Origin of the sequence: Halomonas colorata (genome assembly GCF_014897985.1) — a bacterium.
In the GTDB taxonomy this organism is placed as follows: domain Bacteria; phylum Pseudomonadota; class Gammaproteobacteria; order Pseudomonadales; family Halomonadaceae; genus Vreelandella; species Vreelandella colorata.
Genome location: NZ_JABUZA010000008.1, coordinates 57,672 through 114,736 on the forward strand (window position 1 = coordinate 57,672; position 57,065 = coordinate 114,736).

The 57,065-nt window shown below is 52.4% G+C and carries 56 protein-coding genes, 2 tRNA genes and 1 other RNA gene (2 of these 59 cut by a window edge); 32 read left to right on the plus strand and 27 right to left on the minus strand.

The features are described from left to right. The 5 genes from accC to purH all read left to right on the plus strand — a co-directional run. Positions 1 to 75, plus strand: partial view of an acetyl-CoA carboxylase biotin carboxylase subunit gene (gene accC / locus INT33_RS06205; protein WP_193091417.1) — the final stretch only. Its footprint begins 1,266 nt before the window's first position; 75 of the gene's 1,341 nt are visible here — the last part of the coding sequence; its start codon lies beyond the left edge, outside the window; the stop codon is at positions 73 to 75. 101 nt (positions 76 to 176) lie between these two features. Continuing rightward, positions 177 to 1,088, plus strand: a complete 912-nt coding sequence (gene prmA, locus INT33_RS06210) for a 50S ribosomal protein L11 methyltransferase (RefSeq protein WP_193091418.1) — start codon at positions 177 to 179, stop codon at positions 1,086 to 1,088. 89 nt (positions 1,089 to 1,177) lie between these two features. Further along, positions 1,178 to 2,218 (plus strand): tRNA dihydrouridine synthase DusB, encoded by a 1,041-nt coding sequence (gene dusB / locus INT33_RS06215; RefSeq protein ID WP_193091419.1) that lies wholly within the window; start codon positions 1,178 to 1,180, stop codon positions 2,216 to 2,218. After that, a complete protein-coding gene (gene fis / locus INT33_RS06220; protein WP_192537917.1) occupies positions 2,215 to 2,538 on the plus strand; it encodes a DNA-binding transcriptional regulator Fis in 324 nt (107 codons plus the stop codon). The genes dusB and fis overlap by 4 nt, the downstream gene beginning before the upstream one ends. Positions 2,539 to 2,587: 49 nt before the next feature. Beyond that, complete coding sequence (gene purH / locus INT33_RS06225; protein WP_193091420.1) at positions 2,588 to 4,168, plus strand: bifunctional phosphoribosylaminoimidazolecarboxamide formyltransferase/IMP cyclohydrolase; 1,581 nt, start codon at positions 2,588 to 2,590, stop codon at positions 4,166 to 4,168. A 98-nt stretch (positions 4,169 to 4,266) separates the two neighbouring features. Here the strand turns inward: purH and INT33_RS06230 are convergent, their stop codons facing one another. The 4 genes from INT33_RS06230 to INT33_RS06245 form a co-directional block, all read right to left on the minus strand. Next, complete coding sequence (locus INT33_RS06230; protein WP_193091421.1) at positions 4,267 to 5,724, minus strand: NAD-dependent succinate-semialdehyde dehydrogenase; 1,458 nt, start codon at positions 5,722 to 5,724, stop codon at positions 4,267 to 4,269. Between the two features lie 122 nt (positions 5,725 to 5,846). Then, the gene (folE, locus tag INT33_RS06235; protein ID WP_192537920.1) at positions 5,847 to 6,398 is read right to left on the minus strand and encodes a GTP cyclohydrolase I FolE; all 552 of its coding nucleotides are present in this window, start codon (positions 6,396 to 6,398) and stop codon (positions 5,847 to 5,849) included. A gap of 276 nt (positions 6,399 to 6,674) precedes the next feature. Further along, positions 6,675 to 7,649: a serine/threonine protein kinase gene (locus tag INT33_RS06240; RefSeq protein ID WP_193091422.1), complete on the minus strand. Its 975-nt coding sequence runs from the start codon at positions 7,647 to 7,649 to the stop codon at positions 6,675 to 6,677. Between the two features lie 33 nt (positions 7,650 to 7,682). Beyond that, positions 7,683 to 8,381, minus strand: coding sequence for a ComF family protein (locus INT33_RS06245; RefSeq protein ID WP_226940096.1), 699 nt, complete (start codon positions 8,379 to 8,381; stop codon positions 7,683 to 7,685). Between the two features lie 98 nt (positions 8,382 to 8,479). Here INT33_RS06245 and INT33_RS06250 point away from each other — a divergent pair. From INT33_RS06250 to INT33_RS06260, 3 genes are all read left to right on the plus strand, one after another. Beyond that, positions 8,480 to 8,564 (plus strand) — tRNA-Leu (locus INT33_RS06250). 180 nt (positions 8,565 to 8,744) lie between these two features. Beyond that, complete coding sequence (locus INT33_RS06255; protein ID WP_193091423.1) at positions 8,745 to 9,374, plus strand: hypothetical protein; 630 nt, start codon at positions 8,745 to 8,747, stop codon at positions 9,372 to 9,374. Positions 9,375 to 9,426: 52 nt separating this feature from the next. Further along, on the plus strand, positions 9,427 to 10,422 hold the full coding sequence (locus tag INT33_RS06260) for a hypothetical protein (RefSeq protein WP_192537923.1): 996 nt from the start codon (positions 9,427 to 9,429) through the stop codon (positions 10,420 to 10,422). Positions 10,423 to 10,550: 128 nt separating this feature from the next. Here INT33_RS06260 and INT33_RS06265 read toward each other — a convergent pair whose 3' ends face one another. Further along, positions 10,551 to 11,312: an SDR family NAD(P)-dependent oxidoreductase gene (locus tag INT33_RS06265; RefSeq protein ID WP_193091424.1), complete on the minus strand. Its 762-nt coding sequence runs from the start codon at positions 11,310 to 11,312 to the stop codon at positions 10,551 to 10,553. Positions 11,313 to 11,485: 173 nt separating this feature from the next. On the opposite strand from INT33_RS06265, the gene INT33_RS06270 reads away from it, so the two are divergent. The 4 genes from INT33_RS06270 to INT33_RS06285 all read left to right on the plus strand — a co-directional run bounded on the left by INT33_RS06270 (position 11,486) and on the right by INT33_RS06285 (position 15,124). Continuing rightward, positions 11,486 to 11,992 carry an FxsA family protein gene (locus INT33_RS06270; protein ID WP_193091425.1) on the plus strand — a complete coding sequence of 169 codons (507 nt, stop codon included), beginning with the start codon at positions 11,486 to 11,488 and terminating at the stop codon, positions 11,990 to 11,992. Positions 11,993 to 12,226: 234 nt separating this feature from the next. Next, positions 12,227 to 12,520 (plus strand): co-chaperone GroES, encoded by a 294-nt coding sequence (locus tag INT33_RS06275; protein WP_018916005.1) that lies wholly within the window; start codon positions 12,227 to 12,229, stop codon positions 12,518 to 12,520. A 58-nt stretch (positions 12,521 to 12,578) separates the two neighbouring features. After that, positions 12,579 to 14,222 carry a chaperonin GroEL gene (groL, locus tag INT33_RS06280; protein ID WP_192537926.1) on the plus strand — a complete coding sequence of 548 codons (1,644 nt, stop codon included), beginning with the start codon at positions 12,579 to 12,581 and terminating at the stop codon, positions 14,220 to 14,222. A gap of 170 nt (positions 14,223 to 14,392) precedes the next feature. Beyond that, positions 14,393 to 15,124, plus strand: coding sequence for an RNA methyltransferase (locus INT33_RS06285; protein ID WP_193091426.1), 732 nt, complete (start codon positions 14,393 to 14,395; stop codon positions 15,122 to 15,124). Positions 15,125 to 15,281: 157 nt separating this feature from the next. Here INT33_RS06285 and INT33_RS06290 read toward each other — a convergent pair whose 3' ends face one another. Then, the gene (locus INT33_RS06290; protein ID WP_193091427.1) at positions 15,282 to 16,628 is read right to left on the minus strand and encodes a Na+/H+ antiporter family protein; all 1,347 of its coding nucleotides are present in this window, start codon (positions 16,626 to 16,628) and stop codon (positions 15,282 to 15,284) included. Between the two features lie 296 nt (positions 16,629 to 16,924). Here INT33_RS06290 and INT33_RS06295 point away from each other — a divergent pair, with 296 nt between their 5' ends. The 4 genes from INT33_RS06295 (at position 16,925) to INT33_RS06310 (ending at position 20,324) form a co-directional block, all read left to right on the plus strand. Further along, positions 16,925 to 18,319 (plus strand): GntP family permease, encoded by a 1,395-nt coding sequence (locus tag INT33_RS06295; RefSeq protein WP_193091428.1) that lies wholly within the window; start codon positions 16,925 to 16,927, stop codon positions 18,317 to 18,319. Positions 18,320 to 18,422: 103 nt separating this feature from the next. Then, on the plus strand, positions 18,423 to 19,190 hold the full coding sequence (locus INT33_RS06300; protein ID WP_192537931.1) for a DUF1538 domain-containing protein: 768 nt from the start codon (positions 18,423 to 18,425) through the stop codon (positions 19,188 to 19,190). After that, a complete protein-coding gene (gene umpB, locus INT33_RS06305; RefSeq protein WP_193091429.1) occupies positions 19,187 to 19,984 on the plus strand; it encodes a Na,Li,K/H(+) antiporter subunit UmpB in 798 nt (265 codons plus the stop codon). Before INT33_RS06300 ends, umpB begins: the two co-directional genes overlap by 4 nt. Then, entirely contained in the window at positions 19,974 to 20,324 is a 351-nt protein-coding gene (locus tag INT33_RS06310; RefSeq protein ID WP_192537933.1) for a P-II family nitrogen regulator, read from the plus strand. The genes umpB and INT33_RS06310 overlap by 11 nt, the downstream gene beginning before the upstream one ends. A gap of 28 nt (positions 20,325 to 20,352) precedes the next feature. Here the strand turns inward: INT33_RS06310 and INT33_RS06315 are convergent, their stop codons facing one another. Genes INT33_RS06315 through INT33_RS06325 form a run of 3 tightly spaced genes read right to left on the minus strand, consistent with a single transcriptional unit; the run spans position 20,353 to position 23,045 of the window. Then, entirely contained in the window at positions 20,353 to 21,276 is a 924-nt protein-coding gene (locus INT33_RS06315; RefSeq protein ID WP_193091466.1) for a metal ABC transporter permease, read from the minus strand. A gap of 17 nt (positions 21,277 to 21,293) precedes the next feature. Beyond that, a complete protein-coding gene (locus tag INT33_RS06320; RefSeq protein ID WP_192537934.1) occupies positions 21,294 to 22,121 on the minus strand; it encodes a metal ABC transporter ATP-binding protein in 828 nt (275 codons plus the stop codon). 6 nt (positions 22,122 to 22,127) lie between these two features. Continuing rightward, positions 22,128 to 23,045 (minus strand): metal ABC transporter solute-binding protein, Zn/Mn family, encoded by a 918-nt coding sequence (locus INT33_RS06325; protein ID WP_193091430.1) that lies wholly within the window; start codon positions 23,043 to 23,045, stop codon positions 22,128 to 22,130. Positions 23,046 to 23,193: 148 nt separating this feature from the next. Between INT33_RS06325 and mntR the strand changes: the two genes are divergently transcribed. Beyond that, complete coding sequence (gene mntR / locus INT33_RS06330; protein WP_193091431.1) at positions 23,194 to 23,685, plus strand: manganese-binding transcriptional regulator MntR; 492 nt, start codon at positions 23,194 to 23,196, stop codon at positions 23,683 to 23,685. A gap of 3 nt (positions 23,686 to 23,688) precedes the next feature. On the opposite strand, the gene INT33_RS06335 is transcribed toward mntR, so the two are convergent. The 12 genes from INT33_RS06335 to INT33_RS06390 all read right to left on the minus strand — a co-directional run bounded on the left by INT33_RS06335 (position 23,689) and on the right by INT33_RS06390 (position 33,987). Further along, entirely contained in the window at positions 23,689 to 24,393 is a 705-nt protein-coding gene (locus INT33_RS06335) for an RES family NAD+ phosphorylase (protein WP_193091432.1), read from the minus strand. Continuing rightward, positions 24,387 to 24,785: an antitoxin Xre-like helix-turn-helix domain-containing protein gene (locus tag INT33_RS06340; RefSeq protein WP_193091433.1), complete on the minus strand. Its 399-nt coding sequence runs from the start codon at positions 24,783 to 24,785 to the stop codon at positions 24,387 to 24,389. Before INT33_RS06340 ends, INT33_RS06335 begins: the two co-directional genes overlap by 7 nt. Before the next feature lie 148 nt (positions 24,786 to 24,933). Continuing rightward, positions 24,934 to 26,223: a TRAP transporter large permease gene (locus tag INT33_RS06345; protein ID WP_193091434.1), complete on the minus strand. Its 1,290-nt coding sequence runs from the start codon at positions 26,221 to 26,223 to the stop codon at positions 24,934 to 24,936. Continuing rightward, positions 26,220 to 26,726: a TRAP transporter small permease gene (locus INT33_RS06350; RefSeq protein WP_193091435.1), complete on the minus strand. Its 507-nt coding sequence runs from the start codon at positions 26,724 to 26,726 to the stop codon at positions 26,220 to 26,222. Before INT33_RS06350 ends, INT33_RS06345 begins: the two co-directional genes overlap by 4 nt. A gap of 80 nt (positions 26,727 to 26,806) precedes the next feature. Then, a complete protein-coding gene (locus INT33_RS06355) occupies positions 26,807 to 27,793 on the minus strand; it encodes a TRAP transporter substrate-binding protein (protein ID WP_193091436.1) in 987 nt (328 codons plus the stop codon). A 57-nt stretch (positions 27,794 to 27,850) separates the two neighbouring features. Further along, on the minus strand, positions 27,851 to 28,429 hold the full coding sequence (locus INT33_RS06360; RefSeq protein ID WP_193091437.1) for a peroxidase-related enzyme: 579 nt from the start codon (positions 28,427 to 28,429) through the stop codon (positions 27,851 to 27,853). Beyond that, positions 28,426 to 28,935, minus strand: coding sequence for a CMD domain-containing protein (locus INT33_RS06365; RefSeq protein ID WP_193091438.1), 510 nt, complete (start codon positions 28,933 to 28,935; stop codon positions 28,426 to 28,428). The genes INT33_RS06360 and INT33_RS06365 overlap by 4 nt, the downstream gene beginning before the upstream one ends. Before the next feature lie 43 nt (positions 28,936 to 28,978). Further along, positions 28,979 to 30,448: an NAD(P)-binding domain-containing protein gene (locus INT33_RS06370; protein ID WP_193091439.1), complete on the minus strand. Its 1,470-nt coding sequence runs from the start codon at positions 30,446 to 30,448 to the stop codon at positions 28,979 to 28,981. After that, complete coding sequence (locus INT33_RS06375; RefSeq protein WP_226940097.1) at positions 30,445 to 32,154, minus strand: aminotransferase class V-fold PLP-dependent enzyme; 1,710 nt, start codon at positions 32,152 to 32,154, stop codon at positions 30,445 to 30,447. Before INT33_RS06375 ends, INT33_RS06370 begins: the two co-directional genes overlap by 4 nt. Further along, positions 32,084 to 32,551 (minus strand): Lrp/AsnC family transcriptional regulator, encoded by a 468-nt coding sequence (locus INT33_RS06380; protein WP_226940098.1) that lies wholly within the window; start codon positions 32,549 to 32,551, stop codon positions 32,084 to 32,086. The genes INT33_RS06375 and INT33_RS06380 overlap by 71 nt, the downstream gene beginning before the upstream one ends. 209 nt (positions 32,552 to 32,760) lie before the next feature. Next, positions 32,761 to 33,546, minus strand: coding sequence for a DUF3750 domain-containing protein (locus tag INT33_RS06385; RefSeq protein WP_193091440.1), 786 nt, complete (start codon positions 33,544 to 33,546; stop codon positions 32,761 to 32,763). 15 nt (positions 33,547 to 33,561) lie between these two features. Then, a complete protein-coding gene (locus INT33_RS06390) occupies positions 33,562 to 33,987 on the minus strand; it encodes a DUF488 domain-containing protein (protein WP_193091441.1) in 426 nt (141 codons plus the stop codon). Between the two features lie 244 nt (positions 33,988 to 34,231). Here INT33_RS06390 and INT33_RS06395 point away from each other — a divergent pair, with 244 nt between their 5' ends. From INT33_RS06395 to INT33_RS06405, 3 genes are all read left to right on the plus strand, one after another. Further along, entirely contained in the window at positions 34,232 to 34,678 is a 447-nt protein-coding gene (locus tag INT33_RS06395; protein WP_192539669.1) for an Rrf2 family transcriptional regulator, read from the plus strand. A 357-nt stretch (positions 34,679 to 35,035) separates the two neighbouring features. Next, complete coding sequence (locus INT33_RS06400) at positions 35,036 to 35,779, plus strand: Crp/Fnr family transcriptional regulator (protein WP_193091442.1); 744 nt, start codon at positions 35,036 to 35,038, stop codon at positions 35,777 to 35,779. Between the two features lie 190 nt (positions 35,780 to 35,969). Next, positions 35,970 to 36,758, plus strand: coding sequence for an SDR family oxidoreductase (locus INT33_RS06405; protein ID WP_193091443.1), 789 nt, complete (start codon positions 35,970 to 35,972; stop codon positions 36,756 to 36,758). 93 nt (positions 36,759 to 36,851) lie between these two features. Here INT33_RS06405 and ffs read toward each other — a convergent pair. The 3 genes from ffs to INT33_RS06420 form a co-directional block, all read right to left on the minus strand. Continuing rightward, an RNA gene (gene ffs, locus INT33_RS06410) (signal recognition particle sRNA small type) lies at positions 36,852 to 36,948 on the minus strand. Positions 36,949 to 36,999: 51 nt separating this feature from the next. Then, positions 37,000 to 37,076, minus strand: a tRNA-Met gene (locus tag INT33_RS06415). A 91-nt stretch (positions 37,077 to 37,167) separates the two neighbouring features. Further along, on the minus strand, positions 37,168 to 38,100 hold the full coding sequence (locus INT33_RS06420) for a choline ABC transporter substrate-binding protein (protein ID WP_193091444.1): 933 nt from the start codon (positions 38,098 to 38,100) through the stop codon (positions 37,168 to 37,170). A 207-nt stretch (positions 38,101 to 38,307) separates the two neighbouring features. On the opposite strand from INT33_RS06420, the gene betI reads away from it, so the two are divergent. From betI to INT33_RS06475, 11 genes are all read left to right on the plus strand, one after another. Further along, the gene (gene betI, locus INT33_RS06425; RefSeq protein WP_193091445.1) at positions 38,308 to 38,922 is read left to right on the plus strand and encodes a transcriptional regulator BetI; all 615 of its coding nucleotides are present in this window, start codon (positions 38,308 to 38,310) and stop codon (positions 38,920 to 38,922) included. Positions 38,923 to 38,941: 19 nt separating this feature from the next. After that, a complete protein-coding gene (betB, locus tag INT33_RS06430) occupies positions 38,942 to 40,411 on the plus strand; it encodes a betaine-aldehyde dehydrogenase (RefSeq protein ID WP_193091446.1) in 1,470 nt (489 codons plus the stop codon). 50 nt (positions 40,412 to 40,461) lie between these two features. Beyond that, on the plus strand, positions 40,462 to 42,135 hold the full coding sequence (gene betA / locus INT33_RS06435) for a choline dehydrogenase (RefSeq protein ID WP_193091447.1): 1,674 nt from the start codon (positions 40,462 to 40,464) through the stop codon (positions 42,133 to 42,135). A gap of 318 nt (positions 42,136 to 42,453) precedes the next feature. Beyond that, on the plus strand, positions 42,454 to 44,943 hold the full coding sequence (locus INT33_RS06440; protein WP_193091448.1) for an acyl-CoA dehydrogenase: 2,490 nt from the start codon (positions 42,454 to 42,456) through the stop codon (positions 44,941 to 44,943). Between the two features lie 272 nt (positions 44,944 to 45,215). Next, on the plus strand, positions 45,216 to 46,313 hold the full coding sequence (locus INT33_RS06445) for an ABC transporter ATP-binding protein (RefSeq protein WP_193091449.1): 1,098 nt from the start codon (positions 45,216 to 45,218) through the stop codon (positions 46,311 to 46,313). Then, the gene (locus INT33_RS06450; protein ID WP_193091450.1) at positions 46,306 to 47,406 is read left to right on the plus strand and encodes an ABC transporter ATP-binding protein; all 1,101 of its coding nucleotides are present in this window, start codon (positions 46,306 to 46,308) and stop codon (positions 47,404 to 47,406) included. The genes INT33_RS06445 and INT33_RS06450 overlap by 8 nt, the downstream gene beginning before the upstream one ends. Next, positions 47,399 to 48,286 carry a carbohydrate ABC transporter permease gene (locus INT33_RS06455; protein ID WP_192538984.1) on the plus strand — a complete coding sequence of 296 codons (888 nt, stop codon included), beginning with the start codon at positions 47,399 to 47,401 and terminating at the stop codon, positions 48,284 to 48,286. Before INT33_RS06450 ends, INT33_RS06455 begins: the two co-directional genes overlap by 8 nt. A 1-nt stretch (position 48,287) precedes the next feature. After that, on the plus strand, positions 48,288 to 49,184 hold the full coding sequence (locus INT33_RS06460; RefSeq protein WP_018915969.1) for a carbohydrate ABC transporter permease: 897 nt from the start codon (positions 48,288 to 48,290) through the stop codon (positions 49,182 to 49,184). 11 nt (positions 49,185 to 49,195) lie between these two features. After that, positions 49,196 to 49,468: a DUF2160 domain-containing protein gene (locus INT33_RS06465; RefSeq protein WP_193091451.1), complete on the plus strand. Its 273-nt coding sequence runs from the start codon at positions 49,196 to 49,198 to the stop codon at positions 49,466 to 49,468. 69 nt (positions 49,469 to 49,537) lie between these two features. Then, on the plus strand, positions 49,538 to 51,289 hold the full coding sequence (locus INT33_RS06470) for an ABC transporter substrate-binding protein (protein WP_193091452.1): 1,752 nt from the start codon (positions 49,538 to 49,540) through the stop codon (positions 51,287 to 51,289). Positions 51,290 to 51,523: 234 nt separating this feature from the next. After that, complete coding sequence (locus INT33_RS06475) at positions 51,524 to 53,161, plus strand: glycerol-3-phosphate dehydrogenase/oxidase (RefSeq protein ID WP_193091453.1); 1,638 nt, start codon at positions 51,524 to 51,526, stop codon at positions 53,159 to 53,161. Positions 53,162 to 53,281: 120 nt separating this feature from the next. Here the strand turns inward: INT33_RS06475 and INT33_RS06480 are convergent, their stop codons facing one another. From INT33_RS06480 to INT33_RS06490, 3 genes are all read right to left on the minus strand, one after another. Continuing rightward, positions 53,282 to 53,506, minus strand: coding sequence for a hypothetical protein (locus INT33_RS06480; protein WP_192538979.1), 225 nt, complete (start codon positions 53,504 to 53,506; stop codon positions 53,282 to 53,284). Between the two features lie 452 nt (positions 53,507 to 53,958). Next, positions 53,959 to 54,717 carry a DeoR/GlpR family transcriptional regulator gene (locus INT33_RS06485; protein ID WP_192538978.1) on the minus strand — a complete coding sequence of 253 codons (759 nt, stop codon included), beginning with the start codon at positions 54,715 to 54,717 and terminating at the stop codon, positions 53,959 to 53,961. A gap of 142 nt (positions 54,718 to 54,859) precedes the next feature. After that, positions 54,860 to 56,716, minus strand: a complete 1,857-nt coding sequence (locus INT33_RS06490) for an SLC13 family permease (RefSeq protein ID WP_193091454.1) — start codon at positions 56,714 to 56,716, stop codon at positions 54,860 to 54,862. Between the two features lie 245 nt (positions 56,717 to 56,961). On the opposite strand from INT33_RS06490, the gene INT33_RS06495 reads away from it, so the two are divergent. Next, on the plus strand, positions 56,962 to 57,065 hold the 5' portion of the coding sequence (locus INT33_RS06495; RefSeq protein WP_192538976.1) for a TenA family protein. It continues 541 nt past the right edge of the window; the window shows 104 of its 645 coding nt (coding positions 1-104); the start codon lies at positions 56,962 to 56,964; its stop codon lies beyond the right edge, outside the window.

Consider the following 57,065-nt stretch of genomic DNA (forward strand, 5'->3'; position numbering starts at 1 on the left):
GACCTGGTACGCGATAGTCATTTCCGTCAAGGGGGTGTCAACATTCACTACCTGGAAAAGAAACTCGCTGGCTAATTTAGAAATCAGCTAATTTTACTGGTTAGCCGATAGTGATGCCAAACGGGGTGGCTGAGTCCACCCCGTTACCGTTTTTGTTTCTACTGCGGAGACACGCCATGCCCTGGCTTCAACTTAAAGCCCACGTCGCGCCTGAGCAGGCGGAACTACTCGAAGACCTGCTGCTTGAAGAAGGCGCAACGGCCATTGGGCTTCAGGATGCTCACGACGATCCCGTTTTCGAGCCTGAGCGCGGCACCACGCCTTTATGGCAGGATACGATCTTAACCGGCCTGTACGATGATCTTGAAGGCGTTGAGAGCATGCTTATGCGTATAGCAGCGGCTTGGGCTGAGCAGATGCCTGACGAGCCCTGCCCGGCGATTGAGTATGAGCTGCTAGCCGATCGCGACTGGGAACGTGAATGGATGGATGACTTCACGCCACTTCAGATGGGACAGCGGCTCTGGATTGTTCCCAGCTGGCACACCCCACCGCAAGCCGATGCAGTCAACTTGATTCTAGATCCAGGCCTGGCCTTTGGTACCGGCACCCATCCCACCACTGCGCTGTGCCTTGAATGGCTCGATCAGCTAGCGGTTGAGGGCACGCTTGCCGACCAGAACGTGCTGGATATTGGCTGTGGTTCGGGCATTCTGGCGATTGCCGCACTCAAGCTTGGCGCACGCCATGCCGATGGCACGGATATAGACCCCCAGGCGCTGCAAGCAAGCCGCGATAACGCCGAACGTAATCATATTGCTGAACACGATTTAGCGCTTTATTATCCCGAGCAGTTAACTGGCGGCCCCTACCCGGTTGTCACCGCTAATATTTTAGCCGGGCCCTTGGTAGAGCTGGCGCCAATGATCGCTGGACATATCGCACCGAAGGGACGTCTTGCGCTGTCAGGCATTCTTGCCAACCAGGCCCAAGACGTGCTTAGGGCCTACGAATCAGAAGGCATCATGATGGATGAACCCGTCATTCGCGAAGGCTGGGTACGGCTCACTGGCTATCGCCCCGGTTAATCTGCGAAACAGCCTTCATTCCAATCCCGAGTAGGCGTATCATACGCCTCCTTGAAACGACCTACTCGTTATCCAGCAGCGCAATGTCCATGACCATAGCCACGCAACAATCGACAGCCATCGGCCCTTACACGTTGCCCAATCAGGTAATTCTGGCGCCTATGGCCGGCGTTACCGACCGTCCCTTTCGTCAGCTATGCCGACAGCTGGGCGCGGGCTGGGTGGTGGGTGAAATGGTAACCGCCGACCCGAGCCTCTGGCATACGCGCAAGTCACAGCTGCGTATGGACCACCAGGGCGAGCCCGACCCACGCGTAGTCCAGATTGCGGGCGGGGATGCAGAGATGCTTGCTCAGGCAGCTCGGCTAAACGTGGAGCTGGGCGCACAAATTATTGATATCAATATGGGCTGCCCGGCGAAAAAGGTCTGCAACAAGGCAGCAGGATCTGCCCTGTTACGCGATGAAGCCTTAGTAGCGGAAATTCTGGATGCCGTGGTCAAGGCTGTTGAGGTTCCGGTTACGCTAAAAATTCGTACCGGCTGGTGCGCTGAATCGAACAACGGCGTACGTATTGCTCGGCTTGCAGAAGATGCTGGTATTCAAGCACTGGCCGTTCATGGCCGACATCGCGAACAGCGCTATACTGGATGGGCAGAATACGACACGATTGCCGATATTAAATCGCGTCTTTCGATCCCTGTGATTGCCAATGGTGATATTACAAGCCCTGAAAAAGCAGCTGAAGTCCTTCGTTATACCGGTGCAAACGCGGTAATGGTGGGGCGAGGCGCCCAAGGCAATCCGTGGATTTTTAAACAGATCACCCACTATCTCGAACACGGCAAGCAATTAGCATTGCCAAGCCTTGAAGAGCGTCGCCGCGTGCTCCTAGCGCATGTAGCGGCCCTTCATGCGTTTTACGGAGACACAATGGGTGTGCGTATTGCCCGCAAGCATATTGGCTGGTATCTCGAAAGTGACCAGCGCTTTTGCGAGGCAACACGCCGCCAATTGAAACAACAATTTAATGCGTTAATGTTACCTGAAACGCAATTTAATTGGATTAATGACGCGATGGCGCTTGATGCTGACAAGCGTCTGCTAGCTACAGGAAGCCATGCTGCATGAACGAACGCGATTTTCTTTCCAGCGAGTTATCCTCGCGCCTAGCGGGCACGCTCGCTGACCCGGCGGCAAGCGTTCCACCGCAGCCGTTAAGAGAGGCCGTGGAAACCGCCATGCGCCGCTACTTCGAGCATCTCGATGGCAGCCAGGCCACCGACCTGTACGCCATGGTGATGGCCGAAGTAGAAGCGCCGCTGCTCACTTGTGTCATGGAGCATACGGAAGGTAACCAAACACGAGCAGCTGACGTACTTGGATTAAACCGGGGGACGTTGCGCAAAAAACTCAAGCTTTACGGACTTATCGAAGGTGACGCCCCATAACCATGGGGCGTTGTTGTTTTTATTTCCAACTCTGCATATGAGCACTCTAATGGTTGATAGTACTGCTACCCCTGTTCGCCGCGCTCTTTTGAGCGTTTCTGATAAAACCGGCATCGTGGAGTTTGCCCGCGGCTTATCCGAGCGCGGTATCGAGCTGCTTTCTACAGGCGGTACGTTCCGCTTGCTACAGGAAAATGCCATTGCGGTGACGGAAGTTTCCGAACATACCGGCTTTCCTGAAATTATGGACGGCCGGGTAAAAACCCTGCACCCGAAAATTCATGGCGGCATTCTGGCTCGCCGCGGCCAAGACGATGCCGTCATGGCTGAAAACGATATCACCCCGATTGATATGGTCGTGGTTAACCTCTACCCCTTTGCGGCGACAGTAGCCAAGCCTGACTGCAGCCTGGAAGATGCTATCGAGAATATCGATATCGGTGGCCCGACCATGGTGCGCGCTTGCGCTAAAAACCACGCGTATACCACCATCGTGGTTAATGCCGACGATTATGCCCGCGTGCTTGCAGAGCTTGCGACCAATGATGGTCAAGTGAGCACTGCCACGCGCTTTGACCTTGCGGTAAAAGCCTTTGAACATACCGCAGGCTATGACGGCGCTATCGCGGATTATTTGGGTCGCAAGGTTAATGAGAGCGACGCGACCTTTGCGCGCACGTTTAATCTGCAGCTGCATAAAAAGCAGGACATGCGCTACGGCGAAAACCCGCATCAGCAGGCGGCTTTTTACGTTGATCCTTCCGCCTCGGAGCCCAGCGTTGCTACGGCCACCATGCTCCAGGGCAAACCGCTCTCGTTCAATAACGTGGCTGATACCGATGCGGCCTTTGAATGCGTAAAAGCGTTTGATGAAACGGCCTGCGTGATTGTTAAACACGCTAACCCGTGCGGCGTCGCGATTGGTGCCACCGCGCTAGAGGCTTACGACAAAGCGTTTGCGACCGACCCCACCAGCGCCTTTGGCGGCATTATTGCCTTCAACACGCCTTTAGAAGCTGATACCGCCCGTGCCATTGTTGACCGCCAGTTTGTTGAGGTCATTATCGCGCCTGGGGTAAGCGATGAAGCGGTTGCGATTATCGCCGAGAAGAAAAACGTTCGCCTGCTGGATGTAAGCGCTCATTGGCCTGGAGAAACCCAGCCCGCATTTGATTTCAAACGGGTCAACGGTGGCCTGCTGGTACAAGAGCGTGACCAGGGTATGGTGACGCGTGAAGAGATTACCGTGGTAAGCGAGCGCGCGCCCTCAGAACAGGAGCTGCGCGATTTGGCATTCGCATGGCGCGTGGCCAAATTCGTTAAATCAAACGCCATTGTTTACGCCAAAGCTGGCCAAACGATCGGTGTCGGTGCAGGCCAGATGAGCCGCGTGTACTCGGCCAAAATTGCGGGTATTAAAGCGGCCGATGAAAACCTGTCCGTACCGGGTTCAGTCATGGCGTCTGACGCTTTCTTCCCGTTCCGTGACGGTATTGATGCAGCCGCCGCCGCGGGCATCACCGCCGTCATTCAGCCGGGCGGCTCGATGCGTGATCAGGAAGTAATTGACGCCGCCAATGAAGCGGGCATTGCCATGGTCTTCACCGGCATGCGCCATTTCCGCCACTAAACAGTAGTGTAATAAATGCGCTAGATAAACAAAAGCCTCGCAAGCACCGCCTGCGAGGCTTTTTTTAACGGCAACAAGCCTGCGATATTCTACTCATGTTAGCCAAGATCAATACACAGGTACTTGGTTTCCAAATACTCTTCCAAGCCTTGATGACCGCCTTCGCGCCCTAAGCCTGACGCTTTGACCCCGCCAAACGGTGCCGACGCATTGGAAATAAGGCCGGTGTTGATCCCGACCATGCCATATTCCAGCGCTTCAGCAACGCGCCAAACTCGCGAGAGATCCCGAGAATAGAAGTAAGACGCCAGCCCATACTGGGTGTCGTTGGCCATTTCAATGGCGGTTTCTTCATCATCAAAGGGGAAAACAGCGGCTAAGGGACCAAAGGTCTCTTCCTGGGCTACCTTCATGTTTTCCTTTGCAAAGCTGATAAGTGTAGGCGTGAAGAAATTGCCACCCAGAGGATGAGGGTGACCGCCCAACAATAGCTCAGCCCCCTTATCAAGCGCGTCTTGAACATGCTCGCTGACTTTCTTGACCCCATCTTCATCAATCAGCGGGCCAATATTAATATTCGGCTGCGTGCCATCACCCACGTTTAGCTCGCTGTTCATGGCTACTGCTAGCTTTTCACAAAATGCATTAATGACGCTGGACTGAACTAAAAAGCGGTTAGTGCAGATACAGGTTTGCCCCGCATTGCGGAACTTGGCAGCCATCGCACCTTCAACGGCAGCATCTAAATCAGCATCTTCAAAAACAATAAACGGTGCGTTACCACCAAGTTCCAGCGAAATTTTCTGTACATGCTCTGAGGCCTTCGCCATCAGCGTTCGGCCCACTTCGGTGGAACCGGTGAAAGTAATTTTGCGGACTTTAGGTGACTGAGTGAGCGCTTCGGCAATTTCACCGGCGCGACCCGGCACCACATTAAAGACGCCGCGCGGTATGCCTGCACGCTCAGCCAATAGCGCTAATGCTGTCGCGGAGAACGGCGTTTGACTGGCAGGCTTGATCACAATAGTACAACCCGCTGCTAAAGCAGCACCGGCCTTGCGGGTAATCATCGCCGCCGGGAAATTCCAGGGGGTAATCGCGCCTACAACGCCAACCGGCTGCTTGGTAACCATGATGCGCTGGTTTGACTTCGAGGCAGGGATGGTCTCGCCGTATACACGCCGGGCTTCTTCGGCAAACCAGCGCAGAAAACTCGCCGCATAGGCAATTTCACCTTCGGCTTCTTTCACCGGCTTGCCCTGCTCAAACGTCATCAGCAGCGCAAGATCATGCTGATGCTCAAGCATTAAATCGTGCCACTTGAGTAGAAGATCAGCGCGCTCCTGCGCGGTTAACGAACGCCATGCGGGTAAAGCGGCGTCGGCTGCATCAATCGCACGCTCAGTTTCCGCTTTGCCTAAGCGGGGCATGTCCCCCACCGGCTTGCCCGTGGCGGGGTTAATAACGTTAATTTGTTCTCCACTGTCAGCGGCTACCCAACTGCCGTCGATATAGGCAAAGGGGCAATACAGCTGTGTCTCTTTTAACGCTTCCATGACAGACTCCTGGCCAAAAGATGGCCCTGTGGGCTCATATTTACGCTTTCATGCTAAGACGAAACCACGTAATTAACCAAGTGTTTGGCCAATATCGCCACTCTGACCATGGAAACGCCATCTTAATTAATCAGCGTTAAAAACTCCTGACGCGTGGCGGGGTTATCACGGAACCCACCCAGCATTACCGATGAAGTCATGCTTGAGTTCTGCTTTTCTACGCCACGCATCATCATGCACAAATGCCGCGCTTCCACCACGACAGCCACCCCTTTCGCCCCGGTCACCTGCTGGACAGCATCGGCAATTTCACGGGTCAGACTTTCCTGAATCTGCATACGCCGCGCATACATATCGACAATACGTGCAAATTTAGAAAGCCCTAACACTTTGCCATCCGGTAAATAGGCAATGTGGCATTTACCAATGAAGGGTAATAAGTGGTGCTCACACATAGAGTAAAGCTCTATATTTTTTACCAGCACCATCTCATCGGTCTTGGATTCAAAAACCGCTCCGTTAATGATTTCTTCGAGCGATTGCTGATAGCCTGCGTTTAAAAACTGCATGGCCTTAGCTGCGCGCTTAGGCGTATCCCGCAGCCCTTCACGATCAGGATCTTCACCAAGTGCAGTAATAATTTGGCGATAATGCTGGGCGATGTCATCGGTCATATCAAGTCTCACTAAAACGGTGCCTGTCTACTCGATGCAACTGCTCATCGTGGCAATTCCATCGACAAGCCAAGCATCCTAAGCAGTGCCTAAGCCCTTTATTCATAAGTTATGCAATATGAAGTCAGTAAAAAGCTAATGCAAATTAATATAAGTATTAAAAAAACGCGTTATCAAATTATTTTAACGCACCTAATCGCTATGTGGCAGATGGCAACGACTTTTAAAACGGTAATTACGCCGCTCTTAAGCTGTCTGGAGCTTTTAAATAAATGCTTAAGCCAGCCATATAGGACGCTCAAGCTGCAAACACTGCTGCTCTAGCTGACGAATGTGCTGATCCCAGTAACCGCTTTCGGCCATCCAGGGAAAAGCCCGTGGAAACGCAGGATCGTCCCAGCGCGACACCAGCCAAGAACTATGCCGAATCAATCGATAGGCCCTTAATGGTTCAATTAACGACATCTGATCATGAGGAAACGGCTGCGACTCCTCATACCCTTCACTGATTTCATTAAGCTGTGCTCGCCAGCCGTCGGGGTCGTCGGTCGGCAGCAACATCCAGATGTCCTGAATGGCGGGCGCCATCAGGCAGTCATCAAAATCAACTAGGGTAAATTGCTCATCCCGCCCCAGCACGTTACCCAAGTGGCAATCACCATGGCAACGCATTAACGAAGCGGAATCGAGCGCTTTAGATGCCAGCAGCCGCTGCATTTTTTCAACCACCGATTGATAAGCACGCTGCTGGAATTGACTCAGCCACTGGCTCTGAACGACCCGCTGGCGGGCATTTTCTATTCCGCTTTCAAGCACTAGTTGAGGGCGATGCTGAAAAGCTTTGCGGTGCGCTACTTTATGCAGCCGCCCTAACACTTCGCCCAGCGCATAAAGATGCGCGGGGTTATCGAGCTCCGGTGCCTGACCTGCACATTGACGAAAAAGCGTAAAACGAAAACCGGCGTAGCGATGCAACGACTGCCCTTCACTATTGCGCCAAGGCGCCACTACCGGCACCCCCGCTTTATCAAGCTCCTGTAAAAAATCATGCTCTTCTTGAATAGCGGCATCCGACCAGCGCTCTGGACGATAAAACTTTATCACCCAGCTTCGTGCTTCATCATCACGAAACATCAATACACGGTTTTCATAGCTATTAAGCGCAAAAGGCTCGCCGGCTGGCCAAATATCGACAGATTCGGCCGCCGACATGACCGTATCAGGCGACAGTGCACTGAAAAGATGTGACATAAATCGCTCCTGAGTAACCAAACGCCTATCTTATCAACTATTGCCTAGCGGCGTTCTGGCAACAGCCCAGATGTCTACATGCATTGCGCCAGCCTTTTGGGCAACCCTTGCCAGCGCGTTGGTAGTGGCCCCGGTTGTGACAACATCGTCAATCAGAGTTATATGCGCGGGAAGCGGCCCTTTTATGCTGAAAGCGCCACGTAGATTAGCCGCTCGCTCCTGTCGGTTTAGCGTACGTTGCGAAGCTACTAGCTTGTGACACTCAGCATTGAGCAGTTCAAGGCCTGTCCGTCTGGCTAGCTGCTCTGCTAGCCAGTACGCCTGATTAAACCCTCTCTCTCGCGCCCGCTGATGGTGCATTGGCACAGGCAGTAACGCAGAACCCAAAAGATCGGGCTTATTCACTAACATCAACTCCACCAGAAGCATCCCCGCTCGAGGCGATGCATTAAATTTAAAATCATGCATAAGCTCTTTAATCGAGGACTGATAGAGCAGGCTCACATGAGCACGTTTGATAGGCGGTGGTTCCATCAGGCAGTGACCGCATAGCGATTGCGCCGGTTGGCGTAGTGGTTCGCCACACCGTGTGCAGCAAAGCGTATTCCAAGGCAGATCAGCCAAACAGTCGCGACACCACCCCACACCATCGTGGGCGGGCATCAGGCAAAAGGCACAATATCCCGGCAGGGCTTTTTGCAACCCTCGATGCACCCGTTGCCACCCTTTCATTAACCTCATACAGCTCCTTAGTTGAGCAATGCCTGACAACTATGTTGTTTAAAGCGTTGACATTATCCATAAATTTGATAATATACGTCTCGTCTTCTGCGGATGTGGTGGAATTGGTAGACACGCTAGATTTAGGTTCTAGTGCCGTAAGGTGTGGGAGTTCGAGTCTCCCCATCCGCACCAATTTTAGTTAGTTATCTCATTTTTATTATATTCCTATCAATCGGTAAGCATATGCTTACCGATTTTTTTATGTTTTTTTCATCCCTATTCACCACCTCCCCCTTTAGCTAACTTCTGCTAACCTTTTAGCAACGTTAGTGTTTTGCAATTCGGCATCTTGCCTTGAGAAGGATCTCAATTATGGAATGGCTCAACGAGCACGCACAGGCAATCTCCGCTGCTAGCAGCATCCTCACCTTATTTGTTTGGGTTTTTTATGCTCAATTGCTTTATGGCGGCTATGCGCGCCAACGTCGGCCTCGGATTATTATTAACCGAGGTAAAGGAATAGGCTTGGATGCGCTTTGCTTAGTTAGCAATATGAGCAACGAAGCCATTTACGTTCAGCATCTTGTTGCGGTTCTACATACCAAGGAGCAAAGCTACCAGCTTGATATCGTTGAATATCAACAACAGGGCGATGAAGATGAAGAGGTAGATTACCGCACGCACCAAGGACCGCTTAGCTCAGGTGATTACATTCACATCCAGTCCTTTGAATCGATCATCAAACGATTAACCCAGTATTGGGACTTGGATGAAGATGCCATCAAACAGCAGGAGCTGTTGCTTGAGATACGTGTTATTGCCATCTACGGCTCAGAGGATATGCCGATTGGCGCTTCACGGCGTTTTCATTTGAATCTATCCGCCGAGCCTGTTGGCCAACTCACCCCCTCCAGCGTGGATACTCACCGTATGAACAGCCGACGCGATCGAAAACGCGTGCTAAAGTGGGCGAAGGATATAGAAATACACAAAGCTTCCTAAGCCTAAGCTAGCGCTTCATATAATTTTAAAAACGATCATTCGAGATAATTACATGAAACAGTTTTTTGCCTTGCTATGTCTAGGCACTTTAACGCTTGTCACTTCTCAGGCTTACGCCGAGGAAGAAACTAGTGACTTACCCGATTGGGCCGAAGAGCAAGTTGAGCCGTTTCGTGCCCGTGTTGGCAACTGGGTGGACAATACATCACGCAATATTGATTCATTTTTTGGTGGGGAATACTATAACAACTCCGTTAATAACGAGTCCTATTTACGCCTGGGCCAAGAGATTGACTGGATGGAAGGAGAGGGTGTGGGCGGCGACGTCAGCGTACGTTATCGGATCGACCTACCCACTACCGAAGAGCGTTTACGCCTAGTCATTGAAAGCGATCCGGAAGAGTCACAAGGAACCTTGGCCGATCAAGGCTCTGGCCGCCTGTATAACGACCAGCGCGACCGTCGTAACTCGACATTTGGGCTGGACTGGCTTGAAAGCCGGGATAAACGCGAAAACTGGAGTAACCGGATTGGCGCGGGTGTTCGCTTACGCCTACCTCTGGATCCTTACGTACGCTTTACCAGCGAACGGCTCTGGGATATCGGTGACGGCCCCTGGCAGCTGGAATCGTTTAACCGCCTTTCGTGGTTTAACAATGAAGGTTACTCCGCGCGCACCGAGTGGGATATTGGCCGCCCTCTTTCTGAAAATCGCCACCTGCGCTTTATCACTAACGTTCAGTGGCGAGAAGAAGAAGATACGCTAGAGTACAGCGAAATTGCCGAGCTTAACCAACGGCTCAATAAGCGTAGTGCGCTGCGCTATTCAGCTATTGCCATCGGCGAAAGCGTCTCTAATCCGCGCATAACGAACTACTATTTACAAACCCGTTATCGCCGCGATGTCCATAAAGGCATTTTATTTGCCGATGTCATTCCAGAGCTGCACTTTCAACGCGAAGTTAGCTACGACCCTCGCTGGGCAATGACGCTACGCTTGGAAATGTACTTTCAGCGTGAAATAAATCGTGACTATTTTGGATTCTAATCCCCTTAGTTTTTCAATTACCTTGTTTCTAATTACCTGACTTATAGCTAGCTGATTTTGTAACAAACGCTTAAAGCGAGCCGAAGGCGTAAGTCCGGCTCGCGGTCTTAGCGTTTTTTCAAATAGAATTACAGCCGCAAGCCGCCGTCACATTCGATAATCCGCGCACTGAAATAGTCGTTATCAAAAATAAACGCGACACTTTTGGCAATATCATCAGGCTCTCCCAAGCGCCTCAACGGTACGCTTGATGAGATTCTTTCCAACATGTCTGGGCGCATGGCCGCCGTCATATCGGTTGCGACAAAACCCGGCGCCACGGTACCAGTGCGAATACCATAGCGAGCCAGCTCCTTACCCCAAGTAACCGTCAGCGCGTGAACGCCCGCTTTAGCCGCCGCATAGTTACTCTGCCCCGCATTGCCGGCTCGTGAAATGCTTGAGATATTAACGATAACGCCCTCGTGCCCCGCTTCAATGATCTGGGTCGCCGCCTCACGGCCACATAGAAACACACCGGTCAAGTTAACATTAAGAACCCGTTGCCAAGTCTCAAATGACATGCGTTTTTCTACATGGCCATCAGTGGCTTTTACCAGCAGAGCATCATCAGTAATACCTGCATTGTTAACACAACCGCTAATAGGCCCCATGCGTTTCGCAATATCACCAAACGCCGCAATCACCGAAGCCTCCTCAGCGACATTCACGACAAATGCTTCCGACTGAATACCATCTCGCTTAAGCTCTGATACCGCTCGATCTAACGCTTCAGCACTCATATCCAGCAAAGCAAGTGCTGCCCCTTGCTGGCCTAAACGCTGTGCTATTGAAAAGCCTAGCCCCCGAGCACCTCCCGTAATAGCGATCACCTTACCGGCTAATTGCATGCTTCTCTCCTTACCCATTGGTTTGTAAAATAACTCTACCTCAGCTTTCCTCAACAGCCCATTAACACTGAGTCTCAGGCGTGCATTGCGAATCAATAAACATAACGAGAAGACGCTTGTTTTTTGCACTTATGACACAATAATGATCGATTACGCCTGTTACGGAGCCGGTCATGCCAATTCTTGTATTCATCTCTTTATTTACCTTACTCGATTTCATACTGTTGTTTTCAATCGGCAGCCAAATAGGCCTACTCACCACCCTGTTGCTTGTTTTAGCGACGGGCGTCATTGGGCTACACCTAATTCGCAAAGAAGGTGTGTCTACGTTTGCCCGCGCTCGTCAACGCATGCAGGCAGGTGAAATCCCGTCCAATGAACTGCTAACGGGCGCGGCGCTTATTTTCGGCGGCGCCCTTCTGATGGCGCCAGGTTTCTTATCCGACATAGTGGGAATCGCCTGTCTGCTGCCGAACGCACGGCAGCTTATGTATAAAGCCCTAATGTGGCTTGGCTTGAAAACCAGCCTCTATAGCGGGCAAAACGATCAACCTAAAACACATCGCCAGCAACGTACTTCCTATCATGGAGGTAATGGCGATAAAACTGGTGCTTCCAATGAAACGGGGCCGCTGGAAGGTGATTTTATTAGTCGCGATGATGGCTCCCGGCGTCGCTAGCGTCGATTAATATAAAAAAATCAAATAAAAGGCGCTTTTTTCATCGCTGCCCCTTGAAAGGGCTTTTGAAGCCCCCACTTTTTGAACCAGCATACAGGCTCGGTGGTGACGGTTATGTTGCCACCATTAACAACGAAGGTTGTGAACCTTCATTTCTCGTGGTAATGCCCTCGAGAATCTTGTTTTAGCTATCTGCCCTATTAGGGCCTTGACGATACTCAGGAGAACGTGAGCATGAAAATCCGTCCTTTGCACGATCGCGTCGTAGTTCGCCGCGTGGAAGAAGAACAGAAAACTGCTGGTGGCATCGTGCTTCCAGGCAATGCACAAGAAAAGCCCACGCGTGGCGAAGTTCTTGCAGTAGGCAACGGTCGCATTCTCGATAACGGCGAAGTACGTCCGCTAGACGTTAAAGTTGGCGACAGCGTAATTTTCAAAGATGGCTTTGGCGTTGAGAAGCAAAAAATCGACGGCGAAGAAGTCTTGATCATGAGCGAAGCCGACATCCTGGCGGTCGTTGAAGGCTAATCATCGCCTCAACTACTTACTTTCACCTTTTATAATTCGATTTTAGGAAGTAACGAACATGGCAGCTAAACAAGTTAAGTTTTCTGATGACGCACGTAAACGTATGGCTCGCGGCGTTGACGTTCTCGCCAACGCGGTAAAAGTTACCCTGGGCCCGAAAGGCCGTAACGTTGTGCTCGACAAATCCTTTGGTGCGCCGACCGTTACTAAAGACGGTGTGTCGGTTGCCAAAGAGATCGAACTGAAAGACAAGTTCGAAAACATGGGCGCACAAATGGTTAAAGAAGTTGCTTCCAAAACTTCTGACGCAGCTGGCGACGGTACCACTACCGCCACCGTACTGGCTCAAGCCATTGTTGCAGAAGGCCTGAAAGGCGTTACTGCTGGCATGAACCCGATGGATCTTAAGCGCGGCATTGACCAAGCAGTCACTGCAGCGGTTAAAGAAATTCAGGCAATGTCTGTACCCTGCACCGACACCAAGTCGATTGCTCAGGTAGGCACTATCTCTGCCAACGGCGACAAGCGCATCGGTGAAATCATCGCTGAAGCGATGGAAAAAGTTGGTAAAGAAGGCGTTATCACTGTCGACGAAGGCCGTGGCTTTGAAGACGAGCTGGAAGTCGTTGAAGGTATGCAGTTTGATCGCGGCTACCTCTCGCCCTACTTCGTGACCAACCAGGACACCATGGCGGTTGAACTGGAAGATCCTTACATCCTGCTCGTGGATAAGAAGATCTCCAACATTCGCGAACTGCTGCCGGTTCTGGAAGCTGTTGCCAAGCAAGGCAAACCGCTTGCCATCATCGCTGAAGATATCGAAGGCGAAGCACTGGCGACGTTGGTTGTAAACAACATGCGCGGCATCGTTAAAGTAGCCGCTGCCAAGGCACCTGGCTTCGGCGACCGTCGTAAAGCCATGCTGCAGGATATCGCTATCCTGACTAACGGTACCGTTATTTCTGAAGAAGTCGGCCTGACGCTTGAGCAAGCGAACCTGGATCACCTGGGTACTGCCAAGCGCATGACGATGTCTAAAGAAAACACCACCATCATTGATGGCGCCGGTGTAGAAAACGATATCGAAGCACGTGTTAACCAGATCCGTGCGCAGATCGAAGACACTTCTTCTGATTACGACAAAGAGAAGCTGCAAGAGCGCGTTGCCAAACTGGCAGGCGGCGTTGCCGTTATCCGCGTTGGTGCGGCTACCGAAGTCGAAATGAAAGAGAAGAAAGCTCGCGTTGAAGACGCGCTGCATTCTACTCGTGCAGCCGTAGAAGAAGGCGTTGTACCTGGCGGCGGCACCGCACTGGTTCGCGTAATGGCCAAAGTACAAGGCTTGACTGGCGAAAACGAAGACCAGAACCACGGTATCAACATGGCGCTGCGCGCTATGCAGTCTCCGCTGCGCCAGATCGTAACCAACGCTGGTGAAGAAGCGGCTGTGGTTATCAACCGCGTTAAAGATGGCGAAGGCAACTTCGGCTACAACGCTCAAACGGGTGAGTACGGCGACCTGTTCGAAATGGGTGTTCTTGACCCGGCGAAAGTAACCCGTACTGCACTGCAGTCTGCGGGCTCTGTTGCTGGTCTGATGATCACCACTGAGTGCATGATCGCTGATGACCCAGAAGAAAAAGAAGCCGCGCCGGATATGGGTGGAATGGGTGGAATGGGTGGAATGGGCGGCATGATGTAATGCCCCTCTGAGCCTATCGCTCTGACATTTAGCGTCATCAAAAACCCCGCCTTGTGCGGGGTTTTTGTCGTTTAGCGGCAGCCCGGCGTGAGCGATTCACACACGCCAATCATTATGAAAGCGTGCTACCATCAGCGCCTTTATTAGGCAGCTTTTAGGTCGTTATTACCGTGCTTTCCAATATACGCATCGTGCTTGTGCAAACCTTCCACCCTGGCAACATTGGTGCCGCCGCGCGCGCCATGAAAACCATGGGACTAACCAACCTTGTACTGGTTAATCCTCGTTGCTTTCCTGATGAAGAAGCAACGCGGCTAGCGGCAGGTGCAACGGATGTTCTGGAAAAAGCGCTAGTGGTTACTAGCCTCGAAGATGCTGTGCAGGACTGCGTGCAGGTAGTAGGTGCCAGCGCGCGGCTGCGCAGCCTGCCGCTGCCCCACTTCGACGAACCCGATGATATGGCCGAGCAGGTCATCTCGAACGCGACCAACGCGCCGGTTGCCCTGGTATTTGGTCGTGAGCGCTCAGGCTTAACCAACGACGAGATACGCTGCTGTACCCACCAAGTAAGTATCCCGGCCAACCCTGAGTACGGTATCTTAAATCTTTCTCAAGCCGTTCAAATTCTGGCCTATGAGACCCATCGCGCTTGGCGAAAACGTGATGCGAGTGACTTTAGCTACCAGCGCCCCCTTGAAGCTACCCCGCCCAGCCGCGAACAATTTGTGCATTTCCAGGATCATCTGGGCCGTTTAATGCAGCAAAGCGGCTTTCTTACCCAACCGCATGCACGTACCGAGGAACAGCTTCAAACCCTTTTTTCTCGCGCCCAGCCCAGCCGTAAAGAGCTTTCACTGCTGCGTGGATTACTTAGTGCCTTCGAAGCCCATTTGCCTAAATAGCCACAACCGCTTACATAAAAACGGCAGCCACTGGCTGCCGTTTTTATGACGTTACTTTTCGGTGCTAATTTTTTTAAGAACTATTTTTTAAGAACTATTTTAAGAATTTTTTTAAGAGCTTCTTTTTTAGCACTGCTTGGTAGCTACAGCATGACGATTAAAGCGTCATGGCCGCCAGCCAGCCAAAGGCAATCAGCGGCAGATTGTAGTGCAAAAACGTCGGCACCACGCTATCCCATATATGGTCATGCTGCCCATCGACATTTAAGCCAGCCGTTGGCCCAAGGGTTGAGTCAGAAGCGGGTGAACCAGCATCCCCCAGGGCGGCTGCGGTTCCCACTAGCACGACCGTCGCCAAGGGCGAAAATCCAAACTGTACGGCCAGGGGTACAAAGATCGCGGCAATAATCGGGATCGTTGAAAAAGAAGAGCCGATGCCCAGAGTGATGAATAGACCCACCAGCAGCATTACCAGCGCTGCGACGCCGCGGTTATCACCAAATATCTCAAAAGCTCCCGCAACCAAAGCATCAATATCACCGGTCGACTTCATTACTTCGGCAAAGCCAGCCGCCGAAATCATGATAAATCCGATCAGCGCCATCATCCGCATACCGCTGGTAAACAGGTCGTCGGCTTCACGCCATTTAAAAATCCCGCCGATGGATAGCAGGCCGATGCCAACCAAACCGCCTAAAATCATCGAACCGCTGTAAAGCTGCAACCCCAGTGCCGCCACAATTGCCACACCGGACATTATCAAGCCTAACTTATGCGGTTTGGCAGGCGTATTTACGTGCTGCGCGTTGCTCATCGCCAGGTCTTTGCTGGAATACTCGCGGCCACCGCGATAGCTAAAGAACAAAGCCACTAAAAGCCCAATGGCCATGCCGCCCACAGGTATCGCCATGGCCATAGGCACCATGGCACGGGTAATTTCCAGACCCAGGGGGGCACCTGCGCTGTTTAAATTCGCCAGCAGAATATCGTTAAGGAAAATAGCCCCAAACCCGACCGGCAGCAGCATATAAGGCGCGGTTAAACCAAAGGTCAGCGCGCAGGCTACCGCACGACGGTCTAGCTGGAGGCGATTCATGACGGTTAACAGCGGCGGAATTAAAACCGGAATAAAGGCGATATGCACGGGGATCGCATTTTGCGATGAAATCGCCACCAGTAACACGGCAGTGAGGAGCAGCATTTTAACGCGCGCCTGATGCTTTATCGTCGTCTCTTTACCCAGCATGGTAATCAATCGATTCGCCAGCATGTCTGGCAACCCAGAGCGCGAGATTGCCACGGCAAAAGCGCCCAGCGTGGCATAGGCCAGCGCCACTTGAGCGCCCCCGCCGACCCCGTTGTTAAACGCCTCCAGGGTTTGATCAAGCGTAAGGCCGCCCACCAAGCCCCCAACCAAGGCGCCTAAAACCAAGGCAAAGACAACAGACACACGTAAAAGCGACAGTACTACCATAACGAGTACTGCAAGTATCACTGCATTCATGAAGAGTTCCAGAGCGATGACAAAGTGATCAGGACGTGTATGAAAAGCAAGCGAACGCCTTGCGGCGCACTAATGAGCCAGCGGTTTGATACACAGCCTAATATCGAAGGGGGCAAATTTTAGCAGATCGCTCGCTTACAAAAAGCATCCATTGCGTTATTTCTAAACGCCTGCGCTTACATATGGCGCTACTACTTTAGTCCCCCTACCATTGCTGCTTTGCAACATACTGCCTAGTATCCAAACCTTGGCGCTTATTTAATATTACTAATTTATATTTCTCTGGAGCAAAGAACATGGGCACGTTGGCGATTGCTGTTTCTCTGCTGTTATTGATGTTCCTGGCCTATCGAGGTATTTCGGTTCTCTTACTTGCGCCGTTAATGGCATCACTTGCGGTACTGTTATCCGGTGACGGTGCATTTTTACTGCCGATCTATACCGACACGTTTATGCAGGCGCTGGGGAACTACGTTATGCAGTTCTTTCCGCTATTCTTGCTGGGCGCACTGTTTGGTCAATTGATGGCGGACTCCGGCGCGGCGCAGTCCATCTCCCACGGTATCGTCAGCAAGCTGGGCACCCACCACGTTGTGCTCACGGTGGTGCTTGCCTGCGCCCTACTTACCTACGGCGGCGTTTCATTGTTCGTAGTGGCGTTTGCCATTTACCCCATCAGCCGCGAGCTGTTTCGCCACGCCAATGTTCCCAAACGCTTAATTCCGGCCAGTATTGCTCTGGGATCCTTCACCTTTACCATGACGGCCCTGCCGGGGACCCCCGCCATTCAAAATGCGATTCCTATCCCCTTTTTTGAAACCAATAGTTTTGCCGCGCCGGGGCTTGGGATTATTGCGGGGCTTATTATGCTAGGATTGGGTACTACCTACATACAGTCCCGCGTAAAAAAAGCGGCTGCCAACGGTGAAGGCTACGGCACTCATAAAGAGCGTGAAACAAGCACGGATAACGCCGACGCAACGCCCATCACGATGCCCCTGGCACTCGCAATAATTCCTTTGATAATGGTTATTGGCCTCAACGCCCTGTTTACCTACGGCATTTTTCCATCGCTGGATTTAAGCTTTATCAGTGAGGCCTTCGAAAATGTATCGCCAGACGCTCAGACCGGGCTCTGGGCGATTCTAATTGCGCTGTTAAGCGCATCGGCCTGGCTGATCATTACGCGCTGGAAATATTGGCTGGATTTAAAAGACACCATCAATAGAGGCGTCATGGGGTCGCTGTTACCGATTTTTAATACAGCTTCAGAAGTCGGCTATGGCGCCGTGATCGCAAGCCTTGCCGGCTTTGCAATTATTCGTGATGCGGTGCTTAACGTATCACCCAATAATCCGTTAATTTCCGAGGCGCTTGCCATGAGCGTACTGGCGGGGATTACCGGATCCTCATCAGGCGGCCTTTCAATTGCTCTGCAAACCCTAGGCAGTGAGTACCTAGCAATGGCCCAGGAAGCGGGTATTAATCCTGAGCTAATGCACCGTGTGGCTTCAATAGCCGCAGGCGGTATGGATACCCTGCCCCATTCCGGCGCGGTAATCACCCTGCTGGCTATTTGTGGTCTCACTCATCGTCAGTCTTATGCCAACGTTGCGATGGTCACGATAGTGCTACCCGTGATCGCACTTATCAGCGTGATTACCTTGGGTACCTTATTTGGCAGTTTCTGAGTTTAAAGAACGAGCATTTGCGTAAGATCAAAATTTTATACGAGGAAAACCGTTATTCTTTCTATCACCTCCCATTAACACACTACCCTCGGCCTGATGAAGCATGGAAATAGTCGTATCGCTTGTAAGGCAAATGCGTGAAAGCCTGCGTGACCTAGCCCCGGTGGTGTTGGTCATGGCTTTTTTTCAATTGGTGGTTCTCCGCCAACCTCTACCCTCAACACTTGACCTGGCTGACCTGCTAACGGGTCTAATATGTGTTGTTATTGGGCTGACGCTTTTTATCAAAGGGCTTGAGTTCGGTCTATTTCCGGTAGGCGAAAGTTTAGCGCGCGCATTTGTCACCAAAGGGTCTCTTGTGTGGCTTCTGCTATTTGCCTTTGCCCTAGGGTTTGGCTCAACAGTTGCCGAACCCGCCCTGATAGCCGTTGCCAATCAGGCTGCTAACGTTGTCGCCGAAGGCGGTCTTATCAATCACACCGATGCTGCCCGCCAGATGTTTGCGTCAAGCTTACGTATGGTGGTGGCTGCTTCCGTGGGTAGTGCCGTGGTTGTAGGCGTACTACGGATTTTCAAAGGCTGGCCGCTGCACTTAATGATCATCAGCGGCTACGTGATCGTACTTTTATTAACACTATTAGTGCCTGCAGAAATAGTGGGTATCGCCTACGACTCCGGCGGCGTCACTACATCAACCATTACCGTGCCGCTGGTAACCGCGCTAGGTGTAGGTTTGGCGTCATCCATTAAGGGGCGCAGCCCTATGCTGGACGGTTTTGGCTTGATTGCTTTTGCGTCGGTGATGCCGATTATTTTTGTGCTGCTGTTTAGCATTATTGGCTTACCTTTTCTCCCCGGTGTGGCCTTATGAACTTATGGGGCACGCTATGGGATACGCTGCTGGATATACTGCCCATTGTGGCGGTAATCTTTGGCTTTCAATACGGGGTGATACGTAAGCCCATAAAACATCTGGCTCGAGTTATTGTGGGCTTTGTGATGGTCTGGATAGGTCTATCACTTTTTTTAGTGGGTCTTGAACAGGCACTTTTCCCCATGGGTGAGTTGATGGCCACCCAGCTAACCAATGCCGATTTTTTACCCATGCTTGAAGAAGGCTCACAGCGACATTGGCGTGATTACTTTTGGGTCTATGTATTCGCGTTTACCATTGGTGCCAGCACCACGCTTGCTGAGCCTTCGTTAATTGCAGTGTCCATTAAGGCAGGCGAAATATCCGGCGGAACGATTAACCCTCTTATGCTGCGTATTGCCGTTTCGCTGGGTATGGCACTCGGCATTACGCTAGGCGCCTGGCGAATCGTGATGGGCTGGCCGTTACATTGGTTTATCTTTGCGGCTTACCTACTGGTGATTATTCAAACGCTTCGCTCACCGCGCTCCATTATTCCGCTGGCCTTTGATTCAGGCGGGGTCACTACCTCTACCATTACCGTGCCCATTATTGCTGCGCTAGGGCTCGGTTTGGCATCCTCCATCCCAGGACGAAGCCCTCTAATGGACGGATTTGGAATGATCGCACTGGCCTGTCTATTTCCCATCATTAGCGTTATGGGGTACGCCCAGATCGCACAGTGGGCCAGTAAATGTAAACCTAAGAAAAAACCTCAGCAAATGCCAAGAGAAGACAACAATGCGCTTTAAATTGATTGTGGCACTGGTCGAAGATGAAAGAACCGACGCTCTTTTAAAGGCGGCACGTGACGCTGGCGCCACGGGAGCGACCGTCATCAACAATGCCCGGGGCGAAGGCCTGGAAAAAGCCCGAGGCATTTTCGGTATGGAGATTACGGCTCAGCGCGATATGCTGCTTTTTTTGGCGGAAGAGCATATTAGTCGCCATATTCTAGAATCCATTGCTCGCGTGGGCGAGTTCGATGAGACCTCAGGCACCGGGATCGCCTTTCAACTTGATGTGGAAGATGCCGTTGGCGTCAAACATCAAATTGAAGCGCTTTCCGGCGCTCCCGGCTCGCCCCTTTAACATGGCATGGCTGCTAGCCCATTGGCTGCTAGCCCATTCTCCAATGGCGCCACTGCCTTGAAATAAGACCCTGCTTGGGCGAAAAGAGCAGCGCCATCACGAAGAATGCAAATGCTACCAATACAATGGCACCGCCGGAGGCAACGTTAAACACAACCGATAGCCAAAGCCCGATGACCGCAGAGCAAACGCCGATAGATACCGAAATCAGCAGCATTATTTTGAAACGATCCGTTAGCAGATGCGCCGTTGCCCCTGGGGTAATTAACATCGCCACTACGAGAATAATGCCTACAGTTTCCAAGCTGGCAACAATCGTCAAGGTTAGTAAAAGAATCAGGCCGTAATGAATAATTTGAGTATTAAAACCTAGCGCTTGCGCCTGCTGGGGATCAAAGGCATATAACAGCAAAGGACGATACGCGAGCCACACCGTTAAAATGGCAATGACGCTGGCAACAAAGGTGAGCATTAGTGCTGAATGCTTAACACCCAATACGTTGCCAAATAAAATGTGCATTAAGTGGGTGCTGGAAGCCAGCTTACTGATAATCACCACCCCCAGGGCAAACGAGGCGGTAAACATCAGCCCCATTGCGGCGTCAGATTTGATCCGCGTGTTTCTTTCAATCGCCCCGATACCCACCGATGTCAGTGCGCCGGTAATAAATGCGCCCACAAAAAAAGGCCATCCCAGCAAGTACGCAATCGCCACACCAGGCAGCACGGCATGGGAAATGGCATCGCCTAAAAGCGACCAGCGCTTTAGCACTACATAGCAGGAAAGCATTCCACAAATGGCGCCAACCAGAACCGATGTAAGCAGCGCCCGTTGCATAAACGCATATTGAAAGGCATCGGATATGCTGCTGGGCAACAGGTTAACCACGGTCATTAATGCCGTTATCAATCCACTTACCAGGGCGTCGCTAAACGCTTCAATCATCAACATACTATCAACCACGTTATTTACCCTTGAGCGGGGCCATAGGCAGCCCCTGGCATTGTTTGACGATCATTGACGGTCTGTTCGGTTGAGCTAACCGCAAGCTCCGCCAGTTTTGCTTCACTTAGCATTTCTTCCGGCGTACCGGTGCCTCGTACAAAACGGTTGATCAGCACGACATGATCCACATGGCGACGTGCACCCGGCATATCATGAGTGACCATAATCACGGTATTACCCGCCTCCCGCTCACGGCGCAGTACCGAAAGAATAAGTTTTTCGCTAGGCGGATCAACACCCGCCAATGGCTCATCCAAAAGTAAAATATTAGCCTGCTGGGCAAGCGCCCGAGCTAACAGTACACGTTTTTTCTGGCCGCCAGAAAGCTCTCCGATCGGCCGATCCGCATAGGCCAGCATATCCACGGCCACCAACGCGTCTCGCACCGCTTCGCTATGCCGAGCATGGTGCCAGCGAGCAGGCAGCAGCCTGCGCCACAAGGCATCCTGTCGCATATGCCCATAGCGCCCCCCCATGACGGTTTCCCATACCGAGACGGGAAAGTCCCATTCAATCGCCTCTCGCTGGGCCATATAGGCGATATGCCCTGCCCGGCGATGGATGACAATCGGCTCGTCAAAGGCCTTTACACTGCCCTGCAGCGGCTTCATGCTGCCGGTCAATACGTGAAATAGCGTCGATTTACCCGCACCGTTTGGCCCAACGATCGCCGTCCATTTGCCCTTGGGAAATGCAAGCTCGATGTTCTCTAGCACGGTGTTTCGCTGATAAGCCGCGTACAGGCCTTTCACTTCGATGGCTGCCACGGCACTCTGTGTGTTTCCTGTCATGGTGGGTTACTCGGTTGCCAACGCGCGACGCAACATCGCAACGTTATGCCTTAACATTGCAAAATAATCTCCCGCCTCACCGTCAGGCTCGCTGAGCGAATCCACATACAGCGGACCCGCCACAGGAATACCCGTGTCTTCGGCAAGGCTTGAAACATAGCGGTCTGAAATCGTACTTTCCCAGAAAATTGCCGCTGGCTGACGTTCGTTAATCATATCGATTACCCGCATGAGCTGGCGGGGCGAGCCTTCCGTTTCGGCGTTATTACCCCAAATACCGTCATGCTCAAATCCGTAGGCATCGGAAAAGTACAGAAACGCCGCTTCGCTGGAGAGCAAGACACGACGCTCTTCAGGAATATCGCTCAGCGCCTTTTGAAGCTCCGCATGAAGTTCCTGCAGCTCTGCCGTCACGGCTTTTGCGCGGGCTTCAATACCCTCAGCCTGTTCAGGCAATAAACCTTCCAATTCACTGGCGATCACCTCTACATAAGCGATAGCTGCCCGCGGATCGGTCCACATGTGTGGGTCTACATCGCCCTGCATATCGCCGATAGCAATATGCTGAACCGGGTATTCAGAGGCCTCGGCAACAGGAATCAAGGCAACGTTGTCTTGAGTGGTCGCCTCTACCTGACGCATCCATTGCTCCAGCTGATAGCCGTTATAGAAAACGATATCGGCATCTTCCAGGGCCGCAAAATTGTCCGGCGTCAACTCCCACTCATGTACTTCGGCATTTATCGGCGTCAGCACAGACACATGTGCATCATTGCCCGCCACCTTGGCAACTAAATCGCCCAATACTGAAAAGGTGGAGACAACGTTAATAGGGGGTGAGAGCGTTTGCGCATGAGCGGTTGTAATGCTGCTCACCGCAGCAAGCAATAAGGCCGTTTTTAACCATGCTTTTCGCTGGCTCATACCGTACTCCATTTAGGATCGCTTTAGTTACAACTTTAGCTCAACAAAAAAGCATTGTGCAAATAGTTTAGCCTTGGCTAACAATTATTTCATAAAATGCGCTACCATGCCCCATTAGGATTTCCATTCACCTCGATACAGTTTACCAATGAGTGATAACGATCAGTCGCATCCCAACGCCGCCGCCAGTATGAGCAACAGCAACTGTGGCGATGCATTACCGCCCGTTGGTCAACATACACGGCAATACGAAACCGTGCGTAATGCCCATGAGACCGAGTTAATCGAAGATTATGTCGAGCTAATTGGTGACTTGATTCGCCATCGAGGTGAAGCCCGAGCCGCCGATATCGCCAACCGAATGGGCGTAAGCCAGGCAACGGTCTCCAAGATGATCCGGCGTTTAAACGAGCTTGGGTTGGTCACCAGCAGACCCTACCGTTCTCTGTTTTTAACGGAGGAAGGCCAAAAAATGGCGGAAATTTCCAGGAAGCGACATGATATTGTCCTGCATTTTTTGCGCGCCCTAGGTGTCAATGACACTACCGCGCGGATAGATGCCGAAGGCATGGAGCATCATGTCAGTGATGAAACGTTAACGATTATGCAGGGTTTTATCGACCAGCATGCTAAACGCTAGCAGCTATGCGTCGATCTGATAGGCGCTTAGTTGGTTAACCTGCGCAACACTACCGTTCCAAATCATTTCCAGATGGGTCGTCTGAACGACATCGCTTACCTGTCGAGGTGTCATGAGCGCCCAGCACGTGGCTTCAGGTTCACGTACCGAGTGATAACGAAGCCCGCCTGCCTGAGCCTCACGCACTGACCAGCCAAGTACTCTTGAAGTACGGTAGTCACTAGGGGCGTAAATCGGGTTGGAGCGTTTAAGCACTGTTGCGTCCCGACAGCCTCGCTCATTAAATGCGCACTTCAAGCCACGAAAAACGAAGCGCTCAAAGTGCAGGCCTGCAATCTTCGCCCAGTAAATTTGTTGATGATATTTCACTTCCGCAATTGCAGTTGCCAAATTATCGGCCACATACAACACCCCAAACCCGCCATCACTAAACCGTGACCCGCTGGGGTTTACGTGGGTAAACGGTGCCACGGCGTATGAGCATCCGCGAATACCAAACGGTATCTCCTTAACGGGCAACAGGGCCAGATTACCTACTTGATTTTGCAGACGCGGGTTGGTTAATGTCTGAAGCGCATGCAGCGCCGCAAACTCATCTTCGTCGGCGACATCATCAAATAGGTCTATCGGCGGAAACTTACTGTTAATCAACCGATAGCCAATAACGGGCTGAGCGGGCAGCTCGGGCAGTGTTTCAAGCGCTACCATTGCGCGCCTCGCAGGCTATCAATGCGCTTAAACGTTTCATAGAGCGCGGCAAAGTCACCGCTACTCATCACATCCAACGGCGTACGCCCGTTAAAATAGGGATTATGGTTTGTCATTTTGACGAACCCGTAGAGGTTATCCGGGTTTTCAAACAGCATACGCAGTGCCGCGTGAATATTAAGCAGATAACTGATCCGTGTCAGCTGGTCGCTATCAAGCTTTATCTCGTCAATATCGCCCCGCCTCGCTCGAGCATAAGTACTGTGAGATACCCGCAGTATGGCTTCGCCCTGCTCTCCACTCGCCCGCCATTTATCCAAAATGCGAACGGCGGCTTTTAAACCGGCAGCCGCGGCAGCTTTGTTCTGAGCAATATTATTGGCTGTTTGCATAACAGATACCTTTAATCTATCTGTAAATACTAGAGCACAAAAAAAGTATCTGCAAACATAGCGAAGGCTTTGGTTGATAAAAACGGCTTTTAGAGGCACAAAAAAAGCCCCATGCCGTTTTTCCAGACATGGGGCCTAACTAATACGCTTAAAACGCTTTAGGGAACATCATTTGAGGCAGGAACAAAAATACGCTGGGCAGAAGAATAAGTGCCAAGATGACCGCCATGATTAATCCAACCAAAGGTAGCACTGCCATAAAAGCACGCGGCATGGAAACTTCACCAATTTGGGTGGCGATTAACAAGCAGATGCCATAGGGCGGCGTTATCAGGCCCAGAGTTAATGACAAGATAACCACTAATGCCATGTGGATTTGATTAATATCCGCAGCGATACAAATACCCTGAATAATCGGCAAGAAAATAATAACGGCCGTCACGGGGCTTAATACCGTCCCGATCACTAGCATAAAGAACATCACCATCAGCATGATGCCAACACGGTGGTCAGTCACCGATAAAATGAAGTTGGCGACATCCTGGGCAATCCCCAGATAAGAAATTAACCAGCCCATAATGCCCGCCGAGGCAACCGCAAACATAGGCAGCGAAAAAGAGATTGCTGACTCTGCCAGAATAGACGGCAATTGCTTAAAACGAATCGCGCGATAAAACACAACCGCTAGAATCAAGCCGACTAATACCGCTACCGATGCGGCTTCTGTCGCGGTAAAAACACCGGTGGTAATACCGCCAAGCACCACGAGAGGCAAGGCCATCGGCGGAGCCGCGACAACCGCAGTGCGCCCCATTTGCTTAAAGGAAAACTTGCCTGTCGCTTTAATATTTTCCCGCTTGGCGATGTAGTAGACGTAGCCCATTTGCATAAGCCCTACCAGAACCCCTGGAAGGACGCCGCCTAGAAAAAGCGCACCGACCGATACGTTGCCAAACGCACCGTAAATAACCATCAGAATCGAAGGCGGAATAATACCGCCTAATACCGATGAGGCAGCGGTTAAAGCAACGGCAAAGGGAGCCGGATAGCCCGACTTTTTCATCGCCGGAATCAACACGGCGCCAACGCTTGCCGTATCGGCCGCAGCCGAGCCGGAGAGACTGGCAAACATCATGGAGACCATGACGTTAATATGCCCAAGCCCACCGCGCACATGCCCGACTGAACTATCAGCAAATTTGAGCAGGCGATCCGTGATCCCGCCATCATTCATCAGGCGTCCCAGTAATAGAAAAAACGGGACGGCTAAAAGCGGAAACGAATTAATGCTGGCAAACATCTGGTTGGCAACCGACGTCAGCGACAGCCCCATTTCCAAAATAGTAAAAATAGACGCCAAGCCAATAGCAAAGGCAATCGGCACACTCAGTGCGATCAGCAGTAAAAAGCTGCCGATTAGTATAATTAGTGGGCTCATGAGCCTTCCACCCCATTCATTCGCTTGACCTTGCCGCCATTGCAAAGCGCCACCATATCGTCGTAAATAACTTCAATGGAAAATAAAAGCATAGCGAGGCCGGCAACAGGCAAGGCAGCAAATACATAGGCCATCGGCGTTCCCAGCGCTACCGAACGACGATTCCACCCCATATCCACCAGAATATTGCCATGCACCACCAGCACATAAATCAGCGGCAGGCAGGCTAGGCTGCCAAATAGGCGCAGCACACGCTGGGTAATGACAAACTGTGGGGGGAAAATATCGATCACATAGTGCTTGCGCTTACGCACTGCAACCGCCGCGCCAATAAATACCGCCCAAATAAAACAAGCCATTGCCACTTCATCTGTCCAGGAGACAGAGATTTTTAAGTAATTTCGCGCAACTACTTGATAGAGAACGGTCAAGATAAAAGCGGCAAACAAAGACCCCGCTAAACACAGCAAGAGCTTTTCCACTACATCATTGATTTTCCGCATTCGTCTGTCCTTTTATTGGCACGCGCCGCTTCTCCGCCCCACGCTGTGGTGCAAAGAAGGCGGCATGCTGGTCAAGGTCTTTATAGGCTGCGGATAGTCTCGAGCAGGTCAGTTAAACCGCGCTCTTCAGCAAACTCATCGTGCAAAGGCACCACTTGATCGATAAACGCCTGTTTATCAACCTCCGTCACGGTAACCCCGAGGTCTTCAAACTGCTTGATAAACTCGGCATCGTACTCAACCCCCTTCTCAGTGCCATATTCACCGGCATGCTGAGCCGCTTGCTGAATAATGGTCTGATCTTCTTCAGAGAACCGATTGAAGCGGTTTTCGCTGATCGAGATGTGGCTCATCATGATCTGGTGTTCCGTTTTGGCATGAAACGGTGCTACTTCGTATAAACGGCTTGAAAGATAGCCGCTAATAGTGCTCTCGAACGCACCAACAACACCGGTCTGCAAGCCGGTATAAATTTCTGTCCAGGGAAGCGACGTAGTTAATGCACCCGCCAGTTGCCATGTTTCAGCATCCAGGCGCGAACCTGTAACGCGCATTTTTACGCCTTCCAAATCAGACGGCTCTACGACCGGACCGGTATTGGTACTCAGGTTACGCGTTCCGCCGCCGGTCAAACTCAAAAGCTTTAGCCCAACGCCAGCATCGGTCATAGCCTGATCAAAATAACTATAAACCGCCGACTCAGGAGCGGTTGCCGCACGGAACTCATCCATGTCCTGGAACAGATAGTTAAGGCTGAAAATTTCGAAATCCGGAACATAGGGAGCCACATTCATCACCCCACCAATGATCATATCCGTGGTGCCAATGCGAATCTCATCCACCATGGTCTGGTCATTGCCTAACTGACCGCCCGGGAAAATTTGCACCGTAATACGATTATCCGTCGCTTCTTCAACCTCTGCCTTAAAGGCTTCTGCAGCGTCAATCCAGGGATGTGGCGCACTCACTACGGTACCCAGACGCAGGGTTTCTGCCAGTGCCGGGGATGCCATCAACAAGGATACAGCGCTTACCAATGCCAGACGGGGGAACGTATGTTTAATCATGGGGAGTCCTTCGAATGTGTCAGCGTTTCTTTAATTTTCAGTGTCAGGGCTTAAAGATCAGAGGTTAGAAACAGGTTCGCCAAGGGTATGCATTAACCGGTTTGCCCAGCCAAACAGCGTGGTTGAAAGTGTTAAATCAACAATTTCCTGATCGTCAAGACCCACATCGCGCAAGCTTTGAATATCACTATCGGTTACGTTAGGTGGGCACTCGGACAGGCGCATCGCGAACTTTAAAATAGCTCTGATGCGAGATTCCAGATCCGCCTCTTTACCGCGCAGGAAGATATCCTGCATGACCTTTTCATCGCCCACGATATTGTTATAACGATGGGCATGAACGGCCGCGCAGTAAATGCAGCGGTTGACCACGGAGGCAGCCACCGCGCCTAACTCACGCTCATCCCGCGACAGCCCGCCTTTATCGTACATAATGCCGTTAAACAACGAGGTACGAATCCGCAACGACTCAGGATCGTGCGCCAGCACCAGCACATAATCAGAGATTTTAGTATTGGAAGGCGTTTCTTTCAGCGCTTCATGCTGGGCAGGCGTGGCGCTATCTAAGTCGATAGGCGTGATATAGGGGCGCCAGGTGGGGATTCGCGACGTAAATTTATGAATAACGCGGCTCATTTAGCTTCTCCCACTTTATCTTTTCCCATCACGCTTAGTACCGCCGCAACGCGCAGCTGATAGTTAACAAATGCCACTAGGCCTGCCAGCCGAACGATATCGCTTTCTTCAATACCCGCCTCTTTGAGCGCTTGAATATCTTCCTTCGTGGCATCGCGGGGGCGCTGAGTGACTAAATCAACGTAAGTCACCATGGCACAAAGGCGTATTTCGTTTGCGGGAGGCTGGTTACCAGGCTCGGCAAGCTGGTAAGGATCAGCATCACTGCCATAGCCCGCGAGTAAATTAGCATAGTGCTGGGTCAAACCCGCCTGCTGGCAAATACGCGCCATCCGACATGCCAGAGCCGCTCTGATGTCGGCAGGCACTTGGCCTGCATCACTCGGCAATAAAGCCGCTTCGTAGGAAGCCTGGGTGAGATCCATCAGCTTGTGGCGCACAGCCAGCGCATCTGCCAACGGGCCAGTAGAGGGCACATTAGCCGCTTGTTCTAATACATGAGTCATGGTGATTCCTTGCTTTTTAATACGCTACTTATTAATACGCCACTTAGGCGTTAGCAGTCGCATCAGGTAAAGGCGTCGCTTGCCACTCATCGCCTAATAATTCTGGCGAATCGTACTGCTCAAGCCGCTGCCAGTGACGTTCGACATCTTCCCGGTAAAGATTGGCGGCAATTGCACCTGCTAGCCAGCTTGCGCCCTCACTGATCCCTGGAATATCGCCACTGACCTTGCCCAGGCTCACGGTCGCGCCATAGTTAAAGCAGTGAATATTACGCAACCAGGGTGCGGCTCCCGGCTCACGCTCCTGGAACGCAAAGTCACGCTGTACGTAAGGAAAGTTACCTAACTCGTCGTTCTTAAGCTCGGCGGGCGGCTGGTAGCAATCGCGCCATAGCAGAATACGGTCGGCGTAGCCGGCAAGCTCTGTGCGCGCCAGGGGGTCGATTTCAAAACCGGTGCCCAGGATCAAATAATCACAACGCACAGTACCCTGCTGGGTTTCAATAACAATCTCATCGCCCTCCATCTGCATGGTTTTTACACCACAGTCAAAGTGGAAATAAGCATTGTCATGACGGCTAACGCGTAAGGTGGAGCCGCGGGGTGGCGGCGTTTGGGTGGCAAACGAGTAGTGCATAATTTGCCAGCGCCACTCATCGGGCAATGTGGCGTAGCCATGGGTAAAGCCAAAGGACCCGATGCCCATCATTTTATTGATAGTGGGCATCTGCGGGCGACGAATTAAAAAGCGTACTTCCTGAGCACCATGCTCCAATGCCTCGGCGGCATTATCAACCGCAGAAGCCCCTACCCCAATCACCACTACCCGCTTGTCTTTTAAACGTGCAAAGTCGATCTCATCCGCCGAGTGCGACCAGGCGTTGCCGGGCAGGTTATTAACGAATGCTGGAATTTTAGGTGCGCCAGTGCCTTCACGGCCAGTCGCCATTACTAGTTTTCGGGTAAGCACGGTGTTGCTGGGCGCACCGGCGCCTGAAAGCTCAAGCCTTAACAAATCACCTTCGGGCGTAACGTGCTCGACCTTTACGTCATTCTCAACGGGGAGCTTTAATACGTCGCGGTACCAGCTTAAATAGGCCATCCAGGTGGGGCGCGGAATTTTATCAAGCGCTTCCCATGCCGGGTTACCGAACTGCGCTTCATACCAAGCCCTGAACGTGAGCGATGCAAACCCATAACTGGGGCCAGGCAAGGTTTTGGGAGAGCGCAAGGTTTCCATACGCGCGTAGTTCAGCCAAGGGCCTTCTAGACCAGCCGGATTACGGTCGAAAATACGGATATTGCTAATGCCACCGGATAGCAGCGCAAAGGCTGCCACCATGCCGCACTGCCCGCTGCCAATAACCACCACATCATGCACAGGCTGCCCGTCTTCCATCACCTGGGGAGGTACCCAGTTAGCGGGTGGAATATTCAAACATGCCAAGTCGTATTGAACGCGGGCATTAAGCGCTTCTAAGCCTGCGCCCGCCAGTGAAGGGGTCATGGTCATTGCGTCATCTCGATTTGTGCCTGAATAGCCTGCTCCGCTTCATGAGGCCACCAGAACCAACGAACGGGTACATCTGTAAACGGCGCATTCACCTCTAACGGCAGCGCTGTGGCCTGCTCAACGAGCTGCTGAGCCTGAGCAAAGCAATCGTCTTTTTCTGCCATTATGGTCGGCGCTTGGCGAGCATATTGCGGCAGAAGCGCATCCAAGAGATTCGTTGGCGCTTGGGTGGCGCTTTGATGGCGAGCAAGCCAAACGCCACTGGTTTCATCCACGGAATACAGCTTCATCAGTACAGGTGCATAGCGGGCTATAAATTCGACTGCCGATATTACATAGTTAGCGGTCTCATTGCTAAAAAAGAAATTAAAACCGAGCCTTACCCAACCTGGGCGATATAAGCTTCTGCCTTTTCGGACTAAATCTTCATGTTCAACTGCCGTTTTTTCATCTATTGATAGCAGCTCATGACCATAAGGACCGGCACAGGAACAGCCACCCCTCGCCTGAATACCAAACAGGTCATTAAGCATGGCAACAATCAGGTTATGGTGAATGTCACGCCCACCCGCGCTTATATTGAATGAAAAGATCGCCAGTCGAGAAGCAGTCAAAGAGCCCAATAGATGAATATTGCTGACAGCTTGCCAACGTTTCATTGCCATCTCGACCAGCTCACTTTCGCGCGCCTCAATATTGGCAGCGCCGACCAGGTCTTTAATACGAAACGCAAAGCCCGCGCGAATATCGCCCAGGATGCCTGGTGTCCCGGCTTCTTCGCGCCGCTGAACGTTGGTTACATAGCGATGGTGCTGAGCCGTCACATAAGACACTGTGCCGCCGCCCGCCACGGAGGGTATGGGATTACGGCATAGCGCTTTGCGGATAACCAGAATGCCGGAGCTCCCCGGGCCACCCACAAATTTATGCGGCGACAAGAAAATCCCATCAATATGATCGCCCTCACCCGTGCCCGCTACGTCGATGCTCACATAAGGGCCACTGGCGGCATAATCGAGCAATACAATGCCTTCATGCCGGTGAACCAAGCGAGCCAGTGCGGTAACGTCTGTTTTAATACCGGTGACATTAGAAGCTGCGGAAAACGCCACCACCTTTGTCTTGCGGTCAGCGTACTCTTCAAGACCTAGCGCCAACGACTCAAGGCAAGGGGTGCCGCTCTCGTTTAACGGAATACGCACCAGATCTACATCGCACTCACGCCACACAAGGTCATTAGAGTGATGTTCAAAGGGTCCGAGAAAGACAACGGGCCTGGAAAGCGACAAGGATTCAGACGGGGTTTGAAGACCAAGAATATGGCTACAGCGATTAATCGCAGCCGTTGCCCCTGCGCCGGCAAAGATAACGGCGTAATCGGCATCAGCGCCTACCGAACTCATTACTGCCTGGCGGGCCGCTTCACGAAGTTGAGTGGTGGTTTTACCGGTATAGGAGGTTTCGGTGTGGGTATTAGCGTAAAACGGTAACACCTGATGTCGCATGGCTTCTTCAACCAACCCCAGCGCCCGGCCCGATGCCGTGTAGTCAGCGTATAGAAGAGGCCGAGGCCCGAATGGCCCAGGAATAACCTCTCCCTCGCCAATCACGTCATCACGAATATATTCAATCCATTCAGATGACGTCGCCGAGTGGCAGCTCGGTAGTTTTTTTGACCTGTTCCATTGAGAAGCATGATGTGACATTACTGAGCTCTATTTTAGCGATAAGCCTTTTATAAAAGGCATCAAACGATTGGTTATCGCGCGTAATGACCTTAAGCAAATAATCGTACTCTCCCGCTAGTCGATTAACTTCCATCACTTCGGGGAAGGACTGAACGGCTTCTTTAAAAGCATCCAGCCAGGTTTGATTGTGTTTATCAGTTTTAATCATGACAAACACGGTCAAGCCAAGATTAAGCTTTTCAGGGTTTAGGACGGCGATTCTTTTTTCGATCACACCCTCTTTCTCAAGGCGCTGGATTCGACGCCAGCAAGGGGTTACCGAAAGCCCTATGCCTTCTGCAAGCTGGGCAATAGAAAGGTTATCATTATGCTGAAGCTGTTCAATAATTTTCAAATCAAATCGATCAATAAGCAATTTATTTCTCCTGAAAGCTCTGAATAGGAATATATTTCCAAAACCACCACGAGAATACCAGTCAGAAGAAAGATTTTTTCATTGCGGCGCTTAATTACCAAACATTCAAAGCGCACAACAAAAGTGCAATCTCATAAAGCTTGCACTCAAACAATACATTAATAAAAAAGCTTATTTTAAATTAAAGCTATATTGCCCTTCTTAGTTATTTACTCTGTTACGAAAGGGCCATTACCTAAAACATTGGCAGGCATTCCTAAACGACCCACGCCGGGTAATTTAAGCGCAGGATGCTTAACGTCAATTCCTACAGAGAGCCCCAGCAGATTAACTTCAATACCTTCCTCAAGCGCCACCAGTAGCCCCGCCACACCGCCCAGTGAAAGCTGATAGCCGGTACCGCTTGGCACCGGGGCAATCAATGAATCAAACAAGTAATCCTTACCGACGGCCGTCACAGGCAGCGTGACATCAAACCCCTCGACTTCGCGAGCGACCCACGCAACAAACGTATTGCTATTAGGGCCTGGCCATATTCGATACTGTTCAGCGCTGGGGTAGCGGGCGATCGCGTCCTCAATAGCCGGAATAAGCGCCGCCGCATCCTCCCCACGGTAATCGGCCAAAAGCGAAGGCGTATTGCCATACCAAGCACGATCCGGCATATCCTCCGCGGCGACAACCGTAGGTCGGCGCCAACTCATCACTTGATAAATATAATAGTGCGATGCCCCCGGCTTCTTCATTGCAATCCATGGATGCACGCCAAAAGCGCCACGCCAATTATAAGTATGGGCAGCATAGACCTGGATCACTGCATCGGCTGACGCGTCGGGATGCGGTGCCAACCCGGACGAAGAGCGGTCAAGCGTTGACCAATGCGCATCCGTCACAATCATGCCGCTGGCAAGCATCCACGCGGGGCCTATCAGCAACAAGCCAAGCGTCAACACTACCAGTAAAAACACGCGGAATACTCCGCGCTTTAATGTCATAAATAGCTCAAATAATTAGATCTCGGTCTGCTGGCTTAACATACAAGGTGAAGACGCTAGCTCGCGATCACCGCTATCCTCTTCTTCTAAGGCACCCAAAAGCGCTTCACGCAAAATCGGCAAATGCGACTGCTCAAGCTGGCGTGAGGCGGTCAAAAGCGTAAGCTTGCTTTGCCGGGCGTAGCGCATTAGGGGCAGTAGCGCGTCAGCAGACTCTTTTAGCTCCAGCCGGTAACGGGTTTGAAAGGAGGCCTCGCTAATTTTTTGCTGATGATAATCACGCCTCAGGGCTGAGGAAGGTGCCGCATCCCGATACCAGTCGGTTAATGCTAAGGAGGCACGTTCTTTACCACGTGGCCATAGGCGGTCGACCAATATACGTGCACCATCATGCTCTTCAAACGCTGAATAAACCCGCTTAAGGGCTATGTCATAGCTCATACGACCTCCCTGAGACAGCTTTTCCGTGCGGCTAATATGTACGAACACTGTGTATATCGTTTGTCCATGCTATACCCCCATGCTAACGATTTATCTGTCATAGGTTAAAAAAATCATCGACCCCAGATGAATAAGCATACATAACGGCATCCTGGCTGTTCCTTGGTGATCCCGCTTAGGAAGGACGTTCCCCACGCCCGAAAAACGCCGTACAATGCAGCGTTTAATCCACCCTCGGACTGCTATGCATTTAACTCGCTTTACGGATTATTCGATTCGCGTGCTGCTTTACCTGGCAACCAAGGGTGAACAGCGGACAACCATTACGGAAATTGCCGAGACGTTCTCGATCTCGCGCAATCACCTGATGAAAATCGTCCAGGAATTACATCAAAAAGAATACCTTAAAGCAATTCGCGGCAAACATGGCGGACTTTGGCTCAATCGCGCGCCCGAGCTTATTCGATTAGGCGCGTTGATACGAGACACCGAGCAGGAAATGGCGCTCGTCGAGTGTTTTCGAGACAACAATGCTTGCGTCATTACCCCTTCTTGTCGCCTAAAGCCGATTCTTAATGATGCGCTTGAAGCTTTCTTGGGGGTTTTGGATAATTACACGCTGGCAGATTTACTGCATGGCCGACAGAGTAAATTGGCTGCATTGATGAGGATTCCCACGGCCAACGTTTAGCCTTAATGCTTTAGTCTTGAGCCGCTTTCTTAAATTACGATTCTGTTTTCGTCCTGCATAACATGAGAAGATTCCATTTCCTGTACACATAGCCAGTAATGGATGCCAAAGCTGCCTGCTTCCTTTGGTTGCACGGTATATAAGCGTTATCTCACCTTAAAATTTGAATACACTGCTTTGCCAAACAGGACATTAGATTAACTGCATAATACGCAGTGCGATGATTGGGCTGCACACCCTACAACCTCTGGCTATTTACCCTCATGTGCAGCATGCTCAAGGCTAGATTCACACTATTAGCAAAGAAGCAGGTAAATGTTGCATGTGGCTTCATTTCTGCAAACCATGGAGTCCAACATGACTACCGCGCCCGATTCCCCCAATCAAATAATGATCCGTAAGTTAGACAGCATTTTCGTTCTCACTGACGAGGAAAAGCAGGCGCTTACAGACTTACCGGTTCAAATCAAAAACATTAAAACTAATCACGACATTGTAAGAGTGGGAGATCAACCGGCTCAGTGCTGCTTCATTGTTGAAGGTTTTACCTGTGTCTATAAAGTATCTATCGAAGGCAAGCGTCAAATAATGGCCCTACATGTGCCTGGCGATATCGCTGACCTGCAAAGCCTGCACCTGAGGGTCCTAGATATTAATATTGCCTCTATCAGCCCTTGCAAACTCGGCTTCATCCAGCACAAGGATTTGAACCAACTGTTCGAACGTCACCCTCGTCTTGCGGGTGTTTTCTGGCGTGAAACCCTTATATACGCCTCAATCTTTCGTGAATGGCTTCTAAATATAGGCCAGCGTGAAGCTTATTCGCGCATCGCGCATATTATCTGTGAACTCATGCTGCGCCTAAAGGCGGTAGGTTTAGTTGAGAACAACACGTTTCACATGCCCGTTACCCAGGCAGAAATAGCAGACGCGACAGGAATGACACCGGTTCACGTGAACCGAGTCTTTCAAGCGCTGCGCTCAGATGGCTTGATCCAGACTGACAAAAGTCGCATGACCATACCTGACTGGATCAAAATACAGCAGGCAGGCGAATTTGATCCTCTTTACCTGCATATTGAGAAAGATGCCGCTTCATAGCCGTTTGTTTAGTTTGGATGTGCCTGCTCCGGTGCTTTTTTTATACTGTGTCCATGGCTAATAATCTAGCCAGCTCAGTTTTATTGCCTGCCCCATAAAGCGCCAAATTCGTTACAGGCATACTATTATCGATCAATGGTGACTATTCATTACGCTAAAGCCGGAAATTGAATAAGAAGGAGCGCACAGTATGGATTTGGGAATCACGGGGCGCTGGGCAGTGATCTGTGCAGCAAGCAAAGGGCTAGGCCGGGGCTGCGCTGAAGCGCTCGCCAAAGAAGGTGTCAACCTAGCCATCAACTCGCGTAACGCCGAGGTGCTCGAGAAAACCGCCGAAGCATTACGGGCACTGAACCCTGAAATTGAAGTTCGCCCGGTACCCGGCGATATTGGGCATGAAGAAGTGCGCGAGGCACTGCTTGCTGCCTGCCCGCAGGTCGATATTCTGATCAATAACAACGGCGGGCCACCACCCGGTGATTTCCGCGACTGGGATCGTGAAGATTGGATACAGGCCGTGGACGCCAACATGATCACGCCGATAGCGCTAATCAAGGCGACGGTGGACCGCATGGCCGCCAACGGCTTTGGACGCGTGGTCAACATCACGTCAGGTGCTGTGAAAGCCCCCATCGATATCCTCGGGCTTTCCAACGGTGCACGCAGCGGGCTGACCGGCTTCGTCGCCGGGCTCGCGCGCCAGCCACAACTTGCCTCATGCAATGTCACGATCAACAACCTGCTACCCGGCTCTTTTGACACCGATCGGCTACGCGGCAACTTCAAAAACGTCGCCGAGAAAACCCAGCAAGACATTGAGCAGGTACGCGAGCAGCGTGTTCAAGGAGTGCCTGCCCGACGATTCGGCACAGCTGAAGAGTTCGGCGCCTTCTGTGCGTTTATGTGCAGCGAACATGCGGGCTACCTGACCGGGCAGAATATTTTACTCGACGGCGGCGCCTATCCAGGGACGTTCTAGCAGAATGTATACGCGCATTCACACTGAGCAAATTATGGGAGGTTAAGGCACGTTTACGGCAATCTGGAAGGGGTATAACAGAAATGGAGGCGGCCCCAAAAGCCACATCCCGGCACACGCAGCCACCACTACCGTTGCTCCCTTCCGGGCCTGGCGGGGTTCGCAGTTTAGCGTTGCGGGAGGACCTAAGGGGCCACCATAGCAATACACATGAACTAAACGTGTACTGCGGCGCTGATTTTGGTGGCTAAGCCCTGATTTGAACAGGGGACCCCATCATTATGAGTGATGTGCTCTAACCAGCTGAGCTACGTAGCCTTTCCGACATCAGCGGGTGCAGATTATGCCTATTCTCGATGCAAAAGGCAAGCCGCAAACAGGCTTGCCTTTAAATTGGCTGATAACCTGCTTATAGCGCAGCCTGAACCGCTGGCAGAGCCGGTTCACCCTCCAGAGTCGTCACGCCTTCAAGCCACGCCTTCAATAAATCGTGATTTTCTTTTAAATAGCGATTGGCGGCAGCGCGAGGGTCAACGCCATCATCCATAATCGAACTCATTAACTGATTTTCCATTTCCAGCGTAAAGGTCATATTGCTAAGCAATGTACCCACGTTCGGGCACGCTTCGACAAACCCGGCGCGTGTATTGGTGTGCACCGTGGCGCCCCCCAGTTCAGGCCCAAAGTAGTCATCCGCGCCTGATAAGTAGGCCATATCAAAATTGGTATTCATGGGATGCGGCTCCCACCCCAAGAAGACCATCCACTCTTCATTGGGAACCCGCGTAGTAAGCTCAGAAAGCATGCCCGCTTCACTGGAATCCACGACCTGCCAATCGCCCAGCTCGTAAGCGTTATCATCAATCATCTGCTGAATAAGCTCGTTGCCATCGTTACCAGCCTCAATGCCATGTACGCGATGTTTAAATTGATCAGCGTGGGCCGCTAAATCATTCACCGAGGTTACCCCTGCATCATACACGTACTGCGGAACGGCCAGCGTGTATTTAGCGCCTTTAAGATTGGCAACCAGACGTTCAACATCGCCACTTTCAATATACGGGTCACTGATGGACGCCATAGAGGGCATCCAATTACCTAGAAAGACATCAAAATCATTATTGCGCATGCCCGCATAGGCAATCGGGACGGACACCGTATCGACTCTGGGCTCATAGCCCAGCGCCTCTAACACTTCACTTGCCAAAGCAGTGGTTGCGGTAATATCGGTCCAGCCAACTTCTGCAAAACGTACACGTGAGCAATCATCCGCCTGAGCCATCGCCGGTACGGCAGTTCCCATTAGTAGCGCGCTTAAACCGCAAAAATAGACGTGTTTCATTACCACTCCCCTTCTACTTGTTTAAATAGACATATTGTTTAAATGGACATATTGCTTAAATGTGCAGGTTTTTTCTTTAAACGCCAGCTCCATGTAACATGTGTATTTTTATTGATTGAACGATCAATAAAAAAAGCTAAGATAGACAGGTAATCATGCCTAATCCTAGGTTGCAAGGTGGGTATTCAACGTCAGTAGGAGATCGCTGTGCCCAAGGTGGGAATGGAACCAATACGCCGCCAGCAGTTAATTCACGCCACCATGGCGGCCATTGACGAGGTGGGATTAGCAGAAGCGACCATTATGCGGATTGCACGCCACGCGGGCGTTTCTGCGGGGATTATCAGCCATTATTTTGGCGGTAAGGATGGTCTGCTGGAAGCCACCATGCGTCAGATTCTGTCCGATCTGTCTGAAGCCGTTTCAGTGCGCCGTATGGCGTTGAATGATGACTCGCCCAGGGCACACATCAGCGCCATTATTGAAGGCAACTTCGACCGCACCCAGGTGACCGGCCCTGCCGCCAAAACCTGGCTCGCCTTTTGGGCCAGCAGCATGCATAAGCCCATGCTTCAACGCCTGCAGCACGTCAATGATCGGCGCCTGTACGCCAATTTATGCCATCAGTTTCGCCGAGTGTTACCTCATGCCGAAGCCCGAAAGGCCGCCCGCGGGCTAGCCGCGATGATTGATGGCTTATGGCTGCGCGGTGCTTTAACGCCCGAAGGCCTGGATACCGACGAAGCTCGCCACCTTGCCTACCACTACCTTGATCAACTGCTAGCGCATCACGGATGCCAGCAGTTTGCATCCGCTCACTAAGCTTTTAAAGGAGACCAACATGGCCGCTCAAGATGTACAGCCTCTGTATATTAATGGTCGCCCGCTCGCCGCCACCTCCGGCAATACCTTTACCGTTACCAACCCTTATGACGGCAGCCTTCTGGCAACGATTGGCCAAGCGAGCCAACAGGATGTTGACGCGGCAGTAAAAGCCGCGCAAAACGGCCAACGTGAATGGGCCGCCATGACCGGCATGCAGCGCTCGCGTATTTTGTTAAAGGCCGTTGCCCTACTCCGCGAGCGCAATTATGAACTGGCGGAGCTTGAAACCCGCAGTACCGGCAAGCCGATTAGTGAAACGGCCAGCGTTGATATCGTGACCGGCGCTGATGCGCTGGAGTATTACGCAGGCCTGGCGCCCGCCATTGAAGGTAGCCAAATCCCGCTGCGGGAAAGCTCGTTTGTGTATACCCGCCGAGAGCCGCTGGGCGTTATTGGCGCTATCGGCGCCTGGAACTACCCGATTCAAATCGCCTGTTGGAAAGCCGCTCCTGCGCTGGCCGCGGGTAATGCGGTGGTGTTTAAACCCAGCGAAGTCACACCGCTAAGCGCGATCAAACTCGCCGAGATTTTTACCGAAGCAGGCCTGCCCGATGGCGTGTTCAACGTAGTGCAAGGCGATGGCCGCGTAGGCGCGATGCTGACCGAGCACCCTGGCATTGCCAAAGTGTCGTTTACCGGCGAAGCAGGTACCGGCAAGAAAGTCATGGCCGCAGCGGCAAGCTCAACGCTTAAAGACGTGACGATGGAGCTGGGTGGCAAATCACCGCTGATCATCTTTGCTGATGCCGATCTTGATCGCGCCGCCGATGCAGCCATGATGGCTAACTTCTACTCCAGCGGCCAAATTTGCACCAACGGTACTCGTGTATTTATCGAGCGCAGTGTTAAAGATGCGTTTGAAACCAAGCTGACAGAGCGCGTCAAGCGCATCAAAGCGGGCGACCCGATGGATCCCAGTGTGAACTTCGGCCCGCTGGTCAGTTTTGAGCATCAGGAGAAGGTGCTTTCCTACATTGCGCTGGGCAAACAGCAAGGCGCGCGCGTACTGGTCGGGGGTGATGATAGGACGAATGGCCACTGGGCTAACGGCGCCTGGGCGGCCCCTACGGTATTTACCGATTGCACTGACGATATGCGCATTGTGAAAGAAGAAATCTTCGGGCCAGTCATGTCGGTGCTGGCCTTTGATGACGAGGCCGAAGTGATCCGCCGCGCCAACGATACTCAATATGGCCTGGCGGCGGGCGTATTTAGCGAAAGTTTAAACCGCGCCCACCGCGTTATTCATCAGCTGGAAGCGGGTATTTGCTGGATCAATACCTGGGGTGAGTCGCCTTCTGAAATGCCGGTGGGCGGTTATAAAGAGTCGGGTATTGGTCGTGAAAACGGTATCGAGACGCTTAACCACTATACCCAGACCAAGTCGGTACAAATCGAGATGGGCCCCTTTGAGTCGGTGTTTTAAAGCGAAGCAGCAGGCACGCAGATTATCCGACTTTCTATCAAGGTAAAATCATGTCGCAACCGCATGAATTCGACTACATCATTATCGGCGCTGGCTCAGCGGGGAACGTACTGGCCACACGCCTAACCGAAGATAACGATGTCAGCGTTCTGCTATTGGAAGCCGGTGGCCCGGACTATCGGCTCGATTTTCGTACCCAGATGCCCGCAGCACTTGCCTTCCCACTCCAGGGCAAGCGCTATAACTGGGCGTTTGAAACCGACCCGGAGCCCTATATGGATGGCCGCCGGATGGAGTGTGGCCGTGGCAAAGGGTTGGGCGGATCTTCACTGATCAACGGCATGTGCTACATCCGCGGCAACGCGCTAGATTACGATAGCTGGGCCAAGCAGCCCGGCCTGGAAGATTGGAACTACTTAAGCTGTCTACCCTACTTTAAAAAATCGGAAACCCGTGACATTGGCCCGAACGATTACCACGGTGGCGACGGCCCGGTCAGCGTTACCACACCCAAAGACGATAACAATCCGCTTTATCGCATCTTTATTGAAGCAGGCAAACAGGCAGGCTACCCCGAGACACAGGACGTAAACGGCTACCGGCAGGAGGGCTTTGGCCCTATGGATCGATTCGTTACGCCCAAGGGGCGGCGCGCCTCCACGGCAAGGGGCTATCTGGATATCTCCAAACAGCGCACCAACCTGACCATTAAAACCCATGCCGTTACCGATGTGATTACGTTTGACGGTAAACGCGCGGGGGGCGTGCGCTATGAGCGCAAAGGGAAAGCACAGACAGCTCGTGCCCGGCGAGAAGTACTGCTGTGCGGCGGCGCCATTGCCTCACCGCAAATTCTGCAGCGCTCAGGCGTAGGCAATCCCGAGCTGCTCGAGTCGTTAGGTATTGAGGTAGTTCATGCGCTGCCAGGGGTAGGTGAAAATCTTCAAGATCATTTGGAGATGTACATACAATACGAGTGTAAAGAGCCCATTTCGCTCTACCCTGCCCTTAAATGGCACAACCAGCCCATGATAGGCGCCGAGTGGCTATTCAAAGGAACGGGGATTGGTGCCAGCAACCAATTTGAAGCGTGTGCGTTTATCCGCAGCCGTGATGAAGAAGAGTGGCCTAATCTGCAGTACCACTTTTTACCCATCGCGATTAGCTATAACGGTAAAAGCGCTTTTCAAGCCCATGGATTTCAGGCCCACGTGGGCTCCATGCGCTCTGAAAGCCGCGGGCACATTAAGCTAACCTCTAAAGATCCCCACGCCGCGCCCAGCATTTTGTTTAATTACATGTCCAAGGCCAAAGACTGGCAAGAGTTTCGCGACGCGATTCGCCTGACCCGCGAGATTATCGCCCAGCCGGCGTTCGATCGATATCGAGGCCGCGAGGTTGCCCCCGGCGGTAAGGTACACACCGACGAAGCGCTTGATGAGTTCGTCAAACAGCATGCCGAAACGGCCTATCACCCCTGTGGCAGTTGCCGAATGGGTGAGGACGTACTCTCAGTAACGGATGGCCAAGGCCGGGTACACGGCTTGGAAGGGCTACGGGTGGTCGATGCCTCGCTGTTCCCGATAATTCCCACCGGCAACCTGAACGCGCCGACGATCATGCTCGCCGAAAAGATCGCTGACCGCATCCGCGGGCGCGAGCCGTTGCCAGCCGCCCAGGTCGATTACCATATCGCCAACGGCACACCGGCCAAACGGGTATAAATGGCGTTTAAAACGTACTGAAAAAAATAGTACTTAAAGAATAGCACTGAAAAAAGTACTGAAAAAATAGCGCTTAAAGAAGGTGGATTACTTCATAAAACGCCACGGCTTACGGCCGTGGCATTTTTTGACTAGGCTACTATTAATAAATGTGACTTGTATTAATGCAGTGTGGCTTGCGCTGAACGGCGCTGGTCTGCCAATATTCAAACATCTGTTCGAATACACCTCACGCTTATGCCCTACTCAGCTGGTTAACGCGATAGACTGAGCAACGATAATAATCGGACAGCGCCTAATAATACATGGAGACGTTCTATGCTCACCCTACTACTTGTAATTCTTGCCGTGGTTGGCCTGCTAATAATCATGCGGCGCGAAGCAGGCGCTTCGGCGGCACTCACGCTGCTTGGCATACTGGGGTTGGTTGGCCTGCTGGTTGATGCCACGTTTATCGGCGTGGTGCTGCTTATCAGCGCCATTGCCGTTGCAGCGGCTGGCCTGCCCGCACTACGCAAACAGTGGCTCACGCCGCGTGTGTTTAATATCTTTAAGAAAGTAGCCCCCAAAGTTTCGGATACCGAGCGTACGGCGCTTGAAGCGGGGAGCGTCTCCTGGGATGGCGAGCTGTTTTCAGGCAAGCCCCAGTGGAGCAAGCTACTCAGCTATACAGATGAGGGCTTGCGCGAAGACGAACAAGCCTTTCTGGACATCCAGTGTGCCAAAGCGGCCGGTATGTGTAACGCCTGGGATATCGCCCAGGAGCGTGCTGACTTGCCTCAGCAGCTATGGGACTACCTGAAAAAAGAAGGCTTCTTCGGGATGATTATTCCCAAGGAGTACGGTGGTCTGGGCTTCTCGGCTAAAGCGCAGTCCATGGCGCTGCAGAAGCTCTCCGCCAATGAGACACTGATGGTTACCGTTGGCGTCCCCAACTCGCTCGGCCCGGGCGAGTTGCTGCTCAAGTACGGTACCGAAGAACAGAAAAACCACTACCTGCCTCGCCTGGCCGACGGCCGTGAAATCCCCTGCTTTGGCCTGACTGGCCCGCGCGCCGGCTCCGATGCCACGTCGCTTCCTGACGTTGGCGTGGTATGCAAAGAAGTCATCGATGGCAAGGAAGTGCTTGGCCTTCGCCTGACGTTCGAAAAACGCTGGATTACCCTGGCACCCATTGCCACCGTAGTTGGATTGGCCTTCCGTTTATTCGACCCTGAAAAGCTTCTGGGCGATGAAGAAGACCGCGGCATTACCCTTGCCTTAATCCCGCGCGATACCCAAGGTATGGAGATTGGCCGCCGCCACCACCCGATCGGCAGCCCGTTTATGAATGGCCCGATTAAAGGCGTGGATGTCTTTGTACCGCTGGATACCATCATCGGCGGCGAAGATATGATTGGCCAGGGCTGGCGCATGCTGGTGGAGTGCTTATCCATCGGCCGCTGTATCACTCTGCCTTCCGGCGCCACCGGTACCGCCCGATATGCACTGGGTTGGAGCGGTGGCTTTACCCGCGTTCGCCGCCAGTTCAACGTACCTGTGGCCGAAATGGAAGGCGTTCAAGAGCCGTTAGCCCGTATGGCCGCTCTGGCCTATATCTCTCAGGCAACGGTATATCAAACGGCTAACCTGATTGATCATGGGGAAAAACCTGCGGTTCCCTCGGCTATTCTCAAAAGTCAGCTAACCGAATTCCAACGCGTGCTATTAAGCGACGCGATGGATGTGCATGGCGGCAAAGCGGTTACCCTCGGCCCACGTAACTATTTAGGTATTGGCTATAGTGCCAATCCGGTCGCGATTACCGTGGAAGGCGCCAACATCATGACGCGCAACCTGATGATCTTTGGTCAAGGCGCGATTCGCTGCCATCCATACGTGCTGGATGAGCTCGCCGCCAAAGATGCCAATGATATCAAGGCATTTGATAAAGCCTTCTTTAGCCATATGGGCCTTATTTTCGGTAACGCTGCGCGTGCATTTACCATGGGTCTGGGCTTTGGTAAGGAAAGCGTGCCGTTTGACGGGCCAGCCGCTGCGTATGCGCAAGATATTGCACGCCTATCCGCCGGATTTGGCCTATGTGCCGACGCCGCCATGGCAAGCCTTGGCTCGGCGCTGAAAAAGCGCGAAATGCTTTCAGCCCGTTTGGGTGATGTGCTTTCAAACCTTTACCTCGCTTCCATGGTGCTTAAGCAGTGGCAGACAGGTGAGAAAGTGGAAGGTGAAGACGCCCTGCTTCACTACAGCTGCCGCTTTCTGCTACACCGCGCCGAACAGGCCTTTGTGGAGATTTTCGACAACCTGCCGAACCGGGCGTTAGGCCGCGTGCTTAATGCAGTCGTCATGCCTACCGGTCGTCGTTGGGATAAACCCCATGATGATTTGGCGCGTGATATTGCCAAGCGGGTATCTACCCATAGCGCGCTGCGCACCAAGCTGCTTCAAAACACCTGGGATGCCGATGACGGTGAACAGCCTAACCCGCTGGCCCGCTACAACGCTCTACTGGTCGACTATGACCGTGCTGAAGCGATCTATCGTACGGTTAACAAGGCCTATGCCAAGGGTGAGCTGCCACAGACGGCGCTTCACCCAGAAGCGCGGGTTGAAGTCGCCTTTGAAAAAGGGCTGATCAGCGAAGAAGAAACTGTCTTCATGCGTGAATTCGAAACCCAGGTACTTGTGATGTTGACGGTGGACGACTTTGCCTACGATGCGTTTGCTATCAATAAAGACACCCTCATTGATCACAACGCTAAAAAGGCGGCTCCCATTCACCAACAGCAGACAGAAAACGCTAAATAAGCATTGGTGTCCAAATAAGCACTGAGTCTCACGTAACAGCCCTTAACCGGCTCCATTATGGAGCCGGTTTTTTAATCTTTATCTACGCCTAAAAGCGTATCCCAATTACCCAAAAACGCATTGCGAGTTCACAAACGGTCAACTAGCCTTTCGGAAACGAAAGCAAAAAACCTAATAACCAACGCCGTTTAATCAATTTTCAACAGCACGCACGATCTAATGATCATCCCCAATTGATCATCTCCAATAACAATGACGCTTGCGAGATCGGCATGTCCTTACATTTGCAAAAGATTGATCACATCGTTAACGGTGTGGCGCACATCAGTGAAATAGACTTAGCCCTTGAACCGGGCTCCTTCAATGTGCTCTTGGGCCGTACGCTAGCGGGTAAAACTACGCTTATGCGTCTTATGGCAGGGCTTGAGCCCCCTACTCAAGGAAAGATCATCCTGGATGGCAAAGACGTGACCAACGTCTCCGTGCGCAAGCGCAATGTTTCCATGGTGTATCAGCAGTTTATCAACTACCCCAGCCTCACCGTTTACGACAACATTGCCTCTCCGCTCAAGCTTGCCAAACATCCTAAAAGCGAAATTGACAAGCGGGTGGGCGAAATAGCCGAGATGCTGCATATCGAACACCTGCTTAACCGCTACCCTGAAGAGCTTTCCGGCGGCCAGCAGCAGCGCACCGCCATGGGGCGAGCGTTGGTCAAGGATGCCGATCTAATCCTGTTCGATGAACCGCTGGTCAATCTTGACTACAAGCTGCGTGAAGAACTGCGTGACGAACTGCGCGAACTGTTCAAGGCGCGCAACTGTATTGCGGTATACGCCACGACCGAACCCAACGAGGCGCTGGCGCTGGGCGGCAACACGGCGGTGCTGCACGAAGGCAAGCTGCTTCAGTACGGCCCTACCGAACAGGTCTACCGTGAGCCCAACGGCCGCTTTAGCGCCGAGATGTTTTCTGAGCCGCCCATTAACATTGTGCCCGGCCAGCTTACCGATACCGAAATCACCTTTGATCAAACGCTGCATTTTCCCTGCGATGACAATCTCAAACGCCTTGAACCGGGTGATTACGACTTTGGTGTGCGCGCGTCCCACCTCACCCTGGTGCCACAAAGCGCCGATGATCTGGCGCTGGATGTACATGTAGACGTTGCCGAAATCAGTGGTTCAGAAACCTTTCTGCATGTTCACCACGAGTGCTTTCCGCTGGTACTTCATCTGGCAGGCATCCACCAATACAGCGTCAATGAGCCGCTGAAAGTCTACTTCCCTACCCATCAACTTTACGCCTTCAACAAACAGGGTCATACGGTTCACATGCCTGCGCGTCAGGGAGGAGCTGCCCATGGCTGAAATCACCCTTAAAGGCCTCGCACACTCCTATGAAAAAACGCCCACCCATGCAGCGGACTATGCCATTCGGCAGATGGACCACGTATGGCACCAGGGTGGCGCCTATGCGCTGTTAGGGCCCTCAGGGTGTGGTAAGTCAACGCTGCTCAATATTATTTCAGGGCTGCTTGAACCCTCTGAGGGTGACGTGCTGTTTGACGGCCAACGGGTAAATGAGCTGCCCCCTGAAGAGCGCAACATTGCCCAGGTGTTCCAGTTCCCGGTGATCTACGACACCATGACGGTGTTCGATAACCTCGCCTTTCCGCTGCGCAACATGAACACCCCCGAGCACCGCGTGAAACCTAAGGTGCTCGAAGTCGCCGATATTCTGGACCTTACCCCGCTGTTAAAACGTAAAGCCAAGAACCTGACTGCCGATGAGAAGCAGAAGGTTTCCATGGGACGTGGTCTGGTGCGCGATGATGTAACGGCCATTTTGTTTGATGAGCCGCTGACCGTGATCGACCCGCAGTTGAAGTGGAAGCTGCGCCGCAAGCTCAAGGAGATTCACGAACGCTTCAATATCACCATGATCTACGTGACCCACGACCAGCTCGAAGCCTCTACTTTCGCAGATAAAATTGCCGTGATGTACGAGGGGCAGGTGGTTCAGTTCGGCACCCCGCGAGAGCTGTTTGAGCGTCCCGCGCATACCTTTGTAGGCTATTTCATTGGCAGCCCCGGCATGAACTTCCTGGCAGTAGAATATCAAGGCGGTCAGGTAATGTTCGGCTCACAGCCCCTACCGGTCAGCGCGCCGCTCAAGCACGCTATCGCCAGCGCGAACGCCAGCAATATCAAGCTGGGTATCCGCCCGGAATTCATCACTATCAGCTCCCACCAGACGACCGAAGGCATACCCATAGAGGTGACCAGCTTGCAGGATCTTGGCACCTACTCCCTATTGACCTTCAGACTCAACGGGCAATCCTTCAAGGCACGCCTGCCCGAAGGCCACCCGCCGGTTGGTGAAACGGCGTTCGCGCACTTCAATAATGCCCATGTTGCGCTGTATATCGATGAATATCGGGTGGAGGCTGAGCATGAATAACAAAGTACCCAATAATAAAGCCTGGCTGCTGGTGCTTCCCATGCTGGTACTGGTGGCGTTCTCCGCCATCATCCCGCTGATGACCGTGGTCAACTACTCGGTGCAGGATGTGCTTGGCCCCAACGCGAGATTTTTTACCGGCACTGAGTGGTTTGAAAGCATGCTCAATGACAGTGCACTTCAAGCAGCATTTCTTCGCCAGATTTCATTCTCGCTGATTATTCTCGCCATTCAGATTCCGCTGGGAATCGGCATTGCGTTGATCATGCCCAAACGCGGCTGGCAAGCCTCAGCGGTACTGATCTTGATTACCCTGCCGTTGCTCATCCCTTGGAATGTGGTGGGCAGTATCTGGCAAATCTTTACCCGGGGAGATATCGGCTTGATGGGCTGGGGTCTGCGCGAGCTGGGCGTTGACTACAATATCACCCGCAACGCGGGCGATGCCTGGGTGACAATCGTGCTGATGGACGTCTGGCACTGGACGCCGCTGGTCGCGATGCTCTGCTACAGCGGCCTGCGCTCGATTCCTGAAGCTTACTACCAGGCCGCGCGCATTGACCGCGCCTCCAAATGGGCCGTGTTCCGCTATATCCAGTTGCCCAAGCTGACCAATGTCCTGGTGATTGCCGTACTGCTGCGCTTCATGCACTCGTTCATGATCTACGCCGAGCCCTTTGTACTGACCGGCGGCGGGCCGGGCAGCGCCACCACGTTCCTGAGCCAGTCACTGACGACCATGGCGGTCGGACAGCAGGATCTGGGCCCTTCGGCGGCATTTTCGCTGATCTATTTTCTGGTCATTCTGCTGGTGAGCTGGGTGTTCTATACCACCATCATGCACATGCAGAAAGACAAGCACCCGCACGGAGGTGCCTAGCATGAGCTACCAACTCGAAAACACTCAGCGCGGCGAAAAGTACACCACCATTTTCAGCAAGGTAACGCCCGCCCAGCGGCGTAACCGCAACGCCCGCTCGCGTTGGCGTGCCAACTGCCTGCTTGGCCTCTATCTGATATTGATGATTCTGCCCATCTATTGGCTGATCAATATGTCGCTGCAGACCAATAGCGAAATTCTCGGCTCAATGACCCTGTGGCCACAAAACCTTACCTTCGATAACTATATCGGCATCTTTACCAATTCGAGCTGGTACATGGGCTACGTTAACTCGATGCTCTACGTGGCGATGAACATGCTCATCACTATCTGCGTAGCGCTGCCGGCCGCTTATGCCTTTAGCCGCTTCACCTTCATTGGCGACAAGCATCTGTTTTTCTGGCTGCTGACCAACCTGATGGCCCCACCTGCGGTATTCTTGCTGCCCTACTTTCAGCTCTACTATTCGGTCGGCCTGTTCGATACCCATATTGCCGTGGCGCTGGCCCACTGCCTGTTCAATATCCCGCTGGCGATCTGGATTCTTGAAGGCTTCATGAGCAGTGTGCCCAAAGAGATTGATGAAACGGCCTATATCGATGGCTACAGCTTTCCGCGCTTTTTCGTCAAGATTTTCATCCCCATGATCCGCTCGGGTATCGGCGTCACGCTGTTCTTCCTGTTCATGTTCTCCTGGGTGGAGCTTCTGCTGGCCCGCACGCTAACCGCGACCAATGCCCAGCCTATCGGCATGATCATGACGCGCACTTCTACCGCTTCCGGCATCGACTGGGGCACCCTGGCCGCCGCCGGGGTTCTCACCATCATCCCCGGCATCTTGGTCGTCTACTTCGTTCGTAACCATATCGCCAAGGGCTTTGCCCTGGGCCGTACCTGAGGAGATTTGCCATGTCCTGGATGGTATGGACCATGCCCACCGCCATATTCTTTTCGTCCATTGCGGCCATGCTGGCAGGGATGACGATATGGGAGATCCTGTCACCCACCATAGAGCGCAAAGGTTTTTTGCCCATTTCCACTACACGCGGGGACAGACTGTTTATCAGTCTGCTCTCTGCTGCGTTTATCCATTTGGGTGTGATTGGCTTCACCTCACTATCCATCTGGATTGCACTAGCGGTATCAGCCATATGGCTGTTGATATTAATGCGCTGGGGCTAGCTGCCAGCGTTTAATCGGTATCAAGGACGGCCAAGCCATCAGGGAAGAACACAACAAAACGAGGTCACCATGCCAAAGCATTACAACAAATTCAGACTGACCACTCTCGCCGCAAGCCTGCTGCTAGCCTCGGGCGCGCTGTCAGCCCAGGAAAATGACGCTCGCGCCATCGCCGAACGCCTGGTCGATGAGCACTTTCAAAACTCAACGCTAAGCCGTGAAGAGCAGATCGAGGAGCTGATGTGGTTTGCCAACGCTGCCGAGCCTTTCCGGGGCATGGATATTCAAACCGTGGCCGAAGGCCTCACGACTCACGTATATGAAAGTGAGGTTCTGACTGAAGCCTTTCAAGAACTGACCGGCATCAACGTCACCCACAACATTATTGGTGAGGGCGATGTGGTGGATACCATGCAGAATCAGATGCAGTCGGGTAACAGCATCTACGATGGTTTTGTGAACGATACCGACTCCATCGGCACGCATATCCGCTATGGCACGACGGTCAATCTGTCTGAAGCGATGGAGAATGAGTGGTCTGACTACACGCTGCCCACGCTGGACCTGGACGACTTTATTGGCTTGCAGTATGGCACCGGGCCGGACGGCAGCCTGTTCCAACTGCCCACCCAGCAGTTTGCCAACCTCTACTGGTTCCGCCATGACTGGTTCCAGCGCGAGGATCTGCAGGAACAGTTCCGGGAAATTTATGGCTACGACCTGGGGGTACCGACCAACTGGACAGCCTATGAAGACATTGCCGAGTTCTTCTCGGAACACGTGGGTGAAATCGATGGCGTCAAGGTATACGGCCATATGGACTACGGCCGCCGCGACCCGTCCCTGGGCTGGCGCTTCCACGATTCCTGGCTCTCCATGGCAGGCATGGGCAGCCCTGGCATTCCCTCAGGCAACCCGGTGGACGACTGGGGAATTCGCGTCAACGAAGATAGCCAGCCGGTAGGCGCCAGCGTGAGTCGCGGCGGCGCTACCAACTCGCCGGCATCGGTATTTGCGATGCAAAAAGCGGTCGATTGGCTACGCGATTTCGCACCACCTGAAGCTCAGGGCATGACCTTTGGGGAAGCAGGGCCGGTACCTGCGCAGGGGCATATCGCTCAGCAGATCTTCTGGTACACCACCTTTACGGCCGACATGGTCGACCCGGCAGTAGCGGTGACGGATGACGAAGGTAACCCTCTATGGCGCATGGCCCCTTCTCCTACCGGCCCATATTGGGAAGAGGGCATGAAGGTAGGCTACCAGGACGTGGGGGCATGGACGTTCTTCGACTCGACGCCTGAAGACCGCCGCACAGCTGCCTGGCTTTTCGCCCAGTTTACCGTGGCAAAAACGGTATCGCTTGAAAAGCTCATGCACGGTTTAACGCCCATTCGCGAGTCTGACATCTTCTCAGAACAGATGACCGAAATGGCCCCCAAGTTGGGTGGCCTGGTGGAATTCTACCGCAGCCCCAACGAGTCCAACTGGACACCTACTGGAACCAACGTGCCTGACTACCCACGTATGGCACCGCTTTGGTGGCAAAACCTGGCGCCGGTAATGAGCGGTGAAGTCACGCCTCAGGAAGGTCTAGACAAGCTGGCAGCGGAAATGGACAGCACCATGAACCGCCTGGCACGCGCCAATGTCTTCGATAGCTACGCGCCGGTACTCAACGAGGAGGAGGATGCCCAGGTCTGGCTAGACCGCGAAGGCGCGCCAAAACCCAAGCTTGATGACGAGATGCCCCAGGGCACGACGGTACCTTACGAAGAGATGATGGAAGCCTGGATGGCGGCTGGTTCACGCCAGGAGTAACTAAGCACCCACCTGCAGGGCGGACAACCGCCCTGCACTAGGCATAATTGACAAGAAACCCTTAAGCGTAAAGCAACCTTCATTGATCGCTGCATCATGAAGGCAGCTTATATGATCGCCAATGTTCACTTTCAAACTTGAAAGATCGAAAACGATCACATATCCTTTCACAAATGAACATAACCGTTTCTAGCTCCGGCTGATACGCTTACCTATCCCACCAATGAGGCTTCCATGACACTGCGCGAACAAAACGTTAGTCAATTAGCGAGCACCACCTTTGACGCGCTGGTGATTGGTGGCGGTATTAACGGTGCGGCCAGCGCAGCGGCGTTGGCTGGCAAAGGGGCGCGTGTCGCACTGATCGATCGTGGCGACTTCGCGGGTAGCACCAGCATGCACTCCTCTAATCTGGTATGGGGAGGTATCAAATATATGGAGAGCAATGATTTTGGCTTGGTGCGCAAGCTGTGCAAAAGCCGCAACCACTTAATCAAGAGCTACCCTTCTACGGTGCAGGAAATTCGCTTTCTTACCACTATCACCAAAGGCTTTCGTCACTCGCCACGCTATCTTTGGGCGGGCACATGGCTTTATTGGTTAATGGGTAACGGGTTTACCAAACGCCCGCGCCTGCTAGCACCCAAGCATATTAAACACGAAGAACCCATTATCAATATCGACCGCTCTATTGGTGGGTTTGAATATTCCGATGCCTATCTTCACGATAACGATGCACGGTTCGTGTTCAATTTTATACGCCACGCGCTCGACTTCGGCGCGACAGCAGCCAACTATGTGGAATCGCTGGGTGCTGAACGTAAAGACGGCGTATGGATCACCAAAGCTCGTAATACCATGGATGGCAGCACGTTTGAAATACGCGCCAGAGTATTGATTAACGCTGCGGGGCCTTGGGTCGATCATCACAATGAGCTTACCGGCGAGCAAACATCTCATCAGCACCTTTACTCCAAGGGCATTCATCTGATTGTGCCCCAGCTGACGGATTCAAAGCGTGTATTGGCCTTCTTTGCTGACGATGGGCGGCTATTTTTTGTAATACCCATGGGCAACCGAACCTGCATTGGCACAACCGACACCCATATGGATCACCCTGATCCGGTGGTTACCCAGGAAGACATCGATTTTGTGTTGGATAATATCAATAAGCGGCTAACGCTGGATAAGCCACTTACCCCCAGTGATATTATTTCTACCCGCTGCGGTGTGCGTCCCCTGGCCGTAGAGTCAGATCAAGGTAGCGATCGTGATTTTCTGCAGCTTTCGCGTAAACACGTAATCGATACAAATACCGATAACGCGCATATCAGTATTTTTGGCGGCAAGCTTACCGACTGCTTAAACGTGGGCGATGAAATCTCCGACGCACTGCTCGCGCTCGGCATAACGCTACCCAAGCCTGATTTTCACTGGTATGGCGAACCGGCATTACCCATCAAGCAGCGGTTTATGGCGCAGGCCAAACGTATGGATCTTGATTCGATGACCGCGCCAACGTCGTCAGAGCCTCTTTCGATACGCCTATGGCGTCGCTACGCCGATAAAGCCTTCGCGATGCTTGAGCAAATCGAAAAAGACCCAAGCCAAGGGGCATTATTGATTGAAGGCACCGAATATATTCGCGTTGAGCTTGAACATGCACGCGATCATGAAATGATTACCGAGCTTGAAGACTTCCTGCGTCGGCGCTCCAAAATATCGCTTGTGGTTGACCAGGAGCAGCTGCGCCATTCAGAAGGTTTAAAACAGGCGTGTCACGTGCTGTTTGGCGAACAGGCCGAACAACGGCTCGCCACCTATTTTGATAATCGCGTTAATACTGCGCAGCCTGAAGCCCTGCAAGCATAGTGCGATAATCATCTCGGTACTTTGAAAGGTTCACTTCACGAAATATAGAGCTACTTATAAAAAAAGCCCCTTCAAACGCTGAAGGGGCTGAGTATCAGACGCTCAACCTCACGCCCTCACCTACTCTTCATTAATGATAAGCAGCTGTGAATCACCGGACAGCACCTCATCCCAGGCTTCATCAAGCGTACAGCCCTTTCGACTATCGATAGTATCGATCACTTCAACGGCGTGCTGGAGCGACTCACGGTTGTTTTTAAGAGCGAGCACCAGTTTAGCCAAATCTAGTTTGCTAAACGTACTGGCTATCTGGTCGGCCTGCTGGCTAAGTTCAATACAGTTCATGGTCAGTACCTCATGGTATGGTCATCCGCTGCTGTATGCGTATCCATCAACACATAGGCAGTCGTCTAATGGCGTATGGTGACGTTGCTACTCATGCCAGGCCGGATAAGTGCCTGGTTCGGTGACTGCGAACGGTCGCAAGCTTTATAGACCTTCGCCCTTTAGCGCCTGGTTATGCTGAAGCACTATGGTTACGTAGCAGGGCTTGAATAGGATAATCGGGATAGCGACCCCCTACCTAAGCCACGCTTTTACTATGGGAGATGGATGGCAAACCAACAATGCATCATTGGACGCACACCGGGTTGTAGCTCGACTACATTAGCCATCAACAGCGCCTAAACGTGTCAAAGACTTACAGCGGCTAAGGTGAAGAGTGAAGGCAGCGTAGCCATCGATTGGGCATTATGGCTACGCGAAGTTTTTACCGGTGGGAATTTATCCGCTCTCGCTTAGGCGACATGCAACATAACTTCATATTGCGAAAGCAGCTGCCGAATAGCCTCTGGCGGCTTACGGTCAGTAAACAGCGCGTCCAGCTGCGATAGGTTGCCTTGGCGCACCACCGGATTGCGGTGGAATTTGGAATAGTCAGCCGCCAGATACACCCGCCGTGAATTGGCAATGATAGCCTGCGCTACCCGTGCTTCCTGGTAGTCAAACTCCAGAAGCGAGCCGTCTTCATCGATACCGCTGATGCCAATAATGCCGTAATCAACCTTGAACTGATTGATAAAATCGATCGTGGCTTCACCGATAATACCGCCATCCCGAGAGCGCACCTGCCCACCGGCGATAATCACGTTGAAGTCTTCTTTATGCTGCAAAATAGCCGCCACGTTCAGGTTGTTGGTGATGATCTCCAACCCCTGATGCTCAAGCAGCGCCTGGGCGATCACCTCATTGCTGGTGCCGATATTGATGAACAGCGATGCATGGTTAGGAATGTGCTGCGCCAGGCAGTGCGCTATACGCTCCTTTTCTTCCAGATGAAGCGTTTTACGCGTGCTGTAAGCCGTATTCACGGTGCTTGATTCAATACCCACGCCCCCATGAACCCGCCGGGCTCGCCCTTCATTGGCCAAGGTATTTAAATCACGCCGAATGGTTTGTGGCGTTACAGCGAAGTGATCAGTCAGCTGCTCAATGCTCATATAGCCGTGTTGGCGAACCAGCTCGACGATCGCATCCTGACGGTATTGTTGATTCATAGGCCCGGCCCGTTCACTTTGTAATTATCGCTAAGCGTAACAGGGTAATAAAATTTTCGAAATCTGATAGTCCTTGATAAATAGTTCTTTGACTAATGCAGAGCGGAAAGGCCAGGCCGCTTACCGAGAGCATGTTTACATCTTATAGCGGCCATACCCATAAGATCGCAGGCAATGCGACGATTAACACAACGACCGAAAGCGGCAGCCCTAATTTCCAGTAGTCGCCAAAGCTATACCCACCGGGGCCTAAGACTAGCGTATTGGACTGATGCCCGATGGGCGTTAAAAAGGCACACGAAGCACTCACGGCCACCACCATCAAAAACGGGTCGATCGATACGTCAAAGCCCTGCGCCAGGCTCGCCGCAATAGGCGCCATCAGCAGCGCTGCAGCAGCATTATTCACCACATTTGAAAGCAGCATGGTAAGCACGAACAGGCCAATCAAGGAGATAAAGATGGGCCACTCGGCACCCAGGGTAAGCAAGGTATTAGCGACAATATCGGCCCCGCCGCTAGTTTCCAGAGCCTCCCCTACGGGCAGCATCGCGGCAAGCAATACGATGACCGGCCCATCAATTGCCTGATAGCCATCACGCAGGGGCAATACACCGATCAACAACGAAACCACGGCGGCACTGCTCATCGCCACGGCCGCAGGCAACAGGTCCAACAGCATGGCGACAATCGCCAGGGCAAATATTCCGATGGAGATAGCCAGCTTACGCGGCTGACCTAAATTAAGCGCCCGGCTGGCTAGGGGCAGGCAGCCGAGAGTTGAAAGGCTATCGCTTATCTCATTTTCGCTGCCCTGGAGCAGCAGGACATCCCCGGTTTTAAAGCGGATATCCCTTAGCCGCTGTTTCAAACGGCTACCATCCCGGGCGACGGCAACTAGGTGCAAGCCAAACTGCTGATTTAAACGCAGCTGCCGGACACTGCGGTTATTCATCATCGAGTCATTACGTACTACAGCTTCGATCAGCTGTAGCCCTTCGGTATTGACCGGTTGGCGGGCATCTGTGCTGTCCGCTTCGTCCTCGGCAGTTTTATCGGTTGTCGCATCGTTTTCATCCGGCGCTTCTTCTGGCTCGGCGATAGCGCTTAAACCCACTTTATCTTCCAGAAGCTTAAGCTCATCGGGCCCAGCCTCCAGCAGCAGAATATCGCCCTCTTGCAAGATGCCGTGAAAAGAGTAGCCCGCCCGGCGGTTATCGTCACGCACGACGGCAAGTACTGGAATAGCCTCCTCAAGCTCATCGCGCAGCTGAGGCAGCGTTAGACCGTTGGCTTTAGAGTCTTTAGTGACATTTAGCTCTACCAAGTAATTCGCGGTATCAAACATCTCGTCGGTAGAGGATTGCCCGCTACGCTTTGGTGTTAAGCGCCAGCCAATGAGCACAATAAAGGCCAGACCCGCCCCAGCTACCGCGATACCTACGGGTGAAAAGCTGAACATGCCAAAGTTTTCGCCGGTAATATTACCTCGATACGTAGAGATAATAATGTTGGGTGGCGTGCCAATCAGCGTAGTAAGGCCGCCCAATAACGAACCGAAGGCAAGCGGCATCAGAAGTATTGAAGGCGAGGTATCATGTTCCCGGGCGAGACGCATGGCGACCGGCAGTAACAGCGCCAGCGCACCAACGTTATTCATAATCCCTGACAGCACCACGACGGTACCCACCAGCACCAGCAGCTGGAGGATCAGCCGATCACCCACTTTCAGCACTTGGTTAGAGATAATATCCACAACGCCAGAACGCTCAAACCCCCGGCTTAACACCAGCACGGCAGCAACGGTAATCACTGCAGGGTGACCAAATCCGGCAAATGCTGAATCAGCGGGCACAAGGCCTAACATCACCGATGCTAAAAGCGCCGTCAGGGCCACCAAGTCATAACGAAAGCGCCCCCAAACAAATGCCATGAGCGTTAACCCCAGTACCATAAATACCAGGGTGCTGGGCGCCAAACCGATCATTTCTGCCGCCATGCCAATCACCTCCTTGTGCCGCCATTGGGTATGAGCAAGGCGACTGCAGTACTCTATCGGCTTGCTTTTCTGAGCCGCCACATAAGCTAACGGTCAAATAACCCTCACACATTAGGCGATATTTATACAACCGTATAGGCCCTGCAGATGATGATGAATAATAAAAAGTTTTCACTTACCTGCCCTTAGCGCCAGAAATCGATAAAATAATAGCGCTTAAGATTTTTTAGCATACTGGAGGTCATATGAACTTGTGTCATCGCTTGCGCGAGGCTGCCCAGCCTTACTGGAATGCCTCGGTCAATCACCGCTTTGTAGACCAACTGCTTGAAGGGCAAATAGCGGATGA

Excerpts from the sequence above, each read along its gene's own strand:
- prmA (WP_193091418.1), top strand. The coding sequence starts at position 177 with ATGCCCTGGCTTCAACTTAAAGCCCACGTCGCGCCTGAGCAGGCGGAA.
- dusB (WP_193091419.1), top strand. The coding sequence starts at position 1,178 with ATGACCATAGCCACGCAACAATCGACAGCCATCGGCCCTTACACGTTG.
- fis (WP_192537917.1), top strand. The coding sequence starts at position 2,215 with ATGAACGAACGCGATTTTCTTTCCAGCGAGTTATCCTCGCGCCTAGCG.
- purH (WP_193091420.1), top strand. The coding sequence starts at position 2,588 with ATGGTTGATAGTACTGCTACCCCTGTTCGCCGCGCTCTTTTGAGCGTT.
- INT33_RS06230 (WP_193091421.1), bottom strand. The coding sequence starts at position 5,724 with ATGGAAGCGTTAAAAGAGACACAGCTGTATTGCCCCTTTGCCTATATC.
- folE (WP_192537920.1), bottom strand. The coding sequence starts at position 6,398 with ATGACCGATGACATCGCCCAGCATTATCGCCAAATTATTACTGCACTT.
- INT33_RS06240 (WP_193091422.1), bottom strand. The coding sequence starts at position 7,649 with ATGTCACATCTTTTCAGTGCACTGTCGCCTGATACGGTCATGTCGGCG.
- INT33_RS06245 (WP_226940096.1), bottom strand. The coding sequence starts at position 8,381 with ATGAAAGGGTGGCAACGGGTGCATCGAGGGTTGCAAAAAGCCCTGCCG.
- INT33_RS06255 (WP_193091423.1), top strand. The coding sequence starts at position 8,745 with ATGGAATGGCTCAACGAGCACGCACAGGCAATCTCCGCTGCTAGCAGC.
- INT33_RS06260 (WP_192537923.1), top strand. The coding sequence starts at position 9,427 with ATGAAACAGTTTTTTGCCTTGCTATGTCTAGGCACTTTAACGCTTGTC.
- INT33_RS06265 (WP_193091424.1), bottom strand. The coding sequence starts at position 11,312 with ATGCAATTAGCCGGTAAGGTGATCGCTATTACGGGAGGTGCTCGGGGG.
- INT33_RS06270 (WP_193091425.1), top strand. The coding sequence starts at position 11,486 with ATGCCAATTCTTGTATTCATCTCTTTATTTACCTTACTCGATTTCATA.
- INT33_RS06275 (WP_018916005.1), top strand. The coding sequence starts at position 12,227 with ATGAAAATCCGTCCTTTGCACGATCGCGTCGTAGTTCGCCGCGTGGAA.
- groL (WP_192537926.1), top strand. The coding sequence starts at position 12,579 with ATGGCAGCTAAACAAGTTAAGTTTTCTGATGACGCACGTAAACGTATG.
- INT33_RS06290 (WP_193091427.1), bottom strand. The coding sequence starts at position 16,628 with ATGAATGCAGTGATACTTGCAGTACTCGTTATGGTAGTACTGTCGCTT.
- INT33_RS06295 (WP_193091428.1), top strand. The coding sequence starts at position 16,925 with ATGGGCACGTTGGCGATTGCTGTTTCTCTGCTGTTATTGATGTTCCTG.
- INT33_RS06300 (WP_192537931.1), top strand. The coding sequence starts at position 18,423 with ATGGAAATAGTCGTATCGCTTGTAAGGCAAATGCGTGAAAGCCTGCGT.
- umpB (WP_193091429.1), top strand. The coding sequence starts at position 19,187 with ATGAACTTATGGGGCACGCTATGGGATACGCTGCTGGATATACTGCCC.
- INT33_RS06310 (WP_192537933.1), top strand. The coding sequence starts at position 19,974 with ATGCGCTTTAAATTGATTGTGGCACTGGTCGAAGATGAAAGAACCGAC.
- INT33_RS06315 (WP_193091466.1), bottom strand. The coding sequence starts at position 21,276 with ATGTTGATGATTGAAGCGTTTAGCGACGCCCTGGTAAGTGGATTGATA.
- INT33_RS06320 (WP_192537934.1), bottom strand. The coding sequence starts at position 22,121 with ATGACAGGAAACACACAGAGTGCCGTGGCAGCCATCGAAGTGAAAGGC.
- INT33_RS06325 (WP_193091430.1), bottom strand. The coding sequence starts at position 23,045 with ATGAGCCAGCGAAAAGCATGGTTAAAAACGGCCTTATTGCTTGCTGCG.
- mntR (WP_193091431.1), top strand. The coding sequence starts at position 23,194 with ATGAGTGATAACGATCAGTCGCATCCCAACGCCGCCGCCAGTATGAGC.
- INT33_RS06335 (WP_193091432.1), bottom strand. The coding sequence starts at position 24,393 with ATGGTAGCGCTTGAAACACTGCCCGAGCTGCCCGCTCAGCCCGTTATT.
- INT33_RS06340 (WP_193091433.1), bottom strand. The coding sequence starts at position 24,785 with ATGCAAACAGCCAATAATATTGCTCAGAACAAAGCTGCCGCGGCTGCC.
- INT33_RS06345 (WP_193091434.1), bottom strand. The coding sequence starts at position 26,223 with ATGAGCCCACTAATTATACTAATCGGCAGCTTTTTACTGCTGATCGCA.
- INT33_RS06350 (WP_193091435.1), bottom strand. The coding sequence starts at position 26,726 with ATGCGGAAAATCAATGATGTAGTGGAAAAGCTCTTGCTGTGTTTAGCG.
- INT33_RS06355 (WP_193091436.1), bottom strand. The coding sequence starts at position 27,793 with ATGATTAAACATACGTTCCCCCGTCTGGCATTGGTAAGCGCTGTATCC.
- INT33_RS06360 (WP_193091437.1), bottom strand. The coding sequence starts at position 28,429 with ATGAGCCGCGTTATTCATAAATTTACGTCGCGAATCCCCACCTGGCGC.
- INT33_RS06365 (WP_193091438.1), bottom strand. The coding sequence starts at position 28,935 with ATGACTCATGTATTAGAACAAGCGGCTAATGTGCCCTCTACTGGCCCG.
- INT33_RS06370 (WP_193091439.1), bottom strand. The coding sequence starts at position 30,448 with ATGACCATGACCCCTTCACTGGCGGGCGCAGGCTTAGAAGCGCTTAAT.
- INT33_RS06375 (WP_226940097.1), bottom strand. The coding sequence starts at position 32,154 with ATGTCACATCATGCTTCTCAATGGAACAGGTCAAAAAAACTACCGAGC.
- INT33_RS06385 (WP_193091440.1), bottom strand. The coding sequence starts at position 33,546 with ATGACATTAAAGCGCGGAGTATTCCGCGTGTTTTTACTGGTAGTGTTG.
- INT33_RS06390 (WP_193091441.1), bottom strand. The coding sequence starts at position 33,987 with ATGAGCTATGACATAGCCCTTAAGCGGGTTTATTCAGCGTTTGAAGAG.
- INT33_RS06395 (WP_192539669.1), top strand. The coding sequence starts at position 34,232 with ATGCATTTAACTCGCTTTACGGATTATTCGATTCGCGTGCTGCTTTAC.
- INT33_RS06400 (WP_193091442.1), top strand. The coding sequence starts at position 35,036 with ATGACTACCGCGCCCGATTCCCCCAATCAAATAATGATCCGTAAGTTA.
- INT33_RS06405 (WP_193091443.1), top strand. The coding sequence starts at position 35,970 with ATGGATTTGGGAATCACGGGGCGCTGGGCAGTGATCTGTGCAGCAAGC.
- INT33_RS06420 (WP_193091444.1), bottom strand. The coding sequence starts at position 38,100 with ATGAAACACGTCTATTTTTGCGGTTTAAGCGCGCTACTAATGGGAACT.
- betB (WP_193091446.1), top strand. The coding sequence starts at position 38,942 with ATGGCCGCTCAAGATGTACAGCCTCTGTATATTAATGGTCGCCCGCTC.
- betA (WP_193091447.1), top strand. The coding sequence starts at position 40,462 with ATGTCGCAACCGCATGAATTCGACTACATCATTATCGGCGCTGGCTCA.
- INT33_RS06440 (WP_193091448.1), top strand. The coding sequence starts at position 42,454 with ATGCTCACCCTACTACTTGTAATTCTTGCCGTGGTTGGCCTGCTAATA.
- INT33_RS06445 (WP_193091449.1), top strand. The coding sequence starts at position 45,216 with ATGTCCTTACATTTGCAAAAGATTGATCACATCGTTAACGGTGTGGCG.
- INT33_RS06450 (WP_193091450.1), top strand. The coding sequence starts at position 46,306 with ATGGCTGAAATCACCCTTAAAGGCCTCGCACACTCCTATGAAAAAACG.
- INT33_RS06455 (WP_192538984.1), top strand. The coding sequence starts at position 47,399 with ATGAATAACAAAGTACCCAATAATAAAGCCTGGCTGCTGGTGCTTCCC.
- INT33_RS06460 (WP_018915969.1), top strand. The coding sequence starts at position 48,288 with ATGAGCTACCAACTCGAAAACACTCAGCGCGGCGAAAAGTACACCACC.
- INT33_RS06465 (WP_193091451.1), top strand. The coding sequence starts at position 49,196 with ATGTCCTGGATGGTATGGACCATGCCCACCGCCATATTCTTTTCGTCC.
- INT33_RS06470 (WP_193091452.1), top strand. The coding sequence starts at position 49,538 with ATGCCAAAGCATTACAACAAATTCAGACTGACCACTCTCGCCGCAAGC.
- INT33_RS06475 (WP_193091453.1), top strand. The coding sequence starts at position 51,524 with ATGACACTGCGCGAACAAAACGTTAGTCAATTAGCGAGCACCACCTTT.
- INT33_RS06480 (WP_192538979.1), bottom strand. The coding sequence starts at position 53,506 with ATGAACTGTATTGAACTTAGCCAGCAGGCCGACCAGATAGCCAGTACG.
- INT33_RS06485 (WP_192538978.1), bottom strand. The coding sequence starts at position 54,717 with ATGAATCAACAATACCGTCAGGATGCGATCGTCGAGCTGGTTCGCCAA.
- INT33_RS06490 (WP_193091454.1), bottom strand. The coding sequence starts at position 56,716 with ATGGCGGCAGAAATGATCGGTTTGGCGCCCAGCACCCTGGTATTTATG.